This window comes from Qaidamihabitans albus, from assembly GCF_016464705.1.
In the GTDB taxonomy this organism is placed as follows: domain Bacteria; phylum Actinomycetota; class Actinomycetes; order Mycobacteriales; family Pseudonocardiaceae; genus Qaidamihabitans; species Qaidamihabitans albus.
Window position 1 is genome coordinate 57,672 of the sequence record NZ_JAEHOB010000012.1, and the last position, 57,671, is coordinate 115,342.

The window sequence follows — 57,671 nt, forward strand, 5'->3', positions numbered from 1 at the left end:
GCGGTGTTCACCAGCGGGAAGAGTGCCAGCGCCCACGCGAGCTGCCCGACGGAGCCGAAGAGCAGCACCGGCCGCTTGCCGTACCGGTCGCACAGCACGCACGCGATCGGGGTCAGCACGAGCCACACCGTCGAGGCGATCACCGTGAACGTCAGCACCATCGCACGGTCGAGCCCCAGCACTGTCGTCGAGTAGGACAGCAGGTAGGCCATGAAGATGTAGCCGAGCGCGTTGTTGCCCGCGAAGGCCCCAGCGGCAAGCAGCACCTGTTTGAAGTTCTTGCGCAGCACCGTGACGATGGGCAGCCGTTCCTGCGCACCCGAGTCTTTGACCGCCTGGAAGTCGGGGCTTTCGGAGATGGACAGCCGGATCACCAGACCGACCACCAGCAGCACCGCGCTGGCCAGGAACGGCACCCGCCAGCCCCAGCTGGTCATGGCGTCCGGGCTCAGCGTCGTCGTCATGACCAGGTACACCACGCCGGCGAGGACGAACCCTCCCGGCACGCCCATCTGCGGGAAGCTCCCGTAGAAGGTGCGCTTGCGCTTCGGAGCGTGCTCGACGGCCATGAGCACGGCGCCGCCCCATTCCCCGCCGACGCCGACACCCTGGAGCAGGCGGAGCACCACCAGCAGGATCGGGGCCCATACGCCGATGGCGGCGTAGGTCGGCAGCAGGCCGATACCGACCGTGGCGAGTCCCATCAGCATCAGCGAGATCACCAGCATCGACTTGCGGCCGACGCGGTCACCGAAGTGACCCATCACGATCCCACCGAGCGGGCGGGCGAGGAAGCCGACGGAGAAGGTCGCGAACGAGGCCAGCGTCCCGGCCAGCGGCGAGAACCCGGGAAAGAACTGGGGACCGAACACGAGCGCGGCGGCCATCCCGTAGATGAAGTAGTCGTACCACTCGACGGCAGTGCCGATCAGGCTGGCCAGCGCGACGCGGAGCGGTCGCACGGTGCTTGTTGCCGCTGAGCTGCCCTGCCGGGCATCGACCTGGCTCATCGCATTTCTCCTCAACGCCGGGGAGTTCGACGCGGTCTACAGTGAGCGGGTACAGAACCTCAGGTAAAGAACAGAATTCTGGGGAGCTACCGTGGAAAAACTGAGCAAGCTCCCGGGGTTCTCACTCCGGCAGCTCTGGTACTTCGTCGCCGCCGCGGAGGAGGGCACGATCAGCGGGGCGGCGAGCCGGCTGCACGTGTCACAGTCAGCGGTGTCACTGGCGCTGAACGAGCTCGAGCGCGCCTTGAAAGCCCAGCTGTGTGTGCGGCGCAAGGCGCACGGCATCACGCTCACCCCTACCGGAGCCCAAGCGTTGCAGCAGGCCAGGGCGCTGCTGAGGCAGGCGGCGGAGCTCGAGGTGGAGAGCGGGAGCGACGCGGGGGAGCTGGCCGGCAGCCTCGCGCTCGGCTGCTATCTCACGCTCGCCCCGACGGTGCTGCCCCGGCTCCTGCACGGCTTCGACGCCCGGCACCCTCGGGTCGAGATCGACTTCACCGAGGGCACGCAGGACGCCCTGCAGCGGCTCCTGCTGGCAGGCGAGCTCGATCTCGCCGTGCTCTACGACATGGAGATCCAACCCGAGATCGCCCAGGTGGAGCTGTATCGGCGGCGGCCGCACGTGCTGCTGCCCGCCGACCACCGCCTGGCCGCCGACCCCGAGGTCGCCCTGCACGACCTCGCCGGCGAGCCGATGGTCTTGCTGGACGCGCCGCCGAGCTCGCACCACACGCTGCGATTGTGCGCCGACGCCGGGGTCAAGCCGCTGGTGCGGCACCGCACGAGCAACTTCGAGACCGCGAGGGCTCTGGTCGGCCGCGGCCTCGGCTACGCGATGCTGATCCAGCGCCCGGCCAACGACCGGACCTACGAGGGACTGCCCGTGGTGTACAAGGCAATCGCCGAGCTGTCCGGCTACGAGGTGTCCGTCCTGCTCGCGTGGCCCCGGCACACGCGCCTCGCCCGTCGCTCGGCCGAGTTCCTCGCCTTCTGCCAGGAGGAGTTCGCCGACGACGCGGCGTAGGGCCACTTAGAGCCTGTCCCTGCCCCAGGGCAGGCCCGGCATTGTGCCTGGTCACCTCTCGTGAGTGCGCACGCGAGTTAGAACACTGTTACGCACTCACGACCCGAGACCCCATCCGCGGCCTCTTATGAGTTTTCCTGAGGTGCCTGGCCGGATACCTGTGCTTTTCCCCGGTGGGCGCTCCGGGTCAGGCTGGAGCCACCACAGCCCCTCCTGATCCGGGAAGGCACCACCATGGCCCAGGTCATCGACGACTTCGCCCGCACGATCCAGCTCGACGAGCTGTGGTCGGACCCCTACCCGATCTACCGCACACTCCGCGAGAACCAGCCGGTCGCCTGGGTCCCCGCCGCGAACCGGTACCTCCTCACGCGACATTCCGACATCGCCTACCTGGAGAAGCACCCGGAGATCTTCAGCGCCGCCGAGACGCACTCGCTGATGATCCGGGTGATGGGTCTGACAATGCTGCGTCAGGACGGCGCGGACCACCTCCGCGAACGCAAGGCCGCGGAGCCGGCGCTGCGGCCGCGGATGGTCAAACAGCGGTGGACGCCAGCGTTCCAGCGCATCGCCGACGAGCTGATCGACGGCTTCCGCGATCGCGGCGAGGCCGACCTCTTCACCGAGTTCGCCGCACCGATGGCCGCGAAATGCCTGGCGGCGGTACTCGGCCTGGCCGACGTGCCCGCGCAGGATCTGCAGACCTGGTCGCAGGCCATGATGGACGGAACGGGCAACTACGCCGACGACCCGGTCGTCTGGCAGCGCGCCGAATCCGCGGCGCGAGGTGTGGAACGAGCCGTCGACGCCGCCATCGAGCGGCTGTCCGCGCACCCGGACGACTCGGTGATCTCGGCGATGCTGCATGCCGAGGATCCCCTCACTCCGCGGCAGATCCGCGACAACATCAAGCTGTTCATCGGCGGTGGCCTGAACGAGCCGCGCGATGCCACGACGGTCGGCACCTATGCCCTGCTGACCCACCCCGAGCAGCGAGCCCGGGTCGAGGCCGACCCCTCCCGGTTCAAGGACGTGTTCGAGGAGACGGTGCGCTGGGTGGCGCCGATCGGCATGTACCCGCGACAGACCACAATGGAGACCGAGCTCGGCGGCACCGTCCTTCCGGCCGGGGCGAAGCTCGGCATCGTGCTCGCCTCGGCCAACCGCGACGAGTCCGTGTTCGACAACCCCGACACGTTCGACATCGACCGCACCGGCCGGGTCCATCTGGCCTTCGGCGGCGGGCCGCACTTCTGCCTCGGCACGTGGACGGCCCGTGCGCAGGTCGGCGCGGTGGCACTGCCGACCCTGTTCCGCAGGCTCCCCGGTCTCCGCTTGTCCGGCGCCGAGCCCGTTCGCTGGGGCGGCTGGGTGTTCCGCGGCCTGCTGAACCTGCCCGCCCGCTGGGACGTGTGAGGAGCCGGAGACCATGCCCAAGATCGTGTACGTGCAACCGGACGGCACGGAGACCGCGCTCGACGTGGACGCCGGCACCACCGTGATGCGGGCCGCGCTCGCGGCCGGAGTACAGGGCATCGTCGCGGAATGCGGCGGCAACGCGATGTGCGCGACCTGCCACGTCTACACCGATCCGTCCGATTCGGACCGGCTGCCCGCGGTCGGCGACGACGAGGACGAGATGCTCGACTGCACCGCCGGCGCCCGCGAGGACGGCAGCAGGCTCAGCTGCCAGCTGCCGATCACCGAGGCCATGGAGGGGCTGGCCGTGCGGGTGCCGCGGGAGCAGGTGTGAGCACCGTGATCGTCGGCGCGGGCCAGGCCGGCGTGCACCTCGCCGTATCGCTGCGCCAGGCGGGTTACGCCGAGCGGATCGTGCTGATCGGCGACGAGCCTGCGCTCCCCTACCAGCGACCGCCACTGTCGAAGGCGTTTCTCCTGGGCGCAGCCACCGAAGAGGCCATCCAGCTTCGGCCGGAGTCGTTCTACCCGTCCGAGTCCATCGACCTCCTCACGGGTGAGCGGGCCACCGGCATCGACCTGGCGACCGCGTGCGTGCAGCTCGCGAGCGGCACGCGGATCGCGTGGGAACACCTGGTGCTGGCCACCGGGGCGCGGCCCCGCACGCTGGGCGTGCCCGGGAAGTCCCTGGACGGGGTGCTGCCGCTGCGATCGCTGGCCCACGCCCGCGAGCTCGCGCGGCGCATCGGCACCGCACGCCATGTCGTGGTCGTCGGCGGCGGGTTCATCGGGCTCGAGTTCGCCGCCGCCGTCGCCCGCGACGGGATCACCACGACCCTGCTGGAAGGCGCCGACCGGCTCATGGGCCGGGCCGTCACCAGCCCGGTATCGCGGTTCTTCGCCGAGTCGCACCGAGCACGTGGCGTCGAGGTCCGGCTCGGCGTCGCGGCTGCGGAGTTCCTCGGTGTCCGCGGCCGCGTCACGGCCGTTCGCGCCACCGACGGGCGGAATCATCCCGCCGATCTCGTGGTCGTCGGCGCCGGCGTCACACCCGACACCGAACTCGCCGCGCGCGCCGGCCTCCCGACGGGCGACGGCATCCTCGTGGACGAGACGCTGCGCACGGCCGACGAACGAGTCTTCGCCATCGGCGACTGCGCGCGCTTCCCCAGCACTCACGCGGGGACGCTCCTGCGCCTGGAGTCGGTGCAGAACGCGACCGGGCAGGCCGCGCACGTCGCGCGCGAGATCGTCGCACCAGGACGGTGCCCGTACCAGGCTCTGCCCTGGTTCTGGAGCGACCAGAAAGGACTGCGGCTGCAGATCGCCGGACTCACGCACCGGCATGACGAGACGGCACTGCTCGGCGACCCGGACAGCGGCCGGTTCTCCGTCGCCGCGTTCCGGAACGGCCGCCTGGTCGCCCTCGAGGCCGTCAACCGGCCCGCCGACTACCAGGCCGCCCGCAGGCTGCTCAGCCGTGGCGCCGCCCTGACAGCCTCCGACGTCACGGCGCCCGGCTTCAGCCTCAAGACAGCCGCGGCTTGACGTGATACTTCCGGCCGGGCAATCATATACGATATCGTCACTGATATGGGGGCACCCTGGTGAGCAGCGACCCGATCACCGGACTACTCGGTCACCGGCCGGGCAAGGTGATCGCCGTCCACCTCAGCTACAGCTCGCGAGCCGCACAGCGCGGTCGAACGCCTGCGCATCCGTCGTACTTCCTCAAAACCGGCTCGTCGGTCACCGGACCGGGCGCGGTAACCCGGCCGGACGGCACGGAACTTCTGGGTTTCGAAGGCGAGATCGCGCTGGTGGTCGGCGAGGCCGCACGCGACGTGACCCCGGACGAGGCGTGGGCGCACGTCGGCTGGGTCACCGCGGCCAACGATCTCGGCCTGCACGACCTGCGCTACGCCGATCGAGGCTCCAATGTGCGGTCGAAGGGCGGTGACGGCTTCACGCCGCTGGGCCCGGGCCTGATCCCGGCCGGGCGGCTCGATCCGGGGCGGATCGGCATCCGCACGTGGCTGGACGGGGTGCTCGTCCAGGACGACAGCAGCGCGGGCCTGATCTTCCCGTTCGGGCTGATGCTGGCCGACCTCTCCCGCGTGATGACGCTCGAACCGGGCGATGTCGTGCTCACCGGAACGCCTGCGGGCGCGTCGGTCACCGAGCCGGGGCAGCGGTTGGAGGTGGAGGTGTTTTCCCTCGACGACCCGGCGCTCACTTCGGGACGCCTGGCCACCGACGTGGTCGCGGGCCCGGCGCTGGCCTCGTGGGGCAGTCCGCCGAAGGTGGACGAGGCGCAACGCGCCGACGCGTGGGACCGCGCGCCGGAACCGGTACTCACCGCGGAGATCCGGGAGCGACTGGCGGCGGTGGCGGTGGCGACGCTGTCGGTGCAGCTGCGCAGGCGGGGGTTCGACGAGGTCTCCATCGACGGGGTCCGGCCGCTGGTGCCGGGCCGGCGCCTGGTCGGCCTCGCGCGGACGCTGCGGTTCGTGCCGTATCGCAAGGATCTCTTCGCCGAGCGGGGCGGCGGCTTCAACGCGCAGAAGCAGGCGTTCGACACCGTCGGTCCGGGCGAGGTGCTGGTCATGGACGCGAGGGGCGACGCGAACGCGGGCACGCTCGGCGACATCCTCGCGCTGCGGGCCGAGGTCCGCGGCGCCGCGGGAGTGGTCACCGACGGCGCGGTACGCGACGCCGCCGCCGTCGCCTCGACCGGCCTGCCGGTGTTCTGCGCGGGGCACCATCCGGCGGTGCTCGGGCGCAGGCATGTGCCGTGGGAGACGGACACGACGATCGCGTGCGGCGGGGCCACCGTTGCGCCGGGAGACGTGATCGTGGCCGACGACGACGGCGCGCTCGTCATCCCGCCCGGTCTCGTGCGTGAGGTGCTGGAGGCGGCCGAGATCCAGGAGAAGGAAGAGGCGTTCATCGCCGAGATGGTCCGGCAAGGCGAGCCCGTGCACGGCCTGTACCCGCTGACCACGCGGTGGCGGCAGCGGTACGAGGCGCAGGACTGACAGGATTGAGAGGAAGACCGATGCGATTCCGATCCGACCCGTCCCGCATCAGGGGCGCGATCGCACCCCTGTTCACCCCCTTCACCGACGATGGAGCCGTGGACCACGAGTCGCTGCGAACGATGGTGCGCTGGCAGCTCGCCAACGGCTCGCGGGGGATCTCGATCGGCGGGTCGACCGGGGAGCCGTCGGCGCAGACGCTCGCCGAGCGCGCCGAGACGATCCGGCTCGTCGCCGCGGAGGTCGCCGACGAGGTGCCGTTCCTGCCCGGCACGGGCTCGGCGAAGCTCGACGAAACGCTGGAGCTCACCGGCGTCGCCGCCGACGCGGGTGCGGACGCCGTCCTGATCGTCACGCCGTACTACGCGCGCCCCACGCAGGAGGCGCTCTACACGTGGTACTCCACGGTCGCCCGCGAGTTCCCGGACCTCCCGATCGTCGCCTACAACGTGCCGGTGCGCACCGCGGTCGAGCTGGCGCCGCAGACGTTCGCCCGGCTGTACCGCGACCACGACAACATCGTGGGCATCAAGGAGACCACCAAGGACTTCGAGCACTTCTCCCGCGTCATGCACGCCTGCGGGCGAGACGTCCTGATGTGGTCGGGGATCGAGCTGCTGTGCCTGCCGCTGATCGCGCTCGGCGGGATCGGCTTCATCTCCGCACTGTCGAACATCGCACCGGCCACCGTCGCCCAGACCTACGAGGCGGCCGTCGCCGGTGACTGGGACCGGGCCCGCGAGCTGCACTACGGCGTGCACCCGCTGGTCGACCTGCTGTTCACCGAGACCAACCCGGCACCGGCGAAATGGTTGATGGCCCGTCGCGGCCTGATCCGCTCGGGCCACGTCCGGCCGCCGCTGATCCCGCTGACCGAGCAGGGCCAGCACACCGTGCGCGCGCTGGCCGCCGAGGCCGAGCAGTACCTCACTCCCGTCCCGGCGAGGAGCCTCACGTGAACATCCCCGACCCGATTCCGCACTACATCGACGGCGAGCGCACCGGCTCCGCCGACGGCGCGACGTTCGACGTGCTCGCGCCCGCCACCAACGAGGTCTACACCCGGGCTGCCGCCGGCGGGAGGGCGGACATCGATGCCGCCGTCGCGGCCGCGCGGAGCGCCTTCACCACCGGCCCGTGGCCGAGGATGAAGAACCGCGAGCGCGCCCGGATCCTCAACCGGATCGCCGACGCTGTCGAGTCGATCGACGAGGAACTGTCCACCATGGAGTCTTTCGACACCGGGCTGCCAGTCACCCAGGCGAAAGGGCAGGCCCGCCGCGCCGCGGAGAACTTCCGGTTCTTCGCCGACCTGGTCGTGGCCCAGTCGGACGACGCATACAAGGTGCCGGGCATGCAGCTCAACTACGTCAACCGCAAGCCGGTCGGCGTGGCCGGGCTGATCACGCCGTGGAACACGCCGTTCATGCTGGAGTCGTGGAAGCTCGCCCCCGCACTGGCCGGCGGCTGCACCGTCGTGCTCAAGCCCGCGGAGTTCACGCCGCTGTCGGCCTCCCTGTGGGCCCGGATCTTCTCCGAAGCCGGGCTGCCCGACGGGGTGTTCAACCTGGTCAACGGCATCGGCGAGGTCGCGGGTGACGCGCTGGTCAAGCATCCCGACGTCGACCTGATCTCGTTCACCGGCGAGACCAGCACCGGGAAACTGATCTTCGCGAACGCCTCCGACGGCCTCAAGGGCCTCTCGATGGAGCTGGGTGGCAAGTCCCCCGCGCTCGTCTTCGCCGACGCGGACCTCGATGCGGCGCTGGACTCGACCCTGTTCGGTGTGTTCTCCCTCAACGGCGAGCGCTGCACCGCCTCCTCCCGCATCCTCGTCGAGCGGTCCGTCTACGACGAGTTCGTGGCCCGCTACGCCGAGCGCGCGGCCAACATCAAGGTCGGTGACCCGGCCGATCCGGCGACCGAGGTGGGCGCCCTCGTACATCCGGAGCACCACCAGCGCGTCCTGGGCTACGTCGAGACCGGCAAGAGCGAGGCCAGGCTCGTCGCCGGCGGCGGGCGACCGGAGCATCTGCCCGACGGCAACTACCTCTCCCCCACCGTGTTCGCCGACGTGCCCCGCACGGCACGGATCTTCCAGGAGGAGATCTTCGGGCCCGTCGTCGCCATCACGCCGTTCGACACCGACGACGAGGCGGTCGACCTCGCCAACGACGTCCAGTACGGACTCGCCGGATACGTGTGGACGAACGACCTACGGCGGGCGCACAAGGTGGCCGACCGGATCGAGGCGGGCATGGTGTGGATCAACTCCCACAACGTCCGCGACCTGCGTTCGCCGTTCGGCGGAGTGAAGGCCTCCGGCCTCGGCCACGAGGGCGGCTACCGCTCCCTGGACTTCTACACCGAGCAGCAGGCCGTCCACATCACACTCGGCGACGTGCACACCGCACGCTTCGGCGCCGGTGGCTACAACGATCAGGACCCGTTCTTCTCGGGAGCAAGGAGCCTCCGATGACCGCCACGCCGCCCGACATCGTGCGCTGCGCCTACCTCGAGCTCGTGGTCAGCGACCTCGCGGCGTCCCGCGAGTTCTATGTGGACGTTCTCGGGCTGGTCGTGACCGAGGAGAACGGTCACGAGATCCACCTGCGCGCGCTGGAGGAGTTCATCCACCACAACCTGGTACTGCGCAAGGGTCCTGAGCCCGCGATCGCCGCGTTCGGCTTCCGCGTGCGAAACCCCTGCGAACTGGACGCGGCCGAGGCCTACTATCGCGCGCTGGGTTGCGAAATCCGGCGCGAGCCCGCCGGGTTCCGCACCGGGATCGGTGAGGTCGTGCGTGTGCTCGACCCGCTCGGCTTCCCGTACGAGTTCTTCTACGACGTCGCGCACGTGCCGCGCCTGACCTGGCAGTACGAGCTGTACGGCGCGGGCGCGATCGTCCGGCTCGACCATTTCAACCAGGTCTACCCCGACGTCGTGGCCGGCGCCACCTACCTGGAGGATCTCGGCTTCAAACGCACAGAGGACATCCGCGACGACGACGGCGTCACCTACGCCGCCTGGTTCGCCCGCAAGGACACCGTCCACGACACCGCCCTCACCGGCGGCGCGGGACCTCGGATGCACCACGTCGCCTTCGCCACCCACGAGAAGCACAACATCCTCTACATCTGCGACAAGCTCGGTGCCCTGCGCCGTTCCGACGCCATCGAACGTGGCCCCGGCAGGCACGGCGTGTCCAACGCCTTCTACCTCTACCTGCGCGACCCCGACGGCCACCGCATCGAGATCTACACCCAGGACTACTACACCGGCGACCCCGACAACCCCGTCGTCACCTGGGACGTGCACGACAACCAGCGCCGTGACTGGTGGGGCCACGCCGTCGTACCCAGCTGGTACACCGACGCATCCACCGTGCTCGACCTCGACGGCGAACCCGTGCCGCTCCGCGAACGCGAACAACCCAGGGAGATGGACGTGACCATCGGCGCCGACGGCTTCTCCTACACTCGCAAGGACGACACGGCCGAGGGTTTCAAGGTCGGCAACCAGCTGTAGAGAGAGGACCGTCATGACGGACACCGCCGCGGCTGGTGCCCGCGCGCTGTCGAAGTCGGAGACCGTGTACCGGCAGCTGCGCGAACGCATCCTCACCGGACGCTACAGCGCGGGTTACCGGCTCGTCCTCGACCAGCTCGCCCGCGAGTTCACCGTCAGCCCCGTGCCGGTGCGCGAAGCCATCCGGCGACTCGAAGCCGAAGGTCTAGTGACGTTCACCCAGAACGTCGGCGCCGAGGTGACCGGCATCGACACCGCCGACTACACCGACACCATGCAGGTGCTCGCCTACCTCGAAGGCGCCGCGACCGCGCTGGCGGCGCCGCACCTGGACAGCACCCGCCTCGACGAGGCCGCCGCGCTCAACGAGCGCATGCGTGCCCTGCACGGCTCCGACTTCAACCCCGTGCGGTTCACCGAGCTCAACAAGCAGTTCCACCGGCTGCTCTGCGCACCGTGCCCCAACCGTCACCTGCTCGACCTGCTCGACCGCGAATGGCACCGCATGTCGCTCATCCGCCGCTCCAGCTTCACCTTCCTGCCCACGCGGCCCGCCGCCTCGGTCGACGAGCACGAGCACGTTCTCGACCTCCTGCGCGGTGGCGCGTCGGCGGACGAGATCGAGCAGGCAACCCGCGCGCACACCCTCCGCACCATGAACGCCTACCTCGACGTGACCCAGCGGTGGTGAGTGCCGCGCCTTCACGGGCACGGGTTCGGGACCGGCGCAACACTCACGACCCGCTGCCGACAACGGAAGCTTCCGTCGGAGCGCTCAGCCGTGGCAGCAGCCGGTGCTCATGTACTTCGCGAGGCCACTCGCCGCGGATGCGGTGGAGGCAGTCGAAGAAGGCGTGCCGTTCGACGCGTCGTAGACGACCTCGCCGCCGAGGACGGTCATGGCGACCGGCAGATCCACGATCTCCTCGGGCGGAGTCCGAAGCAGATCTCCGTCGAACACGGCGAGGTCGGCAACCATGCCCTCCGCGAGCGTGCCCTTCCAGCGCTCGGCGTGGTCCTGCCAGGCGCCCGCGGTCGTGTAGCTGGCGAGGGCTTCCTCGAGGCCGATGATCTCCTCGGCACCGAACACCTCGCCGGTCGCCAGGCTCTTCCGCGTCAGCATGGCCGTCAGCCCAGCGCGGAAGTCCGGCATGCCCACCACGGGCGCGTCGGAGGCACTGGCGACCGAGACGCCGAGATCGAGTGCGGTGCGGTACGGCCACTGGTAGTCCGTGCGCTCCCGGCCGAGTACGTCGACCAGCTGGTGCGAGAGGGAACGCTTGATCTGCGGGTTGAAGCTCGTCGTGAAACCGAGCGCGGCCATGCGCCGCAGGTCTTCGGGCGTCGTCAGGTCGCCGTGGATGACATAGTGGCGCAGCCCCGCGCCGCCGAACCGTTCGACGGCCGCCTGATAGGCGTCGACGGCCGCGTGGATCGTCCGGTCGCCGGTCGCGTGTGTCCCCACCTGGAAGCCCAGCTCGTGCGCCGTCATGACCCAGTCGTTCAAGACCGAGAGCTGCTCCTCCACCGAGCTTCCCGGCAGCGTGAGTCCACCGTGGCCGCCGCCGACGTACGGCTCGGAGACCCAGGCCGTCCTGGCCTGGGTCGGTACGCCGTCGGCGAAGATCTTCACCTGGCTCACGTTCAACCACGCGGGATCGGTCTCGAGCTCCCTGGCAGCCAGCAACGTCTCCCGCAGGTCGCCGGCACCGGAGGCGGCGATCATGATCGTGCAGCGCTGACGAATATCGCCCGACCGCAGCATGTCGTGGTACCGCTGAACCGATCCCAGGTCGATGCCGGCATCCGTCACCGAGGTGATGCCGTGCCGGTGCATGATGTCCACCGCCACGCGCAGGCCCTGGCGCTTCTCCTCCTCGGTGAAGTCCGGCATGACCGCGTTGACGAGACCGGCTGCTCCCTCCAGCAGCATCCCGGTCGGTTCACCGTCGCCGTCCTTGACGATCTCGCCGCCCTGGGGTGGTTCGGTGTCCCGGGTGATGCCGGCGAGCCCGAGTGCCGCCGTGTTCACCCACGCCGCGTGGCCCGACCACTCACGCAGGTACGCGGGGTTGTCCCGCGAGACGTCGTCGATGTCCTCACGCGTGGGATAGCGCCCTTCCGCGAGGTATCCCTGGTCCCAGCCGTAGCCACGGATCCACTCCCCGGGTTGCCTGGACCGGGCGGCCGCCGCGACGAGGTCGCGGATCTCGGCGATCGAACCGACCGCATGCCGGCTGAGATCGAGGGTCAGGGGCGGTTGGCTCGTCCCGAGCCGGAGCGGATGGAAATGGGCGTCGTTGATGCCAGGGAGGACCGTGCGGCCACGTAGGTCGATCACCTCGGTGCGGAAACCTCTCAGGCGACGCATGTCCCTCGTGCGGCCGACCGACTGCACGACACCGCCGCGCACCGCGATCGCCTCGGCAGGAGCGGACAGCCCGGCCATCGTCAGGATGTTGCCGTTGATCAGCAGCACATCCGCCTTGCGATGTCCCCATCCCCGACCGTCCGTGGTTTCCGCCGACGCGCCGGCGACGCCACCCATCGCGCCCAGGGCGACTCCGGCGCCTGCGGCTTGCAGGAACCTCCGCCGTCCCAGCGGCCTCCGTTGATACGTCATGGCCTGCCCTCCTCCGGCTCGCCGTCGCACCGACGTCGTAGCCAGGCATCGTCCGCGCCGCAGGTGCCACCGTCTTGCGCAGGAGTGCAGCGCGCTTGTCGTCGGACGCCGTCGTGCGCCGCACCGCTACCCGCGGTGGTGTGCCGCCGTAGACAAGAGCCGTGCGCTGGTGTCCTAGGCGCTTCCGGCAGGGATCCCTACGGTCCCCGGATCTGGCCGCACCACCCGACGACGAGGAGACAGATGAGCGAGTCGTTCATCCCGGTCGGTGCCCTTGGCGAAGGATTCGCACCAGAGGCGAACATCCTCGACGAGACGGCCGACCTCGCCGGGCAGACGTTCACGCTGCACTTCGAGGCGCCGACGACGCTACGGATCGCCGAAGGCACCGCATCCTGGGGCGTCCACACCGACGTCCCCGTCCGTGTCACCTCGATCCGGCCCGGCATCTACGTGGTCGACGGCATCGCGGACGAGGTTTCCACGACGTTCGTCCTCGACGTCGACACCGGAGCCGTCACCCTTGTCGAAGGCCGGCTCCCGGACGCCGAGACGAGGGCGGAGTCCGCGTACACCCGGGTGCGGCGGGGCGACGAGCCGACCGGCGTCGCCGCGCGCATCGTCCACGGCGGCATCGGCGGCCCGCCGGCCGATCCGCACGCACCGACGACCGCGCTCGTCGGGCTGCGCAACAAGTACACGTACTCGCCGAGCGAGGTGTACGAGCATGTCTATCTCACCCCGAACCTGTACACGTGGCACTGCTTGCGTGGAGTCGAGGAAGGCCTCGCGGACACGGACCGGTGCCACCACGTCGCCATCCGGGACCAGCTGACCCTCTTCGTCTGGCGAGAGAAGATCGTCCCGACACTCGGCCTCATCCTCATCGATCTCGACAGCATGCGCACCGACGGAAAGATCTTCGGCAATGACGGGTTCGACGCCGGTTCCATCGTGAGCTTCCCCGTCGGAGCGCGGGCCGAGATTCTCAACGTCACCACGACCTGACGCCACCCGCGTCCTATCGGCAAGGGAGCAGACCTTTGTCCTCCACACCAGAAACGAGACTCAAGGGGCACCTCGGCGTCCCGGGGGTCGTGTTCCTCGTCCTCGCCGCGGTCGCACCCCTGACCGGCATCATCGTCATCGGCGGTATCGGCATCGCCGTCGGTGCCGGTGGCGGGACGCCGATGATGTTCCTCCTCGCCACCGCCGTCTTCCTGCTCTTCGCCGTCGGGTACGCCCAGATGGCCAAACGCGTGGTGAACGCCGGCGGGTTCTACGCCTACGTCGTGCGTGGCCTCGGACGGACAGCGGGCCTGGTCGCCGCCTTCGTGGCCATGGTCGGCTACAACTGCTTCGTCGCCGGGGCGGTCGGCACGAGCGGGTTCTTCACCTCGATCGTCTTCGCCGACGTCTTCGGCCTGGATCTGCCGTGGTGGCTCTGGAGCCTGGCCTCGGTCGTGGGCGTGTGGCTGCTGACGCGCAGCGGCATCGACGTCTCGGCGAAGGTGCTCGGGGTCGCCCTCGTTCTCGAGGTCTCGATCCTGATCGTTCTCGACATCGCCATTCTCTTCACCACGGGTTACTCGTTCGAACCGTTCCTGCCCGAGGTGTTCATGGCGGGTTCGGTGGGGCTCGGGCTGCTCTTCGCCGCCAACGCGTTCGTCGGCTTCGAGGCGACCGGACTGTTCAGCGAGGAAGCACGCGACCCGAAGCGCACCATTCCGCGCGCCACCTATGTGGCGATCACCTTCATCGGCATCTTCGCCGCCGTCACCACCTGGGCGATCGTCTCCGCACTCGGCGTGCGGGACGCCGGTGACGTCGCGCTCGAGCACCTCGCCGCCGGCGACCTCGTCTTCACCGTCTCGACGGAGTATCTCGGTGGCGGCCTGACCGACGTGATGCAGTTGCTGCTCGTGGTCAGCCTCTTCGCGGCACTGCTCGCGCTGCACAACTCCGCGACCCGCTACCTGTACGCACTCGGCCGGGTCGGCGTGCTGCCACGGCCGCTGGCGCACACCCGCCGCACGAGCGGAGCGCCCGTCGTCGCCTCCACCACGCAGCTCGTCTTCGCGACGCTCGTCGCGATGGCGTACGCGATCGCCGGTGTCGACCCGATCGCGAATCTCGTCGCGGCCTTCACCGGTATCGGCACACTCGGGATCGTCGTGCTTCAGGCGATCGCCGCGACCGCCATCGTGGTGCACTTCCGGCGGGTCCGGGACCCGCGCTGGCTCTCGACGTTCGTGCTGCCACTCCTCGGTGGACTGGGACTGTGGACCGTCACGACCCTCGCGTTCCGCAACTTCCCCGAGCTCGCAGGCAGCGACAGCCCGATCATCGCCCTGCTCCCCTGGCTGCTGCCGGTCGCCGCCGCCGTCGCCGTCGCCGTCGCGTACTGGCTGCGCTCGTCGAAGCCGGACGTGTGGGACTTCCTCGACCAGGATCTCGATCGCGTCTCCGACCGGCACGCGACCACCGAGGTGAACCCGTGAGCACCTACCTGGTCACCGGCGGCGGTACCGGGATCGGCGCCGCGATCGCCACCCGACTGGCCGAGGACGGCGGCGACGTCGTGGTCTCCGGCCGACGGCGGGAACCGCTCGAGGAGGTCGCGTCGACGCACTCGCGCATCGTCGCGATGCCCGCGGACGCCACGGACGGTGCCGCCATGAGCCGCGTCGTCGAGGACATCGGTGAGCGCTACGGGAGCCTCGACGGCGTCGTCGCGAACGCAGGCGGGCACGGCTACGACACCGTCGGCGGCACCAGTGACGAGGCGTGGCGTTCGAGCCTGGACGCGAATCTGACGACGGCGTTCGTCACCGCCCGCGAGGCGCTCGGGCCGCTGGAGAAGTCGGGCGGGAGCATCGTGGTCGTCTCCTCGCTCTCGGCTCTGCGGGCGGCACCGGAGACGGCCGGATACACGATCGGCAAGCACGCGCTGCTCGGGCTGGTGCGGTCGATCGCGCGCGACTACGGGCACCGCTTGCGGGCCAACGCTGTCTGTCCCGGCTGGGTCCGCACGCCGATGGCCGACGAGGAGATGCAGGTGCTCGTCCATGGCGGCGGCGCGGCCGATGTCGAGTCCGCCTATGCCACGGTGACGCGCGACGTGCCGCTCGGGCGGCCCGCTGCTCCGGAGGAGATCGCCGGCGTGGTGGCGTTCCTGCTCGGGCCCGACGCCACGTACGTCCATGGCGCGACCCTCGTGGTGGACGGCGGCGCACACATCGTCGACGTGCCGACCCTGGCGTTCGGCTGACGGCCGCCCGCTGGCCGGCGCCGGCACACCACCACAGGCATGGAGTCCACCGTGACCACCACTCCCCCAGACCTCGGCGGCGTCGTCGTCCTCGTCACCGGCGCCGCGAGCGGCATCGGCGCCGCGGTCGCCGGCCTGGCGGCGGACCGGGGCGCGACGCCCGTGCTGCTGGATCACGACGGCGAAGGCGCCCAGGAGCAGGCGAGCGCCCTCCGCTCGCGCGACCTCCCGGGCGGCCGAGCACTGGCCATCGCCGCGGACGTCACGGACGAGACGTCGATGCGCTCGGCCGTCGAGTCGACACTCCAACGCCTCGGTCGCATCGACATCGTCATCACCTGCGCCGGGGTCTCCGGGCCCGTCGGCAGCCGGCTGGAGGACGTCTCCCTCGCCGACTGGCAACGGGTCTTCGCCGTGAACGTCACGGGCGCGTACCTGACGCTGAAACACACCCTCCCGGCCCTGCGGCGCTCCCACCACGGCGCCGCGGTGCTGGTCGCGAGCGATTCTGCGCTCGTCGCCGCCCCGGGGATGGTCCCGTACTGCGCGTCGAAGGCCGCCGTGGTCCAGTTGGCGCGAGCGCTCTCGGTGGAGACGGCAGGCGAGGTGCGCGTCAACGCCGTCTGTCCCTCCGTCGTCGACACGCCGATGAGCCGGGGTGACCTCCAGCGCCGTGACTTCACCGGCGTCGACTACCCCGTACACCGGCCCGGGGACATCGCCGAGCACGTGCTGTTCCTCGCGTCCCCGCGTGCCGCGGGAATCCACGGAGCGGCGCTGACCACGGACTTCGGTTATTCCGCGCGATCGGCCTTCCCCGCGTGAGTCGTGCACGTTTGCGCGGGGTCCCGTGCACGCACACACAAACGCGCCCGCTCGGACTCACCAGAGAATCGATCGCGCGTTGTGAACAACACAGAGGTGAGGACATGGAGAGCTACGAGAACCTGCTGGCTGCCGTGACGACGCCGGACGGCGGCCGGCCGGTGACCGACCCCGCCACGGACGAGGTGATCGGCCGGGCGCCGGAACGCGGCACCGACGACCTCGAGCGGGCCGTCGCGGCTACCCGCGCGGCACAGCCCGCCTGGGAGGCGCTCGGCCACGAGGAGCGCTCCCGGCTGCTGAACGCCGCGGCCGACGCCGTCGACCGGTCCGCCGAGGCGCTCGCACACCTCATCTCCCGCGAGCAGGGCAAGCCACTCAACGGCCCGGGCAGCCGCTTCGAGGCGGGCGGGGTTTCCGCCTGGCTCCGCACCGCTGCCGCCACCCCGCTCGAACCCGAGCGGGTGCTCGACGACGAATCCGGCCAGGCGACACTCAGCTACCGCGCCGCGGGCGTTGTCGGCGCCATCGGGCCCTGGAACTGGCCGGCGCTAATCGCCACCTGGCAGTTCGCGCCCGCGCTGCGCATGGGCAACACCGTGGTCATGAAGCCGTCCGAGCACACTCCGCTTTCGGTGCTCGCGCTCGCCGCGATCGTGAACCAGGTGCTTCCCGACGGCGCGCTGACGGTGCTGCCCGGGGACGGCGACCTCGGTGCCGCGATGGCGGCGCATCCGGCGTTCGATAAGATCACGTTCACCGGCTCGACCCGCACGGGAAGGGCGATCGCCACCTCGAGCGCAGGAAACCTGCCGCGGCTCACGCTCGAACTCGGCGGCAACGACCCGGGCATCGTGCTTCCCGACGCGGATCCGGCCGCCATCGCCGAGGATCTCTTCTGGGGGGCCTTCATCAACACGGGGCAGACGTGCGCGGCGCTGAAACGTCTGTACGTGCACCAGGCCATTCACGACGACGTCGTCGACGCGCTCGCCGAAGTGGCCGCCCGGATGCCCATGGGGCGGGGAGTCAGCGAGGACAGCATGCTCGGCCCGCTCACCACCGCCGACCAGTTCCGCATCGTCGACAACCTCGTCGAGCAGGCCAGGGCCGCGGGCGGACGCCTGGTCATGGGTGGCGCTCCCGACCGGGACGCGCCCGGCCACTTCTACCCGGCGACGCTCGTCACCGGCCTGCCACTCGACGCTCCGCTCGTCGTGGACGAGCAGTTCGGACCGGCGCTGCCGATCATCGCCTACACCGACCTCGACGAGGCGATCACCCAGGCCAACGCCCTCGACGTCGGGCTCGGCGCGTCGGTCTGGTCGAGCGACGTCGAGCGGGCCAAACAGGTCGCGACGCGCATCGAGGCCGGCACGGTCTGGATCAACAAGCACGGGACGGTGCACCCGATGGTGCCGTTCGGAGGTGTCAAGGGTTCCGGCTACGGTCTGGAATTCGGCGTGGAAGGGCTCAAGGCCGTCGGAGTGCCGCGAGTCATCGCGGCCTGACGTCACTCGCGCGACGCGCGCAGGTGAGCAGGCCGTCGGCCGGGACTCGACGGTCCTCCTGATTCGGCTTGATACGGCTTGATACGGCGTCCGGTCAGTGGCAGCAGTCGCCAGTGGACTCACCGGTTCCGGCCTGCCCGCCATGGCCGCGGGCGGACCAGTCCGGCAGGTCGAGCGCCGGGTTCGCATCGAGGAAGCCGTGCGGCTTGAGCCAGAACCCGGAGTAGTCGACGGGCATCACGGGCCAGTCCTCGGGCCGGGGGATGTGGGTGGGTCCGAACGTGTGCCACAGGACGACGTCGGTGTCGGTGAGCGGGCGGTCGGCGTGGACCCACCGGCCGATGCCGCCTCCCGCGTGCTGGTTCGGGTAGTCGCCTGCCGGGAAGCGTTCGGCCGGGTCGTACGCGGTCACCCACAGGTGGTGGCGGGCGAACTCGGCGCGGTTGCCCGCCGAGGAGCCCGGCTGAGCCATGAGCCGGGGGCCCGCCATCGGAGTGAGCTGATATGCCGTCGGCTTGCCGACGGCATTGCGCCGGTTCGCGCTGGTCACGTACCAGCGGCGCCCGGTTTCGCTGTTGGCGTCCCGCGCGGCCTCCGACTCGCGGGACAGCCGGACGCGTTCGTAGGTGAAGGCATTCCCGTGCGGGTTCCGCGGGCCGGTGGGGATCCCGACGAGGTTCTCCTCCTCGACCGAGTTCGCCGGTCCGTCGACGGACATGTCCAGCCGCGCGCAGAAGATGTGCTGGTGGACCGGGCCGATGATGCCCGGGGCGATCTCGGGCGCATGCGGGTTCTCGGTTCCGGGCTCCGCGGCACCGGCGAACACGATGCCGGTCGCCTTGGTCTCCATCTGGATCGAGCCGTCGAGGTAGAAGTACCAGAAGAAGCCGTAGTCGTAGTTGCCGACGGTGGCGAAGTAGGAGAGCACGAGGCGGCGGGAACGCCGGACATGGGACGGTTCGCCCAGTTCCGTGTGCTTCCAGAGGATCCCGTAGTCCTCCTCGTGCATGCACACGGCGTGCGGGATGGGCATCGGGTTGCCATGGTCGTCGGCCACCACGGCGTCGAAGTAGGTGATCTCACCGAGACAGTCGCAACCGAGCTTGAGCGAGTTGGCGTTCTTGCCGAGGGCGTACTCACCGGCGTCGAAGTAGCTGATCCAGTAGCGGGTGGTCGCCGTGTCGCCGTACGGGACGACCATCTCGGGTACGGAGGCCCGGTAGATGACGGGGCGGTCCTCGTCGCCGTCGCGGAAGGTGATCTGGTTCAGGACCAGACCTTCCTGGGCGTTGAAGCCGACCCGCAGCGACCAGTTCTCCCAGCGGACGAGGGTGCCGTCCACGGTGTAGGAGGGGCCCTCGGGTTGGGTGATCTCCAGCGGCTTCAGCGTGGTGCGGGCCGGTCCGGTGTGTTCAGGCGTGTAGTGCCAGTCGTCCAGCGGCACGGGGACGTCACCGTCGTCTTCCAGGCGGGTCACCTTTCCGCCGGTCAGGTCCACATGCGCGATGAGCCCCTCGACGGGATGCGCCCACGGGTTGTCGCCGGCGTGGCGGCGGTGGAAGGTGAGCGACCGGATCATGCGCCGGCCCGTCTCACCCTCCCGGGGGAAGAATCCGGGCGCGAGCGGGGCGACGAACGTGTCGGTCGTGTCGGTGATGCCGCGGCGCGCCATGGCCGCCTGCCAGCGGGGATCCGCCTTGACGATCTCGGCGGCGCGACCGTACTCCTCCAGCAGATACTGGGGCTGCCCGTACGGGTGCTCCGCCGTCGCCAGATCCCGCCAGGAGGTCACCGCGTCGGCGGTGACGGACACGACGGCCTCGCTGATCTGTCCGGTGGAGGTGTCCAGGAGGGTGACCAGCACGCTGCGGTCGAAGTCGTCCGTGCCCGGGAGGTGGCCCAGAACGGCCTGCTTGTCCGGCTCGACCGGCAACAGGCGCGGGAATCGGGTTGCCGGACCGACCTTGCCGTGGCGGACGAGAATGTCCCGGGCCGCAGCGACCTCCTCGGCCGTCAGCATGTCGAGCGGGTGTGTCACACCGAAGGACGACGGCCGAGTGCCGCGTGAGGTGGTGTCCGTCGTCAACGATCCTCCTAGTACAGCTGTTCCTGCGGCCGCGGGTTGTGGAATAAGGTAACCGCCCGCGCGGGGTATCCTCCGCCTGCTTGTCCGATCGGCCACGGACAGTCAAGCGGTCTGCGCGCTCGGACAACCGGCACCGATGGTGCCTCGAGGCATCACGAAACGGCATACCCGGCACCGCCGCTCGTATACGATTGCCCGAATCCGCCATCCCTCGAGGAAGGAGGAGCGATGTCCGGTTCCGCCAGCGCGAGCTACGTGATCGACACGCCGGACGCACCGTTCGCTCTCGACGTCTGGAGATCCGCGGTCGCACACGCCGTCGTGCCGCTGGAGATCGAGGAGCTCGATGGCGTCGCCTTCCAGGGCCACCTCGCGCAGACCGTGGTCGGGAACGTCTCCCTGTTCGAGATCGTGGCGACGCCGCACGTCGTGCGGCGTACCCCGGAACTGATATCGGACGACGACAACCGGTTCTACAAGCTGAGCCTTCAGCTGGCCGGTCCCGCGGTTCTGGAGCAGGACGGTCGTTCCGTGGAACTGAGACCCGGCGACCTGGCCATCTATGACACGCACCGGCCGTACACGCTGACGTTCCCGGAGCGCAACCAGGCCATGGTCATCATGTTCCCGCACGAGCTCGTGGATCTGCCGCGGGACGAGGTCGCCAGGGTCACCGCCACGCGCTTCCCCAGCGAGACCGGCCTGGGCCGGGTGATCAACCCGTTCTTCGTCGAGCTCGGGAGGAACATGGACCAGCTGGCCGGCAGTCATGCTTCACGACTGGTCCATTCGGCCCTGGACCTGCTCGTCACCATGTTGTCGCAGGAACTGCACCGCCGCCAGGGGCCCGCGACGAATCCGGCGCGGAGTCTGGCACGGGAGGTGCGCGAGTACATCCTCGAGCACCTCGGCGAGCACGACCTCACGCCGTCGTCCATCGCCCGGGCCCACTACATCTCGACCCGGCACCTCTACACGATCTTCTCGGCTGAGGGACAGACGGTCTCGGTGTGGATCCGCTCCCGGCGGCTCGAGCACATCCGCCGCGACCTGGCCGACCCGCTGTTCGCCGATCGCCCCGTCTCGTGGGTGGCAGGCCGCTGGGGCCTGCACGACGCCGCGCATTTCAGCCGGCTGTTCAAGGCGGAGTTCGGCGAGTCCCCCACCGCCTACCGGGAGCGGCTTCTCGGTGACCGTGCTCGCCAGGCCGGCTGACCCCTCGGCACGAGCGCAGGTCACCGGTCGTGAGTGCGTAACAGTGTTCTAACTCGCTTGCGCACTCACGAGAGGTGACCAGGCATCTAGGGGAAACCGCCGAGCGTGCCTTCATTCGCGGTGCTCGGGAGGCAGCGGGGCCGGGAACTGTACCGGGCCCGAGGCGTCCGCCGGGAGCGGGCTCGGAGTTCAACCTTGGCCCGCCGCACGCGCCCGATCTTGCCAGTACTTGGCTTCTTCCGGGTCGCCGCGGTTGGCGAGGAGATGTCCCAGCGCAGCCATTCCTGTGACCTGGCCTGCTTCGGCGGACGCGCGGCACACCCGCTCGGCCTCGTCCCACTGGCCCCGCCCGACGAGCAGTACCGACAGACTGACCACGCCGATGTCACTACCAGCCTCGATGCCTCTCCGGTACCAGTTCTCCGCGGCTACCGCGTCACCGGCGTTCTCGTACAACCTGCCCACGGCGACCATGCCCTGCCCATCGCCCTGTTCAGCCGCACGAAGGAACCACGGCCCGGCACCGGCGATGTCACCGGCCCGCTGGAGTTCGTTTCCGAGGCGAACCATCCCGTCGGTACTGCCCGCCTCCGCGGCCTCGCGAAACCACCGGAGCGACTCCGCTCGCTCCTTCCTCTCCAGTGCCCGCACACCCAGGTTGATCATCGCGCTGGGCTCACCGGCAGCCGCCGCCTTGTGGAACCATGCGTCAGCCTCGCTCTGCCGGCCTCGATCGGCACACATCAGGCCCAGGCACGTCCAGCCGACCGCGTGACCCGCATCCGCCGCCCGGTGATACCACGAACGTGCCCCCATCTCGTCGCCTCGCCGGTCGAGGGACCCGCCCAACGGGATCATCGCGTCCACGCGACCGGCCTCGACGGACTTGCGGTACCACCGCTCGGCTTCGTCGGTACTCCCGCGCCTCTCGGCGAGCCGACCCACCCCCTCCATCGCGGCCGGCTGGTCAAGCTCGGCCGCCTTGCGGTACCACGACTCGGCTTCGCCCAACTTTCCCTGTTTCTCCAGGCACGCGCCGAGGACGGTCATCCCCATGACGAGCCCCTTGCCCGCCGACTCGCGGTACCACCGCTCGGCCCGCGCCCAGTCAGCGCGATCCTCGTAGAAAACGCCCAGCATGAGCATCACGTCGCTGTTGCCGGCCGAGACCGCTCGCCGGTAGAGGCGTTCGGCTGCCGCCGGCTCACCGTTGTCCTCGAGCTGGCGGCCCCGCCGGAAGACTTCGTTCGGATCGGCGAGATCGACCGGATCCTCGGCGGCGTCTGCCGGTCGCCAGGAAGCGTTGCGTACCAATGACAGTCGGCCGATGGTGTCGCTGCCACTGATCGTGGGTTCCGGCAGGCCGGCACTGCGTAGCCGGTACAGCAACTGTTCGTGCAGTGTCGTGATGTCGATCAGCTCGGGGCCCCCGTCCACGCCGCTCCTGAGCACGTCGATGAGGTGCCCGGTGTAGGCGGTGTAGGCGGCGCCGACCGGAGCCTTCGCCATCTGGTTGTTCTTCGTGGCGGTCAGCACGCAGCTGCCCCGGATGTCGAGCTGGCCGGCGACCTGCGCGACGCCCCCGCTCATGGTCCCGTGGGCCAGCCCGCTGAAGCAGCAGTCGAGCACGGCGACTTTGCTGCGCGCATGGGAAGAGAGCATGGCTCGGCGCAGGTCGTCGTAGGCGAATGAGGTGAAGTGGGGCTTGTCCTGGAGCGCGTGAGCGGTCGCCAGGTAGAGGCAGCCGTCGAAATACGGGTCAATAAGCCCGTGCCCGGCGAAGTAGAACAGGAACATGTCGGTCGCCCTGTTGGCGACGTCCTCAACCTGGAGCGCCAGCTCCTGGACGTTCGTGGGCTCCCGGATGACGACGCAGTGATCGTCGGGCAGGCCGGCGATCAGCGGATCGGTAAGGAGCTCGTGGAGCGCGTCAAGGTTGTTCGGCACCGAGGGAAGATCCGCGAGGCCGTCGTCCCTGAGGTAGGTGCTGACACCGATCAGACACGCCCAGCTCCTGTCCGGGTCCGGCAGAACCATCGCTACTCCCCCACAGCTTCCCTCAGCGCCTCGACGACCGCGACCGGGTCCTTGATCCGCTTCCCGTCCAGCTGCACGGTTCCCTCCTTGCCGCGGAACGTGAGCTTGAGGTCCGAGGTGCGGTGCTGGACCCACACGCTCAACGACCTGGCCAGCACAGCCCCGGCGCCGCCGGACCCCAGGGCTACCACCAGCACGTCGCTCACGGCGCCCATCTCCTCCGGCCCCGGTGCGGCCGGCGCCAACCGGATGCTGGTGCCCAGCAGATCATCATCCCGTTGCAGCCAGCGCAGCAGCGACCGGATCTCGGCGCCGGCGTCGTGGGCACCTGACACGTTGACGGTGACGTCCATCAAACCTCCAGCAACGGACACGGAACGATCGCCGACATTAGCGAACGCGCCGCCGCCCCGTACCGGATTCCGTGAATCCGGCAGGTTCTCCACGGCTGGCAAGTCCGTGAGCGTCCCACGTGGACCTGAGTCGACTGCGCAGCGAGGCAGGCGCCGAGCGACCGTACCGCGGGCCCGCGCTGCGGGATCGATGACGTCGCGGACCAGTGACACGAAAGGGCGGGGCATCGTCCGTGATGTCGCCGCTCGATCAGGCACTTGGCACCGAGAACGCTTTCGTTGGTCCGGACTCTGTCCACAGGAGTGGGCCTCGGGACGTGATCCCGAACGACGCGGCGCGGGACACCCACAGGCCGCAACCCACCGGCTGAGGGCTCGACTTCGGACAGGTCGTATCCTTCGTCGCTCCGGATGCCGGGGCGACGGAGATGACGGCGTCGCTGTCCTGCTGCTCGGCCATGAGTCGGCCACCACCGTCCGACCACGTCTCCACCGTCCACCTCGATGTAGCGAGCCGGCTTCACCGTAGAGCCTGGTTGCGGATGTCGCGCACGTGCGCGCAGAGCCGGAGTCTGCTTGGACGAGTCGCAGGCGCGCCCCGGGTCAACGCCACCCGATGAACACCGCCGCGTCGCCCAGCACCGCGAGTCGGCCGGCGTCCGCGAGGTAGCGCCATGGCGTCGTTGACCTTGTCATGCTCAGGCAGGAGAGGCGGGCTGGCCGACGTCGTCCGGGCGCCCGGCTTGCCGCCTACTGCCCCGCGTACATGCGGAGCCGGACGTCGCGCGCGCCCTCCATGTGATGCTCGGCGAGCTGCCGTGCCCCCGGCGCGTCACGCTTCTCGATGAGCTCTATCAGGCGGGCATGCTCGTCAAGTACCACGGCCCAGCGGTCCTCGTAGGTGAGCGTGCTCGTCGGATACCGGATCAGATGGGTGTGCAGCCGGATCAGCAGATCGACGACCGTCGTATTGTGACTCGCACGCCACAGCGCCTCGTGGAACTGCCGGTTGACCTCGGCACGGGCGTCACCGTCCGCGCTGTCCAGGCTGGCCATGGCCTCGTGTGCCGCCCGCAGGCGCGAGAGGTCCAGGTCGGTGCGCCGTGCCGCGGCACCGCTTGCCGCAGTGCCCTCCAGGGAGGTACGGACCTCATAGATGTCCAGGATCTCCTCCGGGCTGGTCTCGCGGACGACGTAGCCGCGGCCGTGCCGCTCGACGAGCTGTTCGGCGTGCAACCGGTAGAGCGCCTCCCGGACCGGCGTCCGGCTGGTTCCGTAACGGCTGGCCAAGGCGGCCTCGACCAGGGGCTCGCCGGAGTCGATCCTGCGCGCGACTATGTCCTGCCGGATGCGTTCGTACACCGACGTCGCCACCTGGAGCCACCTTCCCCCGTATACCAGTGTATGCACGAGGATACGCGACGTTCAGGCCAGCGCGCCCGCCCTGCGCCCGAACACCATGCCCGCGGCCAGGCCGGACCCGCCGGGATAGTTCCCGCTGAACAGGCCGCCGAGCATCTCGCCGCAGACATACAGGCCGGCGATGGGCCCGCCCCGCGTGCTCAGCACCCGGCCGTGCGTGTCGGCCTTGAGCCCGCCGAAGGTGAAGGTGATGCCGCACGTCACCGGGTAGCCGAAGAACGGCGGCGTCTCGATCGGCGATGCCCAGTTCGACTTCGGTGGTGTCGTGTCCGCCCTGCGCGCGTCCTTCACGGCAGGCTCGAACGCACGGCCGGTGTCGATCGAGTCGTTGAACGACTTCACGGTGGCGACGAACCCTGCGACGTTCACCCCGAGCCGCAGGGCGAGTTCCTCCAGGGTGTCCGCGGACTCCACCGAGATCCCGGGCATGTCGTACTCCTCGGCACGCAGCAGCGGACGCAGCGACGCATCGAAGATCTGAAACGCGATGCTGCCCGGCTGCTCGAGGATCGCCTTGCCGTACTTGGCGTAGGTGTAGTTGCGGTAGTCGGCACCCTCGTCAACGAACCGCCGCCCCTCGGTGTTGACGATGATGCCCACGGGATACGACTGTCTGGTGAGCCGGTTGGTGAGGGTCCGGTTGCTCTCGTTGTCGGGGAAGCGGCCGTCCCATTGCACGCTGTGCGCGGAGGACCAGTCACCACCCCTGGCCGCGCCGATCCGCAGCGCCGCATCGATCATCTCCCCCGTGTTGTGCGGTGTCCCTCGCACCACCGCGTGCTGCCAGCCCGCACCGAGGTGTTCGCGGCGCAGCAGGGCGTTCGCCTCGAAACCCCCCGCCGCCAGCACGATCGACTCCGCGCACTGCTCGAACGGCTCGCCGCCCCGCCTGCCACGCACACCGACGACACGATCCGCCTCGGTCACCAGGTCGGTCACCACGCAGCCGTAGCGCACATCGGTGCCAAGTTCCCGTGCGATCCGGGTGTGGTCGGCGATCAGGCCCACGCCACCATCGACGTTGCCGACGTGCAGGCCACCCCAGAACCGCCATGTGCCGTCGGCAAGCCGGTAGGCCTGCCGCTCGTACATCAGCCGGTAGCGCATCCCGAGCCGGTGCAGCCAGCGCACCGTGTCCGCGGACTCGGCCGCCAGCACCCGCGTCAGCTCCGGGTCGTTGCGGCCGCCGGTGACTCGCTCCAGATCCGCCGCGTAGTCGGCCTCGCTGTACGGCGGCACATCGGCGTTCTCGTGCCGGGAATCCGGCTCGACGATGTCGGCGAGATCGGCAAGTCCGCCGTGTGCGATGCGGGTGGCACCTGCGGTGTAGTAGCTGTTACCGCCCGCGTGGTCCGCGCCGCCCTTCTCGAGCAGGACGACCCGCCGTCCGCGCAGGGCTGCCGCGTGCGCGGCGGCGAACCCGGCGTTGCCGCCTCCGACAACGATGACGTCGGTGTCGTCGGCGTGGCTGTTCTCCGTGGACACTGCTGATCCTCACAGGTAGCTGATGGGGTGGACAAGTCCGTCGTGATGTGGCGTGGCCGGATGCCTGGCTCGCACGGCCGGGTCGTGGCCCGGCACGACCACACCGTCCGGACCCGCGAGCGCGGCGATGCGATCGAACGCGGCGTACATTCCCGCGAGCTCGTGGACGACCCCGTAGGGCCGGTCGGCATCGATGTTCTCGTAGAAGTGCGACGCGTCGGAGGCGAGCACGACCGGCCGCTCGGCGGCGACGCGGAGCACCTGAGTACCGGGCGTGTGCCCGCCGACATGGTGTCCGCTCACCGCGCCGTCCAGGTCCCAGTCGCCATCGACGAGGCGCAGCAGGCCCCGCCGCTGCCGGTCGGCCAGCTCGGTGAGGTCGGCGGGGTTGCACAGGTGCGCGTAGGCGCCGCGAGAACCCATCGGCGAGCGCCAGAAGTCGTACTCACACCGCTGCAGGATCACGGTCGCGTCCGGGAAGTCCGCGAGGTTGCCGGCGTGGTCGTAGTGCAGGTGCGACAGCACGATGGCCGACACCTGCGCAGGGCTGCGGCCGAGTCTGCGCACCAGCCCGGCCGGCGTCTCCAGGTACGGCCTGCTTCCCCTCCGCCGCGCCTCGTCAGGGGTGAACCCGGCGTCGAGCAGCACGACCTCGTCGCCGCGGCAGATCGCCCAGATGTAGTAGTCGATCGGCCACGGGGCGAGGCAGTCGGGATCATGGCCGTAGAAGTGCTCGCCGCGCACGGACTCCGTCCGGTATGCATAGCGCAGCGCGTAGACGCCGTCGGGCTCAGCCACCGATCCGCTCCCCGGTCCACTGCTGCCACAGCGTGGCGACGGCTGCGTAGTCCCGCCGTCCGAGACCGGCGGCGACGGCGAGGTCGTAGACGGTGTGGGCGGCCTGGGTCGCGAACAACGGCACGCCCAGTTGTTGCGCCATCGACAGTGCGAGCACCGAGTCCTTGCGCGCTGCGTCGGTCGGCATCCCGCCGTCGTAGTCGCTGTGGGCAACCCGTTCGGCGATCCGGTGGGTGAGCGGCCGGACGAGGCCACCGTCCGGTTTGGATAGCAAGGCCACGAGGTGGTCGAGCCCGACGCCCGCGGACGTGGCGAGCGCGGTCGCCTCGGCCAGGACCACCATCACGGCGTGGGCGACCTGGTTGTTGATCACCTTCGCGGCCATGCCCGCGCCCGTGGTGCCGAAGCGCAGCACCGTGGACCCGAGCGTGTCCAGCACCGTGTCGATGCCTCCGCCGGTCGCGGCCGGGCCCACCAGCAGGGTTGCCGCACCGTCGCGCATCTGACCGACCCCGGACAGGATGGCCGCGTCGACGTAACCGATACCGTGCGGCCGCAGAACCGCCTCACAGGCGCGGGCGTCGGCGGGCAACACCGTGGAGGTCTCGATCACGACGGCACCACGGGGCAGCAGGCCGGCGAGCTCGGCGCACAGCGCGTGCGAGACCTCGGGCCTGGGCAGGGACAGCACGACGACCGGCGCGTCCCGCAGCGACTCCGCGTCTGCCACGGCGGTCACGCCGTCCACTTGCTCTGCGAGGGCGCGGCGCTGCGCGTCCGGGTCGGCGGCCACGACGCGGTAGGCGCTCGCGAGCCTCTCGGCCACGGCCAGACCCATCTGACCGAGGCCGCACAGCCCTACGGTGTGGACGGTCATGACGCTCGTCTCCTCCTCATGCCTTGATGACGAACGGATCGCGCACGTCCTCGGACAGGTCGATCATCACGTTCTTGGTGCGCACGTACTCGTCGATCGCCTCGAGGCCGCGTTCCCGCCCGTAGCCGGAACGGCGCACTCCGCCGAACGGCGCCTGCGCGGCGCCGGCGCGGTAGGTGTTCACCCATACCGTCCCCGCGACGAGCCGACGCGCGACACGGTGGGCCCGCGCCAGATCTCGGGTCCACACCCCGGAGGCGAGCCCGTAGGCTGTGCCGTTGGCGATCTCGACGGCCTCGTCCTCGCTCGCGAACGGCATGACCGCCAGCACAGGACCGAACACCTCTTCCTGGGCCAGCGCCGATCCAGGCCCGACGTCGGCGAACACCGTCGGCCGCAGGAAACAGCCCGCCCTCAGCGCCGGGTCGGCGGGGCGGTCGCCGCCGGCGCGCAGCGACGCGCCCGCCGACCGCGCATCGTGCACCATGGCCAGCACCCGCTCCAGGTGTTCCTTGTTGGCGAGCGGCCCCATCTGCGTCGCCGGATCGAGCGGGTCGCCGAGCACGATGCTCTCGGCACGGGCGGCCAGCTCCGTCACCATCCGTTCGTAGTGGCTGCGGTGCACCAGCAGCCTGCTGCCCGCGATGCAGGTCTGCCCACCCGCGGCGAAGATGCCCGCGAGTGCGCCGGCCAGCGCGCGGTCGAGCGGTGCGTCCTCGAAGACGATGTTCGGCGACTTGCCCCCCAGCTCCAGGGTGAGCGGGACGAGTGTCCGTGCGGCGGTGGCGGCGATCGCCTGGCCCGTCCGGACGCTGCCGGTGAAACTGATCCGCCCGAGACGGGCGTCGCCGGTCAGTGCGGCTCCCGCCTCGGGCCCGCCCGTGACGACGTTGACAACCCCGGGCGGAAACCCTGCCTCCTCGACGAGCGCGGCCGTCGCCAGGGTGGTCAGTGGGGCCTGCTCGGACGGCTTGATCACGACCGTGCAGCCCGCGGCCAGCGCCGGGGCCAGCTTGTTGGCCAGCAGCTGCATGGGCGAGTTCCACGCGGTGATCAGCGCGGCGACTCCCACCGGCTCGCGGGTGGTGTAGTCGAATGTGGACTCCGAGTCGAGCGGGATGGTGCTTCCGTATATCTTGTCGGCCTGGCCGGCGAAGAAACGGTAGTTGCGGGCGGCGAACCGGGCCTGCACCCTGGTCTCGCCGAGCAGCTTGCCGTTGTCCGAGGTCTCCATCCTGGCCAGCCGTTCGGCGTTGGCCTCGATCAGGTCGGCCAGGCGCGTCAGCAGGCGTGCACGCTCCACGCCCGGCACCCGGCTCCAGCGCTCGAAGGCCTCGCCTGCCGCGGTGACCGCGTCGGTCACCTGCTGGGCCGTCGCGTCGGGGATGTCGGCCAGCAGGTGCCCGTCGAAGGGGTTGAGCACGGGGATGGTCCTGCCGGGCTCCGGCAGGACCGGCCTGCCGCCGATGACCATGGCGGTATCGTCTGACACGGTCACACTCCGATGTGATCGAGGGCGCGGGACAGGTACGTGGCGAACAGCGCGGGGTTCTCCGCCATGGGAAAGTGGCCGAGCCCCGGCATGGGCCAGAACGCCGCGCCCGGGATCCGCTCGGCGGTCCGCCGCGACATCTCCGGCGTGCACGAGTAGTCGTACTCCCCGGTCATCAGCACGACCGGGCACCGGCCCGTGTCGATCTCACCGAGCCTGTCACGGGCGTCCCAGTCGCCGCTGTAGAAGTCGATGTCTCCGGCGAAGGTGGCGTAGCCGCCCTGCGAGTACTGCCACCAGATCAGGTCCCGTGCGTGCCGCGGGCTGGTCGGCGAGCTCAGGCCGTAGATCCACTCCGGGACGAACAACGCCTGGTTCACCAGCGGGTGCCGGGCCCAGGAGACACGGCGTCCGGGGACGTGCTCGGCCGCCTCGCATGCGATCACGCCACTGAACCGGCCCGGCTCCCGCCACGCCAGCTCGAGACAGATCTCCCCGGCCATCGAGCATCCGCACACGACGGGCTGATCCAAGGCGAGCGCCTCGGCCACCGCCAGCACCACCGACGCGTAGCAGTCGGTGGTCAGCGAGTACCGGCCGTCGAGCTGCGCGGGCAACGGGTCCGAGCGGCCGTGTCCCGGCAGGTCGAACACGGTCATCCGATAGCGCGCGGTGAAGTCCGGATCGCCCAGCAGTCCGTGGTACTGGCGTCCGTCGGCGCCTGCTGTGTGCAGGCACAGCAGGTCGGTTCCGGAACCGGCCTGCTCGTAGTGGATGTCGCAGTCGAGATCGTCCACGGTGATCCGGACATAGCCGCCTCGGATGCCACCACGGTCGGGCTGGGCCGCCCGCGTCTCCGGTTCGGTAGCGCCGAGCAGATGCCTGCCGTGGTCGAGGAAGCGGCGCACGAGATGGACGTGCTGCGCGAATACCAGCTCGTCACCCTGCACCCGCGCGTCGCGGCGCATCCGCATGCCGAACCAGCTCTGGTACGGCGGTTCCGGATGCGGGGAGAAGAACGCACGCCAGTCCTGCGGGCGGGCTCGCAGGACGAACGCTGGTGCGTCGCCGCCGGGCGTGAACACGCCGTCGTGCACGGTGACGGTGACCGAGTGCTCGTCGTCCGACAGCGCGAAGCACACCTCGGCGGGCGCGGCCAAGGCGGCGAGCGCAGGATCGCCGTTGCAGGCGGCACACCACCGTCCTGGGTCAGGAAGCCAGTGCCCGCTCATCGCGTGGCCTCGCCACGCTGCCGCGGCCTTGTGGCGACGTAGACGGCGACGAACGTCAGGGCGCACAACACGATGATGTAAGGCGGGATTGCCACTGCGGCACCGGCCCATGAGGCCAGTGAGACGAGGATCATCGGCGCGAAGCCGCCGCCGAGGATGGCGCCGATCTGGTATCCGATCGAGGCGCCGGAGTAGCGAACCTCGGCGTCGAACATCTCCGCGAACAACGCCGCGAGCGGGCCGTACATGAGCGGGTGAATCAGTGAAAGCCCGACGACCGAGGTGATGGCCAGTACGACTGTCGAGGCCGCCGCCTCGTTCAGCAGGAAGAACGGGTAGGAGTAGGCCGCGAGGAGCACGGTGCCGGCGAGGAATACCTTGCGCCTGCCGATGCGGTCGGACAGCGCGGCCGCGGCGGGGATCGTGGCGATCTCGATGAGCGCGGCCACCGCGACGATCGGCAGGACGGCGGACCGCTCCAGACCGAGCCCGGTCGTGGCGTAGGTGAGGATGAAGGTCGCGAACAGGTAGAAGTTCACGAACGGGGCGAGGCAGGCGCCGATGGCCAGCAGCGTGTTGAGCGGGTGCCTGCGCAGAGCCTCGACCAGCGGAGCCTTCGTCCGCTTACCGGAGTCCTTGACCTGCTCGAACTCGGGCGATTCGAGAACCCGCAGGCGGATCACCAGTCCGACGATGAGCAGCAGCGCGGAGAACAGGAAGGGCACGCGCCAGCCCCAGGACATGAACTGCTGCTCCGGCAGTGCGGAGAACGCCGCGAACACGACGGTCGCCAGTACCAGACCGGCGGGTGAACCCGCCTGCACCCAGCTTCCCGCGAAGCCACGTCTGCGCTCGTCGGCGTGTTCGACGGACATCAGGACGGCGCCACCCCACTCGCCGCCGACGGCGAAACCCTGCACGAGCCTGCAGACGACCAGGAGGACCGGCGCCCAGACGCCGATCTGTGCGTAGGTGGGCAGCAGTCCGATGGCGACGGTCGCCATCCCCATCCCCACCAGGCTGTAGACCAGCATCGACTTTCTTCCGACGCGATCGCCGAAGTGCCCGAAGACGGCGCCTCCCACGGGCCGGGCGAGGAAACCGGCGGCGAACGCCCCGAACGCCGCGATCGTGCCCGCGGCGTCGGAGAACGCCGGGAAGAAAAGCTTGTTGAACACCAGTGCGGAGGCTGTGCCGTAGAGGAAGAAGTCGTACCACTCGATGGTGGTGCCGATGAAGCTCGCGGTGATCGCCCGGCGCGTCACCGTCCGGGTGGACGAGGACGCGGAGGCGTGGGTTCTGACCATGTGTGCCCCTCATTGGACATCGAAACGGGCAGTTCGGTACACGACGGTATATGAATGTATACCGTTGCGTCCAGGGTCGCTGGATGTCTCCCGCCTCCTTCCATCGGCCGAACACAGACGCTTCGCGTCGCTGTCCCGCCCATGGAGCGAATGCCGCATTGGGGAGCTTGAGGCGACGGGTCCGGATGTTGACTGACTGGTCAACTACTCGCTACGGTTCCGGTCATGGGCCGGATCAGCGACTCCCGCGAGCGGATCGTGCGCGCGTCGGCCCGGCTGTTCCTGTCCCGCAGCTACGGCGCGGTGAGCGTCGACGAGCTGTGCGCGGCGGCGGACGTGCGCAAGGGCAGCTTCTACCACTTCTTCCCCTCCAAGGCCGAGCTGGCCAAGGCCGTCATCGACCTGCATACGCAGGGACTCCTCGCCCAGCTGTCCGCGGCCTCGGGGGCGTCGGCGGCCGAACGGCTGCGCGGCGTGGCCGACGCCGTGGGCGCCATCCAGACGCGGTTCGAATCGAAGTACGGCCGGATCGTCGGCTGCCCGTTCGGCAACCTCGCCGCCGAGCTGTCCACTCTGGATGATTCCCTGCGCGAGCACCTGGCGGCGGCCTTCGCCCGGTGGGAACGCGAGTTCGCCGTGCTCTGCCGCCAGGCGCAGGCAGACGGCGCGCTGCGCGACGGCGTGGACCCCGACCGGCTGGCGCGCTCCCTCCTCGCGCTCGCCCAGGGACAGATCCTGCTGGCCAAGGTCGAGGGCCTGTCCGCGGCCGGTATCCCGGCGGCGCTGCGCGACCTCATCGACGTGCACCTGCGGGAAGGGGAGGCATGACCACGACGCCAAGCGAGGTCGACTTCCACTTCGATCCCATGTGCCCGTTCGCTTACCACACCTCGCGCTGGATCCGGGAGGTCCGTGCGCACACGGGGCTGACGGTCAACTGGCGGTTCTTCAGCCTCGAGGAGGTCAACCGCTTCGAGGGCAAGAAGCACCCGTGGGAGCGGCCGTGGTCCTACGGCTGGTCGCAGATGCGCGTCGCCGCGCTGCTGCGCCGCCGTGACCCGGCGCTGCTCGACGCCTGGTACGCCAGGGCAGGCCGGGAGCTGCACCTCGACGGCGGCAAGCCGCACGATCCCGAGACGGCGCGGCGGCTGCTCGCCGAGATCGGTGCCGACCCGGCGTCGCTGGACGAGGCACTGGCCGATCCGGCCACCCACGACGACGTCAGAGCCGACCATCAGCGAGTGCTCGACGCGGGCGGTTTCGGGGTGCCCACGCTGTTCTTCCCCGACGGGCAGTGCCTGTTCGGCCCGGTGCTGGTCGACCCGCCCACGGGCGAGGCGGCCGTGCGGCTGTGGGAGCTGGTCACCGGCATGCTCGCTTTCCCGCACGTCTACGAGCTGCAGCGGCCCAAGACCGAGCGCGACGAGCACGCCATCGCAGGCGCGCTCGCCCCGTACCTGCGCGGTAGGGACTGGGTGAGCGTCGACAAGGGCCAGATCATCGACTTCCGGACGGGAGAGGAAACCACCTCGTGACCACGACAACCGGGTTCGACAAGGACGTCATCACCGGCGCGCTCACCGCGCAGTGGGAGTCGCTGGACGCGCTGCTCACATCGCTGGCCGAGGCGACATGGGACGAGCCGAGCAGGCTGCCCGGCTGGAGCGTGCGCGACATCGTGGCCCACGTGATCGGCACCGAGGCCTCGCTGCTGGGCGAGCAGGCACCGGAACCCGGCGTTGACGTCACCGGGTTGTCCCATGTGCGCAACGAGATCGCGGCCTTCAACGAGCGCTGGGTGCTGTCCATGCGGGACTGGAGCCCGCAGCCGGTGCTCGACCGCTTCCGCGACGTCGTCGCCCGGCGCCGGGCCGCGCTGGAGGCGATGACGCAGGAGGACTTCGACGCGCCGTCGTGGACCCCGGTGGGCCAGCGCACCTACGGCCGGTTCATGCGCATCCGCCTGTTCGACACCTGGCTGCACGAGCAGGACGTCCGCGATGTGGCCGGTCTGCCCGGCCACGAGGCGGGGCCGTGTGTGGAGCAGACGTTCGACGAGTTCGTCGAGTCGCTCGGCTTCGTCATCGGCAAGCGGGCGGGCGCGCCGGACGGCTCCAGCGTCACCCTGGAGTTCACCGGAGCGCTGCGGCGCACCGTGCATGTCGCCGTCGACGGCCGCGCCTCGGTGGTGCCGGAGCTGCCCGGACCGGCCACGGCCACGCTGCGACTGGGCTCCGGGCTCTTCGCGCGCCTGGCCGGTGGCCGCGTCGCCGCCGAGGAGGGTTTGCCCGACGTGGAGATCGACGGCGACACCGCGCTCGGTGAGCGCATCGTGCGCCGTCTGGCCTTCACGATCTAGCGCAGCCGGCGGGGGTGCCGCAGTCGCCGCACTGCTGGAGGCCATGAGGTACGGGGGTGGCCTCCCCGGCAGTTTCCGGACTGAGAGCAGGTCTCGTCAGGGCCTGTCGTCTCAGTGAGCTCGTGCTCGGTGGCCGAGATCCTGAGATGCTGGTGTCTGCGGAAGCCGTTCACTCCACACTTCAACTGGCCTCTCCTCGGACCGGCGGCGGGAGCTGACCGGCCGGCTCCCGACAGGCGCCGAGCCGCCCTCAGGCGGCGCGGCGCAGCGGCGCCACCTCGGGCTCGTCCGTGCGCTGCCGTGGCAGCTCGATGTGCCTGGCGAGCAGGCGGCGCAGCCTGCGCGCCCTCGCCTTCCTGCCACTGCGGCCAGCCTTGCGCAGCTCCTCGTGGCGGTAGTACACCTCGATCGGAACGCCGGCCCAAACCCACTCCGTGACCATGATCGTTACCTCTTCACTCTCGGTCCGTTCTCGACGGATACGACAGTCGTCCTGAGGCAACGGATGCGGCATCGGACGTTCACGCCGACGTGGGCTCGAAGCGTCCCCTTACCCGGGCCCGATCAGGGCGGAACCGGGTAAGGGGCCGGCCCGAACACTCAGCGCGGGTCGAGCTCGCGCCGCGGCAGAGCTACCTGCCATTGTTCGACGCCGCCGGGATCCCGTACGAGGAATGGGACGCTCCCCCATCGAGAGCATGATTCGAGGGGACTCCGGGGCAAGACACTGGGTGCTGGGGCTGCCGCACGGACGGACCCGCCCCGGCTGGCGGTCAGGTGCGGCGTGCGGCCCAGACGGTGCGCTCGGTGCGTATCACGAGGTCGTCACGGCGCAGGATGCTGTGCTGGCTGCCGGTGTCGAGCAGCAGGTCGAGCGCGGTGAGGTCTTCCGCCGCAAGCTCCGCGGCGGCGGCACCGCGGATGCGCTGCAGCACGCTCAGGGCGTAGCGGCCGATCGCCGCGTTGCGGGACCCGTCGATGTCGACGGCGACGGTGAGTTCGCCTGCCACAGCGAATCCGGCGGCGTTCAGCATGGGGCCCCAGTCGGCGCCGCGGTGGGGCAGGTGCTCGGCGTGGACGCGGTCGGTCGCGGCGTGGACGCGGTCTTCCAGGCCGGGCCGGTCGGCGGGGGCGTTCTCGGGCAGGAAGCGGGGGAGGCCGGCCAGCTCGACGACGGCGAACAGGCCGTCGGGCGCGAGCAGGTCGCGGACGGTGCGCAGCGCGTGGTCGGGGTCGGCCATGTGGTGCATGGAGGCCGACGCCCACACGAGGTCGGGCGTTCCGAGGTCGGGCCAGGTGGCGTCGTCGAGGTCGGCCAGCACGGTGTGCACGCGCTCGCCCACACCGCGGGCGCATGCCTTCTCCCGCAGCCGTTGCAGGTGTCCGGGCGCGGCGTCGACGGCTGTGACGTGCGCCTCGGGCAAGCGGTCGAGGAGTGCGAAGGTGCCCGCTCCCGTACCGGAGGCCAGGTCCACGATCTGGCGCGGGCCATTCTTCAGGGGCAGCCATTTGGTGATGGCGGCGATGTGCTCGGCGAGGACTTCCGCGTCCAGGTCGAGGATCTCCGCCTGCCCGCTGTCGGCGTCGTGCTCGAGGTGGCCGTGCTCGTGGTGGTTCTCGTGGGGTGCGTGTGTCCGCGTCATACCGCCACAGTAAGCACGCCATGCGCCTTCGGCACATCTTCTTGCGAATCACGCAAGGCGATGGCCCTGTGTGCTGCCGGGCGCGCAAGATGCACGCGCGCCGGGGGCGGGCCGGGGCGCCGGTGTGGCTACGGGCTGGCGCCTTGCGCGTCGCTGTCACCGTTCTCGCGCTGATCGTCGTTCTCGCGATGTCCGCGGCGGGCGTCGCGGTCGAAGATGAACATGACCTCGCAAGGGCGGCCCTCGGCACCGATGGCGTGCGGCATCATCGTCGGGAACTCGGCGGCGTGGTTGGTCTCGATGCGGAAGCGGCGGTGGCCCAGCATCAGGATCGCGGTGCCGGACAGCACGACGAGCCATTCCCGGCCCGGGTGGGCGCGCATCTTGGCGGGGTTGTCGGGCGGCGGCTCGGTCAGCCGCCGACGTATGACACTCATGGCCGGGTCGCCCTTCATCGGCCAGCTCAGACCGTGCGCACCGTGGATCATGGGGCTGATGACGACATCGTCGTCGGCGTTCTCGACGAGCTGATCGAGGGTGGTGTCCAGGGCACGGGCGAGGGTGACGAGCTGGTCCAGCGCCAGGCGGCGCTGGCCGTTCTCGATGCGGCTCAGCGAGGACTGGCTGAGATGGGCGCGGGTGGCCAGCTCCTCCAGGGACAAGCCCTGTGCGACCCGCAGAGCCCGGATGCGTTTGCGTACGAGGCCGTCCAGCGCACCCTCTTCTTGCGTCATAGGCAACATGGTATGCCTTCGATGCAACCCGGCCTTAACGTCGAAGGCAGATGGCCCGGATCGGCTGGGGCCGCGCACGACAGAAAGGGCGCGAGGAGATGTCCGTGCAGACTTCCGCGTACGTGAGCGACGCACTGCCTGGTGAGACCGTGGATGCCGTGGTGATCGGCGGCGGCGCCGCAGGCCTGAACGGTGCGTTGATGCTCGCCCGCTCCCGCCGCTCCGTTGTCGTGATCGACAGCGGTACGCCCCGCAACGCGCCGGCCGAGGCCATGCACGGCTTCATCGTGCTGGACGGTACGTCGCCCACCGAGATCCTGAAGCGCGGCCGGGAGCAGGTGCGCCAGTACGGCGGGCGGGTGGTCTTCGGCGAGGTGGCCTCGGCCGAGCCTGCCGCCCCGCAATCCATCGCAGATCCGCGTTTCGCCATCACCCTGACCGACGGCCAGACCATCACGGCACGCCGTGTGCTGGTGGCCACCGGCCTGCGGGACGTGCTGCCCGACGTTCCCGGGCTCGCGGAACACTGGGGACACGGCGTCGTGCACTGCCCGTACTGCCACGGCTGGGAGGTACGTGACGAGCCCATCGGTGTCCTCGCCACCGGCCCCGCATCCCTCCACCACGCCCTGCTGTTCCGCCAGTTGACCGACGACCTCGTCTACTTCACCCGCGACACCGCACTCGACGATGAGGCCCGCGCGCGCTTCGCCGCCCGGGGCATCCGTATCGTCGACACCCCCGTGGACGAGGTGGTGAAGGCCGACGGCGGCGGTGTCGCGGGCGTGCGCCTGGCCGACGGCGCGTTCGTGGCCCGCCGCGTTCTCGCGGTCGCCACCCGGATGCAGGCCCGCAGCGAGGGCCTGGACGGGCTGAAGCTGCCGATGGAGGATCTGCCCGATGACATGGGCCGCCGCTTCGCCTCCGGCCTGGCCGGAACCACCGAGGTGCCCGGGGTGTGGGTGGCCGGCAACGCCACCGACCTGACCGCCCAGGTCGGCGCCTCCGCCGCGGCCGGCGCCCTGGCCGCAGCCCACATCAACGCCCTGCTGGCCACGGCCGAGACCGACGCGGCCCTCGCCGCAGCCCAGAGCGGTACCGCCACCGCCTGACATCGGCGGCGCGCACTGCCGCTCCTTCCATCCGCATTCCGGCGTCCGGGCAGGGCCGACGCCGAGCTCCGCCATGCCCTTTGAGAGGAACCATGAGTACGAACCGGCCCGCACAGGGGGCCGCCGCCGTAGCCGGCGGTGAGGTCGGCGCACCGGACGCGCGCCAGCTGCGCACCATCCTGATCGCCGTCTCCTTCACGCTGATGGCCGTCATCGCGTCGGTGTCCGGGCTGAACGTCGCCCAGACCCACATGGCCGTCGAGTTCGGGGCCTCACACGACACGGTTCTGTGGATCATCAACAGCTACACCCTGGCCCTGGCCGCGCTGCTGCTGCCGCTCGGCGCGATCGGTGATCGCCTGGGCCGCAAGCCGATGCTGATCGCCGGACTCGGCATCTTCGGTGTCGCCAACGTCGTGGCGGGCCACCCTTGCCGTCATCACCTCCACCTTCCCCGAGGAGCAGCGCGGCAGGGCGATCGGCGTGTGGACCGGCGTCGCCGGAGGCGGCGGCATCCTTGGCATGTTCCTCTCCGCCCTCCTGGTCGATGTCGCGGACTGGCGCTGGCTGTCCGTGCTGCCGGTGGCCCTGGTCATCGTGGCCCTGGGCATGTCGCTGACGTCGGTGCCCAACTCCCGTGAGCGCTCGGCCCATTCCTTCGACACCATCGGCGCGCTGGTCTCCACCGTCGCCGTCATCGGCCTCATCTTCGTCCTGCAGGAAGGGCCCGAACGCGGCTGGACCGCCCCCGCGACGCTGATCAGCCTCGCCGTCGGCCTCATCGCCGGCATCGGCTTCGTGGCCTCGCAGCTGCGCCGCCGAGACGCATCACTGCTGGACGTACACCTGTTCCGGGAGCGCGGCCTGGCCGGCGGCTCGATCACACTGCTGGTGGTCTTCGGGGTCCAGGCGGGCATCGTCGTGGTCCTGTTCCCGTTCTTCCAGGCGGTGCTCGGCTGGTCGGGACTGCTGTCGACGGCAGCCATGATGCCGATGGCCGTCATGATGATGACGACCTCCGGCCTGGCCCCCAAGATGGCCGCCCGCGTCGGCTCCCGCTCGACCATGGCCGTAGGCATCGCCCTGGCCGGTGTGGGCCTGGTGCTGATGGCGCTGTTCGTTTCCGTGGATGGCGGCTACCTGACCATCCTGCCGGGCATGCTCGCCATGGGCATCGGCATGGGCCTGTCCATGACGCCTTCCACCGAGGCCATCACCAGCTCGCTGCCGCGTGAGAAGCAGGGCGTCGCCTCCGCGCTCAACGACATCACCCGCGAGTTCGGACCGCGCTGGGCGTCGCCATGTTGGGTGCGCTCGTGTCCGCCGGCTACCGCAGCGCGATCGACCACCGGTTGCACGGCGTCCCCGAGGGGGCCGCGGACATTGCCCGCAAAGGCGTCGCCAACGCCGTCGAGGCCTCGGGCGGCACCGGTTCGCACACCCAGGAGATCGTCCACGCCGCCAAGCAGTCCTTCGTCGACGGCTGGCAGCAGGCCATGTGGGCAGGCGTCGCCGTCATGGGCGCGCTGTTCGTCTACATCGCCCTGCGCGGCCCGAAGAACCCCGCCCCCGTGGCGGTGGGCGAGGCCGAAGCCGAGGCGATCGCCGCGGGATGGTGGCGTAGGAAGGCGAACCGGCTTGCACAGAGGGGCCTCCTGGGTCCATGGCAGGGCGGCGGGCAATGTCCGCCGCCCTGCCCCGACTCAGCGGCGCTCACGCTGACAAACGAACATCAACTCCTACACGGGAAGGGCTCATCGGTACCGTTCCGGCGAGTCGTCCCCAATCTTCGCGTAGGTCTCGGCGAGTGGCACGACTAGTGGCGGATGTGCGGCCTGGCACCGCCGCCCGCGCACCTCACCGTGCGCTGACCTTTGACCAGTAACTCGACGTCATAAGCACGCCTCCGTCGAGATAGCGCTGCCTTCGCTCGGCTTCAGACGGCACAGCACAGTACCTTGGTTGGTGTAGCGCCACCACACAATGCCCGGTGTCAGCGAAACTTGCGAACAGATTGTTCATTGTCACCACGGCAGGTCGTTCGCCGCCGTCGGCATCACCGGGAACCGTGGCTGGTCGGCGTCCGCACTCAGTCCGGTCCGTGTCAGCTACGTGCACGGCGGCTACCGTTACCGCAGCCCGTTCCGTGAACTACCGGACAACGAGTACATCGACGCCTGCGTCCAAGACCTGGTCGATGTCGTGGGAACCAGCACCTCCGGGGACGTTGCCTGCATGATCGCCGAACCAATCCAGGGTATCGGTGGGTTCACCTCCGGCCCGGACGGCCTCCTCGGCGCCATGAAGGAGGTGTTGGACGAGTACGGGATCCTGTTCATCTCCGACGAGGTACAGAGCGGGTGGGGCCGTACGGGGTTTCTGGGGTATCGAGGCACATGGCGTGGTTCCGGACGCGATAACCTCGCCAAGGGGCTGGGCAATGGGCTGGCGGTCGGTGGCGTGGTCGCCCGCGGCGACATCATGGACTGCTTCACCGCCAACTCTTTCTCCACTTTCGGCGGCAACCCCGTGGCCATGGCTGGAGCCAATGCCGTGCTGGACTACCTGCTAGATCATGACCTGCAGGCCAACGCGGCAGCCAGGGGTTCGGAACTGATGGCCGGTCTGCGCGCCGCGACGCCGGAGCTGCCGGTGATCGGGGACGTACGCGGCAAGGGCCTGATGATCGGGATCGAACTCGTGGAACCGGGCGGACGGACGCCGAGCCAGAAGGCTGCCGCCCTGGCGCTGGAAGAGACCAGAGTCGTGGCCTGCTGATCGGCAAGGGCGGGCTCCATGACAATGTCCTGCGCATCACCCCACCGATGACGCTGACCGTGGACGACACCGAGGAGGGTCTGGACATCCTGCGCGAGGCGCTCGCCGCGACCAACCGATCGATGGTCGGCTGAACCAGCCGCGGGTAGCCCACAGCGGAAGGAGCCACCCGTGCTGACGCAGGCCGCGGACGGTGTGCTGGTCCACCAGAGCGAGTTGCTCCAGAACAACACCGTCGTCGTGCAATGCCTGGCCGGCGTGTTGCGATCACGTGCCCTGGCACGCCGACCTCGGCGAAGCGCCCCCTTACGGCACAGCCCGCTGCGAGGCGTCGCTGCGAGATCTGCGGTCGAACGCGGACTGGAAGGCCCGCGTCTCGCGTAACGGCACGCGGTCGAAGGCGGCGCACACCGAGATCGGGCCAGTGGAGATCGGGGCCCGCGTGATCGGGACGGGAGTTTCAAGCCGCAGCTGGTGAAGAAGCGGCAGCGTCGGCTGTCGGGGGATCGATGAGATCGTGGTGTCGTTGACCGAACCCGACTGTGAAGGCAACTGCCGTGCCGGATTCTCCGATTGCTGTTCTTTCCTCGGGTCGAGATCCGCAATAGAAGAAGGTTCGCTGAAGTCTACCTGGCCTGGCGACTCGCATTGTGGCTCTCTTGTCGACGGCGCCTGAAGACGGGCTCCGGTGTGGCACCTCAGACGAATCTGACCCGCACAGGCGGAGTGATGCCCGGCGGTAACAACAGCATCAGGCGTAGGCGGTTCCAGCGGTGCCCGAGCATGATCATGCCAGCACGATCGACTGCTCCCGCCCGTGGTGGCAGAGGACAAGAGCCAGGCCACAGTGACTTTGTTCCCCATCACGCGGTACCTCCAGCCCTGCCTGGATGTGCCGGAATCCGCGCAAGGTAGCGCCTATGGATTGGGAACCGATCGGCAAGCCAGCCTCCGCCCGCGAGAGGGCGAACCTGCGCGACTATGCGCGCACCTGCCGGGAGTTCGACTGGACCAGGGCGCGGTCGGTCCTGTCCGGTTTACCGGGCGGGCGCGGACTCAACATCGCCTACGAGGCGGTGGACCGGCACGCGGCGGGGCCCCGCGCCACACGCACCGCACTACGCTGGATGGATCGCCACGACGCTGTCACCGAGCTCAGCTATGCCGAGCTTGCCGAGCGCACGAATCGCTTCGCGGTGCTGCTGCGCGAACTCGGGGTGCGCAGAGGCGAGCGGGTGTTCACCCTGCTGGGCCGCGTTCCGGACCTCTACATCGCCGTGCTCGGGGCGCTCAAGGCCGGGTGTGTGGTCTCGCCGCTGTTCTCGGCGTTCGGCCCTGAGCCGGTCCGGCAACGGCTCACGCTCGGGGGCGCGAGCGTCCTCGTGACCACCGGCGCGCTGTACCGGCGCAAGGTGCGCGGCAGTCGCGCGGATGTGCCGAGCCTGCGGCACGTGCTGGTGACCGGCGACGACGCCGAGGACGGCACGCTCGCACTCGGACCGGCGCTCGCCGCCGCGAGCCCGGACTTCCAGATCGCCGCCACCGCGCCGGACGATCCGGCGCTGCTGCACTTCACCAGCGGCACGACAGGCATGCCTAAGGGCGCGCTGCACGTCCACGACGCGGTGCTCGCGCATCACGTGACCGCCGCTTACGCGCTGGATCTGCACGCCGACGACGTGTTCTGGTGCACCGCCGACCCGGGCTGGGTCACCGGCATGTCCTACGGCGTGCTCGCCCCGCTGTCGCATGGCGCGACACTCGTCAGCGACGAGGGCGACTTCGACGCCGACCGCTGGTATCGCGTGCTGGCGCAGCAGCGCGTCAACGTCTGGTACACGGCGCCGACGGCGCTGCGGATGCTCATGCGTCACGGCGCGGACCTCGCCGCCGCCTACGACCTTTCCGCGTTGCGGTTCATCGCGAGCGTGGGCGAGCCGCTCAACCCCGAGGCTGTCGTCTGGGGCCAGCGGGCTCTTGGGCTGCCGGTGCACGACAACTGGTGGCAGACCGAGACCGGCGCGATCATGATCAGCAACTTCGCCGCCGAGGAGATCCGGCCCGGCTCGATGGGCCGCCCGATGCCCGGCGTCGAGGCGGGGCTGCTGCGCCGCGGCCAGGATGGCCGCGCGCTCGTCACCGACGGCACGGTGCATCCCGTCATGGCCGAGGGCGAGGAGGGCGAGCTGGCGCTGCGGCCCTGCTGGCCGTCGATGTTCCGCATCTACTGGAACGACCCGGAGCGCTACGCGCGGGCGTTCGCCGACGGTTGGTATCTCACCGGCGACGTCGCGCGCCGCGACGCCGATGGCTACTACTGGTTCGTGGGCCGGGCCGATGATGTCATCAAGTCGGCGGGGCACCTCGTCGGCCCGTTCGAGGTGGAGAGCGCGCTCATGGCACACTCCGCCGTCGCCGAGGCCGGGGTGATCGGCAAACCGGACCCGGTCGCCGGTGAGCTCGTGAAAGCGTTCGTGTCGCTGCATCCCGGCCATGAGCCGACGGAGGCACTGCGGCTCGACCTGCTGGCGTTCGGCAGACGCGCGCTCGGCGCGGTCGCCCCCAAGGAGATCGAGTTCGACCAGCATCTTCCGCACACCCGCAGCGGCAAGGTCATGCGCAGGCTGCTCAAGGCCCGCGAGCTCGGCCTTCCCGAGGGAGATCTGTCGACGTTGGAGGTCACCCGATGACGACGAAGCACCGTGAGGATCTGCTGCGGCAGATGATCCGTATCCGCCGGTTCGAAGAACGCTGCGTCGAGCTGTACAGCTCCACCAAGATCCGCGGCTTCATGCACCTTTACATCGGCGAGGAAGCCGTGGCGGCCGGCGTGCTCGGGGCCCTCGGTCCTTCGGACGCGGTGGTGTCCACCTATCGCGAGCACGGGCACGCGCTGGCCCGGGGCATCTCGATGGAGGCTGTGCTCGCCGAAATGTATGGGCGCACCAACGGCTGCAGCCGGGGCCGGGGCGGGTCGATGCACCTTTTCGACGCGGGCAGGCGGTTCTACGGCGGCAACGCGATCGTCGGCGGTGGTCTTCCTCTCGCGGTGGGCCTCGCGCTCGCCAGCGCCATGCGCGGCGAGCCGGTGGTCACCGCGTGCCTGTTCGGCGACGGCGCCGTCGCCGAAGGCGAGTTCCACGAGTGCCTCAACCTGGCCGCCCTGTGGCGGCTGCCGGTGCTGTTCTGCTGTGAGAACAACCTCTACGCGATGGGCACCGCGCTCGCTCGCGCCCAGGCCGAGACGGACCTGGCGCTGCGCGCGAGCTCCTACGGCATGCCGTCCTGGCCCGTCGACGGCATGGACCCGCTCGCCGTCGCGGCCGCGACCGAACGCGCGGTGGAGTCGATCAGGGGCGGCTCCGGCCCGTGCTTCCTCGAACTGCGAACCTACCGCTTCCGCGCGCACTCCATGTACGACGCGGAGCGCTACCGGGACAGGGCCGAGGTCGAGCGCTGGAAGGATCGGGACCCGATTCCCAGGCTCGCCGCGCTCATGCGCGAAGACGGCGAGCTCACCGACGCGGAACTCGAAACCATCGAGTCCGAGGTGGGCGACGAGCTTACCGCGGCGATCGCGGCGGCCGAGGCCGGACCGTTCGAGCCCGTCAGCGACCTGACCCGATTCGTCTATGCGGAGCACGCATCATGACCATCACCTATCGCGAGGCCTTGCGGGAGGCGCTGCGCGAGGCGCTGACCGAGGACGAGCGCGTGTTCCTCATGGGCGAGGACGTCGGCGCCTACGGCGGCTGCTTCGGCGTGAGCCTCGGCCTGCTGGAGGAGTTCGGGCCCGAGCGCATCCGGGACACGCCGCTGTCGGAGTCGGCGTTCGTGGGTGCCGGGATCGGCGCCGCGCTCGGCGGTATGCGCCCGATCGTCGAGATCATGACGGTCAATTTCAGCCTGCTCGCGCTGGACCAGATCATCAACAACGCCGCGACCCTCCGGCACATGTCCGGCGGTCAACTCGGCGTCCCGCTCGTGATCAGGATGACCACCGGCGCGGGCCGGCAACTCGCGGCGCAGCACTCGCACAGCCTGGAGGGCTGGTACGCCCACATCCCGGGGCTGCGGATCATCGCGCCCGCCACCATCGAAGACGCGAGGGGCATGCTGTGGACGGCGCTGGAGGATCCCGACCCGGTGCTGCTGTTCGAACACGGCTCGCTCTACAACGTCCCCGGTGAGCTCGCCGCCGACGCCGCAGCCGTGGACATCGACAGGGCCGCCATCCGGCGCGCGGGCGGCGACGTCACGCTCGTCGGATACGGCGGCACGCTGCGCACGGCTTTGACCGCCGCCGACGAGCTCGCCGCCGACGGCGTCGAGGCCGAGGTCGTGGACCTGCGCACACTGCGCCCGCTCGACGAGGACACCGTGCTCGACTCGGTGCGGCGCACCCACCGGCTCGTCATCGTGGATGAAGGCTGGCGCACCGGGAGCCTTTCCGCCGAGATCGCCGCTCGTGCCGCCGAGGCCGCACTGTACGAATTGGACGCCCCGATCGAGCGAGTGTGCACGGCCGAGGTGCCCATTCCTTATGCCAAGCAGCTCGAGGACGCGGCACTCCCCCAGGCCGCCGATGTGGTGGCCGCGGCCCGGCGGGCGGTGGGGTGACGTGGCCGACTTCCTCATGCCCTCACTGGGCGCCGACATGGATGAGGGCACCATCCTGGAATGGCTCGTCAAGCCCGGCGACGTCGTGCACAGAGGCGACGTGGTGGCTGTCGTCGACACCAGCAAGGCCGCGGTAGACGTCGAATGCTTCACCGACGGGACAGTCGAGAAGATCCTGCTGCCGGTGGGCGAGAAGGTGCCCGTGGGCACGCCATTGGCGATCATCGGTGACGGTGCGCCGGAGCCGCCGCAAGCAGTGACGAAGCCGGAACCGGCGACGAAGCCGCAACCACTCGCGTCGCCGCCGGTGCGGACGTTCGCGAAGCAGGCCGGAGTGGACCTCGCCGCCGTGCACGGCACCGGGCGGGGTGGCGCGATCACTCGCGCCGACGTCGAGCAGGTCCTCGCCCCTCGCGCACGACGACCGGAACCCGCCGGCGTGCGTGTCTCGCCCTACGCCAAGCGGCTCGCCGGCGAGCTCGGCGTCGACCTGGCTACGCTGCCGGGTCCGGTCCTCCACGCCAGAGACGTCCACGCCGCCGCCCGGCAACCCGTCCAGGCCCAACGGCCCCAGGCCGAGAGGCCCCAGGCCGAGCAGAGCATGCGACAGACAATCGCCGCGCTCATGTCCCGCTCCAAGAGGGAGATCCCGCACTACTACCTGTCCATCACGATCGACCTGCAGACCGCGCTGGAGTGGCTGCACGAGTACAACCGGGGCGTCGGTGTGCAAGACCGCGTGGTGCCGACCGCGCTGCTCATCAAGGCCACCGCGCTCGCCGCCGCCAAGGTGCCCGCGCTCAACGGGCACTGGGTCGGCGGCGCGTTCCGGCCGGGCGACGGCGTGCGGCTGGGCCTGGCCGTCTCCCTGCGTGGAGGAGGCCTGCTTGTGCCCACGCTTGCCGACCCGGGCGCGCTCGCGCTCAACGAGGTGATGCGAACCCTGAGCGACGTCGTGGCCAGGGCACGCACGGGCCGGTTGCGCTCGTCCGAGCTGGCCCCGGCGACACTGACCGTGACCAACCTCGGTGACCTCGGTGCCGAGTCCGTGCAGGGCGTCATCTACCCGCCGCAGGTCGCCCTGGTCGGGTTCGGGGCGATCAGCAAGCGTCCCTGGGCGGTCGGCGATCTGCTCGGTGTGCGTCCGCTGGTCACCGCCACGCTCGCCGCCGACCACAGGGCCAGCGACGGCGCGATCGGCGCCCGCTTCCTCGACGCACTCGACAAGCTGCTGCAACGACCGGAAGGCCTGCGATGACGACCACCCCGCTCACCACCGAACGCGCCCGCGCCGCGGTTCACGAAGCCCTGCTCGGCATCGTGCCCGACGCCGAGTTGGACATCGTCGACCCCGGCGAGAACCTGCGGGAGGCGCTGGAACTGGACTCGATCGACTTCCTGGCCTTCGTGCGACGGCTCGCCGAGCTCACCGGCCGGACCATCGACGAGGACGACTACTCACGGCTCAGCACCCTCGACTCGTGCATCGAGTTCCTGACAACCGCGCGGTGAGCCGTCGTGGCCGAGCCCGAGGTCTCGCATGGCACGTTGCACGCCGGAATGCCGTACCTGCGCATGGGCTCCGGCCCGGCGCTGGTGTTCCTGCCCGGCCTCACCCCGCACCATCGCGAACCGAGGGGCATGGACCGCCGCTTCAGCTCCAGCAGGTGCGCCCGCTGGCGCGACAGCGACAAGTGTGGTGGGTCAACCGGCGGCCGGGCCTGACCCGGGTCACGGTAGCCGACCTGGCGCGCGACTACGCCGACGCCCTGAATGTGCTGCGGTCGGGGAGAAGGTCGGCGTGCTCGGGGTGTCCACCGGTGGCAGCATCGCCCTGCAGTTGGCGGCGGACCATCCGGCCGCGGTGCGGCGACTGGCCATCGTCTCGGACGCCTACCAGCTGGGCTCGCGGGGCCGCGATGCGCAACGGGAGACCGCCGAGTGGCTACGCGACGGCAGGCCGCGGCGCGCCGCCGCGACGATCATGGCAATGCTGGGCACGAACGGGCCCGGCCGGCTGCTGCTGGGCGGGGTGGGCTCGCTGTTCGGCAAGGCCCTCGTCGGCGACGGCGATACGGACCTGCTCGCGACCCTGGCGGCCGAGGGCACCTTCGATCTCGAGGCCCACCTCGGCGACATCACGGCGCCCGCAATTGTGGTCGGCGGCGACCGCGATCCCTTCTACAGCGCGGATCTCTTTGCCCGGACCGCCGACCTCATCCCCGACGGCAAGTCAAGTTTTATGCGGGCAAGGGACACCTGAGCACGCACACCGCAACCGTAGCCGCAGAGGTGCTCAAATTCCTCGCCACCGGTCGTGCGTGAAGAACAGGTCACTGTAGAGCCGTTTGGCGTCCCGGTACCAGTTGAGAGTCGAAAGGCCCGCACTCTGGCGACCGTCGGCCCCTGCCCTACCGCACGTCGCGGCCATAGCCTCTCTTGCATGGCAGGTAAACAAGTGCGGCGGAGCATGCCACAACACACGAATATCATGGCCGAGCAGCGGTCTCGCGCGGTTCGCGCCGTAGCACCGCAAGCGCAGGACGCGAACGACTTCACCATGCTTCTCGACATGCTCGGCCTGCGCGCCAGTGACGCACGGCCACCGATCGACAGTGCGCACGACCCGGCGACTGAGCCGGACATGGACCGTCAGGACAGGCAGCTGCTGATCAGCAGACTGACCGCGCTTCTGACGTCGACCGACATCGACATCCGTGGCCTACCCCGCTGACCACCTCATGGGCCACATCGGACCTCGGAACGGCCGAACGGCCAACACGATAAGGCCGTTGGCCGCCGCACGGCAGTCACAGATGAACGCGGGTGCCGTCGGTGCCCGCGAGCAACTCGGCGGCACGGTGCACGGCGCCGATGGCCGCGATCTCGCCACCGGCGGCCAGGAAACGCCGGCACGCCTCGACCTTGGGGCCCATCGAGCCGTCGGGCAGGCCGAGCGCGGTCAGCTCCGCCACGGTGGCCCGCGTGATCGGCTCCGCGCGCGGCGTGCCGAAATCGCGCTGCACAGCGGGTACATCCGTGAGCAATAGCAGCGCGTCGGCCTTGAGCTCGCAGGCCAGCAGGGCCGCCGTGAGGTCCTTGTCGACGACGGCCTCGACCCCACGCAACCGTCCATCGGCCCCAGCCGCAACCGGCACCCCACCACCGCCGCCCGCGATCACCACCGCGCCGTCGGCGGCCAGCCGGGCGATCACCGGCAACTCCACGATCGACACCGGCTCCGGCGAGGCGACGACCCGGCGCCAGCGGCGGCCGTCCCGGCGCAGCACCCAGCCATGCTGGGCCGCGAGCGTGCGTGCCTTCGTCGGCGAGTAGCCGGGGCCGATGAACTTCACCGGCCGCGCGAACGCGGGGTCATCCGCATTGACCACCGTGCGCGTGAGCATTCCGACCACGTCCCTGCCCGGCAGCGCGGTGCTCAGCCCCGCGGCAAGCCAGTACCCGATCATGCCCTGGGTTTCGGCGACCAGCACATCCAGCGGGTACGGCCGCGCCAGGAGCCGATCGGCCTCGCTCTCCAGTGCCAGCATGCCGACCTGCGGGCCGTTACCGTGCACGACCACCAGTTCGTGCTCACCGGCGAGCACGGCCAGCGCGGCCACCGCTGCCCTCAGGTTCTCCTGCTGCACGGCGTAGTCGGCGCGCTGGCCCCTGCGCAGTAGCGCGTTACCGCCAAGTGCGGCGACGATTCTCACCAGCCACCCTCCGCACCCTTTACGACAGCGCCTCGCGTTCTACTGGGCAACTCCTGCAGCGCGGCCCTCCTCTGCCCCTGCCGAGCTCGCTGCCCGGGATCGTGATCACCTCGATGCCATGCTTGCGCAGCATCGTGTTGGTTGTGACGTTGCGCTCGTGGGCGATGACAACGCCGGGCGCGACAGCGAGCACGTGTTCCCGTCGTCCCATTGCTCCCGCTCAGCCGCCTGCACGTCCTGCTGGGCCTGGAGCACCCGCACCCGCGGCAGGCCGAGCAGGTCGCCGACGTCCGCGAAGAAATGCTCGTCCTCCCGCACGGCCGGCGCAGCCCGGGGTAGAGGGTGAACGCGTCGGTGTCGACCATGGTCAGCACGGTGTCGAGGTGCATGAACGTCACCGCCCTCCAAGGTGACACCCGGGTCGTCGAGGCCCAGCCAGCGCGGGATGTCGCGGCCCGCGAACAGCGGGTGGAACCGGTATACGGCTTCGACGTGCAGGCTCTCCCTGCGGCGGGCGGGCTTGGCCATCGGGTTGACAGTCACGCCGTCGAAGACCCAGCACGAGGTGTCTCTGGTGAACAGGTGGTTGGGCCGCGGACGCAGGAAGAAGTCGTCGGGGACCGCGCTCGCCTGCCGCAGGCTCTCGGCCGACGGCGACGCCAGCTCGCGCTTGGTGATGCCACCGACGAGGGTCCTCGCCAGCGCCTCGGGGTCCATCTCCTCGCACGCCGCTCGCAGGGAGCCGGTGATGGCGGCGCGCTCGAGCAGCCACGCCCGCGCCTCGTCGTCCTTGAGAGTCTCGGCGAGCAGCTCATCGAACAGGTGCACGTGCACCCGTGCTCACGCAGGGTGTCGGCGAACACATCGTGGTCCTGCCTTGCCCTGCGCACCCAGAGCACGTCGTCGAAGAGCAGTTCATCCTTGTTCGACGAGGTCAGCCGCAGCAGCTCCAGGTCCGGCCGGTGCAGCACGACCCGGCGCAGCCTGCCGATCTCACTGTCCACTGTAAAGCACACTCATCAGGCGGCCTCCACCCCGTGCTCGGCCTGCTCGGCCGTGCCTCCGCGCCGCTTCTGGTAGGCCAGCCATACATAGACCGGTATCCCGGCCAGTAGCAGTAACAGGCCCTTGGCGATCACCTCGTAGCCAGAGCCCGCGATGGCCCATACCGAGTAGGCGGAAGCCAGCACGGCGATGACGCCGTGGGTCAGCAACCGCTTGCCCTCGAACCGCTCGCGGTCGGCGACAAGCAACAGCAGTTGCGCCATCGCCGAGTAGGCGTACGGGATGAGCGTAGTGAGCGTGGCCAGCAGGATGACGAAGGTGAACTGCTCCACCAGACTCGCCGTGTAGTTCATGAGCATCAGGCCGGTGACCAGCACGCTGGACACGATCAGGCCGAACACGGGGTCCCGTTGCCAGTAGTCCTGCCGAACGCCTTCGGGAACAGCCCGTCCTTCGAGGCGGCCAGCGGGATCTGGCCCTGCAGCAGAACCCAGCCGTTGAGGGCGCCGAACGCGGCCACGACCGCGCCCGCGGCCACCACGTTGCCGGCCCAGCCGCCGAACACCGCGGTCGCGGCGTCGGCGAAGGTGCCGTCGACTCGGTCAACTGTCCGCGCGGGACCACGCCCAGCACGGCGACCGTGCCCAGGACGTAGACCACCGCGGTCACGATAGTGCCGATCAGCGTGGCGCGCGGGATCGTGTGCCGGGGGTCGCGCACGTCCCGCGCGGGGACCGTGGCCGACTCGATGCCGATGAACGCCCACAGCCTCAGCGCCGCCGCGGCCGTCACCGCGCCGAAGGAACCCTGCCCACTCGCGTTGAACGGCGTGAAGTTGGCCGAGTCGGCGAAGAACGGCACCACGAGCGCCACCGCGAGCAGCGGCACGAGCTTGAGCACCGTGGTCACGACCTGCACGATGCCACCCTGGCGCACCCCGAACGCGTTGACGGCGGTGCCTCCCCAGATCGCGGCCAGCGCGACCGCGGCCGCCGCCAACCGGTTGGTGGCCAGCACCGGCCAGAAGTGGGCAAGGTAGCCGACGAATGCCACGGCGATCGCGGCGTTGCCCGCCCAGATCGCGATCCAGTAGCCCCACGCCGTCTGGAAGCCGAGGAAGTCACCGAACGCGCGGCGGGTGTAGGCGTACGGCCGGTGTCGGGGTAGCTGCGCCCGAGCCGGGCGAATACCAGCGCCAGCAAAACGGCGCCTGCGGCGGTGAACCCCCACGCCACGAGGCTGATGGCACCGAAGGAGCCGAGTGCGCTGGGCAGCAGAAACACACCCGAGCCGATCATGTTTCCCATCACGAGCGCCGTAGCCGCCCATAAACCGAGGCCACGCCTTCGCCGACGCAATGCGTGCCCGTCATGTGCCCAGCACACCGGTTTCCCACGGCCACGTCCGGAGGAAGGAGGACCAATGTGTCGGTGACGAAGGTCCCGGCTGGGCCAAGGGACTCCTCCCCTGCCCTACCGCCAACCGTGTGACCACGCATGTCACACGTCTGCGCGCCAGCGGACGCAGCAGATCCGTCGGCTGATCGCTCCGGTCAGCACGCCGTCAGTGACCGCGGGACGACACCCCAACCAATCGGTGAGCAGGCCATCGTGCGGGGCTCCGCCGGGCGAGGCCGATGCCGGTGCGCCGGGCTCCCTCACCGGTGTGCAGCCTGACCACAGCCCTGGTCTTGTTGCATGATCCCTCTCCGGCTCCTGATTGTCTTGTAAGCCGTGTCGGCTAGCCAGACGGCAGGGATCGCGAGCACCGCGAGGCCCCAGCCGAGTGGCGTGGGGAGAGTACCGCCGAGTAGGTCCGGCAGCGGTGGGACGAGTAGGAAGGCGCTGAGCACGGCGACCTCGAACACGAGCGCGTAGAGCAGTAGCGCGTTGCCCCGGACGCCGGTTCGGCCGATCCAGCGGGATTCGCTGCGGCAGGCGAACGCGTTGGCCAGTTGTCCGAGCACGATGGCGGTGAACGCGGTGCCCGAGGCCGTGGCGAGTAGCCCCGCGCTCGGCGTGGTGCCCCAGGTCCAGCCACCCGCGATCAGGACGAGCACGAACGCCAGCATCGTCGCCGCTCCCTCGGCGGGTCCCAGCACGCCGAAGGCCCTGCTCAGCACATGCCGGTCGATCAGGCCGTCGGTGCGTGCGGGGCCACGCATGGTTCTTGGGTTTGGCGGTTCGGCGCCGAGTGCGAGCGCCGGCAGGAGGTCGGTGCCGATGTCGATCGCGAGGATCTGTAGCACGCCGATGGCCAGCGGGATCGACTCCCCGGACAGCGCCCATACGACGAACGGTGTCAACTCGGCGACGTTGTCGGTGAGGTGGTAGGTGAGGAAGCGGCGGATGTTGGCGAAGGTGGCCCGGCCGAGTTCGATCGCGGACACGATCGTGCCGAAATGGTCGTCCAGCAGCACCAGGTCGGCGGCCTCGCGTGCGACGTCGGTGCCGGACGCGCCCATGGCCACGCCGATGTCGGCGGTACGCAGGGCGGGACCGTCGTTCACGCCGTCTCCAGTCATCGCCACGATGTGCCCGCGTGCTTGCAGGACACGGGCGATGCGCAGCTTCTCCTCCGGTGCGACTCTGGCCACCACCACGCCATCGCGGTCCAGCAGTGCGCCCAGCGCAGCGTCGTCGAGTGGCAGGTCTTTGCCCTCGACGACGAGCCCGTGCTCGCCGAGCAGGCCGACCTCGGCAGCGATCGCGGCCGCCGTCCCGGGATGGTCGCCGGTCACCATGGCCAGCTTGATCCCCGCCGTGCGGCACGAGGCGATCGCGCCGGCGACGTCGGGTCGCGGTGGATCCTCGAGCCCGACCAAGCCCAGCAGTTCCAGGTCCCGCTCGGCGGCGAGCTGATCGTCTACCGTGGACTCGGGCGAGCGTCGTGCGACCGCGAGGACACGCAGACCCCGGAGGCTCATGACCATGGCGGCTTCCGCGGCGTCCGTGCGTGCGTGGGCGCACAGCCGAAGCACTGAGTCCGGGGCGCCAGTGACGTGCACGCCATCCGCATCGACCACGGACGAACGGCGACGGTGCGGGTCGAAGGGGTATCGTGCCGACGGCACCGGTGCCGCCCTGGCCCCTGCTCGCGCCGCGAGCACGTGCAGCGCCACCTCCATCGGATCGCCCACCGGATGCCACCGGTCGTGCCGTTGCACGGCGCGGGCGTCCGGGGAGCAGCGTGCGGCGCTATCGGCGAGTCGGGTCGCCGCCCGCACGGCGGCGGGCTCGCCGGTGAGCACTCCCCCGGGCGCATAGCCCTCACCCTCGACGGTGACCGTGCCCGCCGGTGTCCACACCTCGATCACCGACATCTCGTTGCGGGTTAGCGTGCCCGTCTTGTCGGTGCAGATGAACGTCGTCGCCCCGAGCGTCTCCACCGATTCAAGCCTGCGCACGAGCGCATTACACGCCGCCATGCGCTGCGCAGCCCTGGCCAGCGAGAGTGTAACGGTCGGCAGCAACCCTTCCGGGACGAGCGCCACGGTCACGCCGATGGCGAGCAGCACGCTTTCCCCGCCCGCCTTACCGAGCCCCAGGGCGACCAGGAAGAACGTGACTCCGACCGCGACCGCGGCCAGCGCGATGACCTTGACGACGCTATGCAGTTGGGTGGCCAGCGGGCTGCGCGGTCTGCTGGCACGTTCGGTGACCGCGGCGATACCGGCGAGGCGGGTGTGGGCTCCGGTCGCCGTCACCACCGCGGTACCGTGCCCCTCGACCACATGGGTACCGGCACGCACGGCCGCGCCGGGGTCGGGGCGGATCGGCGTGCTCTCGCCGGTGAGCATAGACTCGTCGACCGACAACGCGCCGGCCGCCGTCAGGGTCGCGTCCGCGCACACCCGGTCACCCGCCTCGAGCAACACGACGTCGCCGATCACCAACTCGTCCGCATTGACGACCGTGGCGTGGCCGTCCCGGCGCACCGTGGCGCGCACGGGCAGCAGGTCCCGCAGCCGCTCGGCAGCACGATCCGCCCGAAACTCCTGGACGAACGAGAACGCCCCGTTGAGCACGATCACCACGGCGATGGCCACGGCCAGTGCCGGCATCCCGGCCAGTAGCGCGAGTCCCGCGGCGAGCCACAGCATGACGGCGAAGAAATGCACCAACTGGCCACCGAATACGAGCAGCGGATGCGGACGGCGCGGGCGGGGCAGCGTGTTCGGCCCCTGCTCGCGCAGCCGGGCTGCGGCCTCGCCGGCGGTGAGGCCGCGCGCCATCGCCTCAGAGCTGAGGGGCATCCCTGCTATCCCCCCGTCCATCAATAACCACTCCACTGGCGATCGACGCGCTCCCTTCCCGCTGCCAGCCCGCGAACCTCCGGCGATCGAGCGCCAGCCGCGCGATCCGGAAGGCGCCCGCGCGCGCGGTGACAACCCCGAGCCATGTCATAGTCGCCGCAGACACGCGCCATCGGTGCCGCGGGTGGTGCGTCGGCGAGCAGCACGCCCGTCACCTGATATCAAGTGCTCGCCTCGACTTCGGCGACCCGTAACTGGCGCGTGTACGCCTGTGACCCGAGCACGACCGCGAACGGCAACGCCACCAACGGGATAGGGAATCGCCAGTATCAGCAGGTAGCCCTGGAGCCGGTCATGCCCCCGTGCCAGCGGGGTACGGCCCGGATGGACCCGCCACCGCAAGCGTGTCAGGCACGCCGTGGACTGTCGCATCTCACCGCCTCGATCACGGCGACCAGCTGTCCCGGCTCCGGCCCCGTCACACAATCGGTCCTTCCGGAAGCCCTGCGGTGCCCATGGTTCTCTCCCCGTTTCGCAAGCATTTCCAGACGCTAGGAGCACGCTGACCGGCTGCGCTGTTGCCGTTGGTCACCGGCTGCGGGGACTTTCGTCCATCGGGCCGACTGAACCCGACCACCTCGCGGTGATCGAGATGTCCCGGCACGAGGCGGATGCCGAGAAGATCGCGCTCGCCTCCCCGATCCCCCGCCGCAGAACCGACCGGCGCCGCCACAGCCCGCGGCACTTGCCTGCCTCGCGGATCGCGATGCTGGCCGAGCGCGTGGCGGCACGACGTGCTGCTCACCGCGACGCTGTGTGAACCCGGGTGCTCGACGACGGCAGCTACCCACAGCTGATCCTGCATGGAGATCACGGCGGAGTCGACCCGCTCTCCCAGCACCAAAGTCACGGCACCGGCCGCAAGGAGCACGTAGATGAGCGGGTGATGTAGCTGCCGCAGCAGCCGCACGATCGGGCGCGCCGCGCGCGTCCGCGGCAGCACATTCGGCCCGTAGCGGGCACGGCGCTCACGCGCCTCGGCCGTGGTCAGACCGGTGTCCGGGTCCGTCTGCACGAGCAGCACAACCTCGTGGATCGCAAGGTCGTGGTGCGAGTTCCCTCGCTGCGTTCGCACAGTCGTAGCCACCGGCCCAGTCCCTCCAAGCAGCAGCCGGGCGACATCGATCGTTAGTCATCGCCCGCCGGGTCCTTCGACCCTGGAGATGCCGGGGCATAGCTACACAGCATCAAGGTGACGTCACCGACGAAGTGGGAGGGGCTTTTCATGACCGTACTACTGGGCATCAACGGATTTGGCCGGATCGGCCGCGCCGTCGTACGCGCCGCGCTCGCCCGCTCTGACCACGAGGTCGAGGTCGTCGCGGTCAATGACGTGGCGGACGCGCATACGCTTGCCTACCTGCTCGAGTACGACTCGACCCACGGCAGGCTGCCGTCTCCGGTGACCGTGCACGACCAGGCGATCGTCATGGGCGAGCACCGGATCCACGTCACCGGCACACCCGACCCGGCCCGGATTTCCTGGCGGAACCACGATGTCGACGTCGTGATCGAGGCGACCGGCCGGCACCGGACACGGGAGGCCGCGGCAGGGCATCTCACTGGAGGCGCCGGCAAGGTCATCATCTCCGCGCCCGGCGAGGGCGTCGACACCACCATCGTGCTGGGTGTCAACGAGGACACCTACAAGCCAAGCGAGCACCACGTGATCTCAGCGGCGTCGTGCACGACCAACTGTGCGGCGCCGATGGGCCTGGTGCTGCACCGCGCGTTCGGGGTGCGGCGCGGCCTGATGACTACGATCCACGCCTACACCAATGACCAGTCGCTGCTCGACCAGCCGCACAAGGACCTCCGCCGCGCCCGCGCCGCGGCGGTGAACATGGTGCCCACCACGACCGGCGCCGCGCGCTCGGTCGGGGAAGTCCTGCCCGAGCTGGCCGGCAAGCTCGACGGCGTTGCGGTGCGCGTGCCGGTGGACGACGGCTCCCTCACCGACCTGGCCGTGGAGCTCGAAGTCCCCGTCACCGCTGGGCAGGTCAACCGGGCCTTCGCCGACGCGGCCACCGGCTACCTCAAGGGCGTCCTGCGCTACACCGACGCCCCCATCGTCTCGCGCGACATCGTCGGCGATCCTTCCTCGTGCGTCTTCGACGCGAACCTGACCAAAGCCATCGACAACCTCGTCAAGGTGTTCGGCTGGTACGACAACGAATGGGGCTACGCCAACCGCATGCTCGATCTGGCGGGCCTCGTCGTCCAGGGCAAGTAGGTATCGATGTTTCGCGGCACCGTTCCACTCGGTCACCTCGGCGGGGTCCGGCTTGGGGCGCACTGGTCGGTCGCGGTCGTGGTCGGGCTCATCGCGTACCTGCTGGCGTCTTCGATACTCCCGGCCGCCGCGCCCGGCCTCGCGTCCGGTTGGTATTGGGTGGCGGGGGTACTCACCGCGGCGTGCTTCATGGCGTCGCTGCTCGCCCACGAGCTCTCCCACGCGGTTACGGCCCGCCACCACGGAGTGCCCGTCGCGGGGATCACGTTGTGGATGCTCGGCGGCGCCGCGGAGCTCGAAGGCGAGCCACCCGACCCCCGCACGGACTTCCTCATCGCGGCGGCCGGCCCGGCGAGTAGCCTGCTCATCGGCGGTGTGTGCTGGGCGGCGGCCGCCGCCTCGAGCGGGGTGTTCCCACCGATCGTGGTGGGCTCGCTGCTCTGGCTAGGGCTGAGCAACATCGCGCTCGCGGTGTTCAACCTGTTGCCCGGTGCGCCGCTGGACGGCGGCCGGCTTGTGCGCGCGGCGGTATGGAAGCGCACCGGTGACCGGCGCCGCGCGGTCGGCGCCGCGGCGAAAGCCGGGCAGGTGCTGGGGACGCTG

Annotated in this window: 52 protein-coding genes and 4 pseudogenes (2 of these 56 cut by a window edge); 33 read left to right on the plus strand and 23 right to left on the minus strand. The window is 70.0% G+C overall.

Annotated elements, in window-relative coordinates; genetic code table 11:
* Positions 1–1,010, minus strand: the 5' portion of a protein-coding gene (locus tag JAP66_RS21780; protein WP_199433678.1) for an MFS transporter. The gene continues 304 nt to the left of window position 1, outside the view; the window shows 1,010 of its 1,314 coding nt (coding positions 1–1,010); the start codon lies at positions 1,008–1,010; its stop codon lies beyond the left edge, outside the window.
* A gap of 91 nt (positions 1,011–1,101) precedes the next feature.
* Between JAP66_RS21780 and JAP66_RS21785 the strand changes: the two genes are divergently transcribed.
* From JAP66_RS21785 to JAP66_RS21825, 9 genes are all read left to right on the plus strand, one after another.
* Positions 1,102–2,031: a LysR substrate-binding domain-containing protein gene (locus tag JAP66_RS21785; protein ID WP_199433679.1), complete on the plus strand. Its 930-nt coding sequence runs from the start codon at positions 1,102–1,104 to the stop codon at positions 2,029–2,031.
* Between the two features lie 234 nt (positions 2,032–2,265).
* Entirely contained in the window at positions 2,266–3,450 is a 1,185-nt protein-coding gene (locus JAP66_RS21790) for a cytochrome P450 (protein ID WP_199433680.1), read from the plus strand.
* A 13-nt stretch (positions 3,451–3,463) separates the two neighbouring features.
* Positions 3,464–3,787: a 2Fe-2S iron-sulfur cluster-binding protein gene (locus tag JAP66_RS21795; protein WP_199433681.1), complete on the plus strand. Its 324-nt coding sequence runs from the start codon at positions 3,464–3,466 to the stop codon at positions 3,785–3,787.
* Positions 3,784–5,001: an NAD(P)/FAD-dependent oxidoreductase gene (locus tag JAP66_RS21800; protein WP_199433682.1), complete on the plus strand. Its 1,218-nt coding sequence runs from the start codon at positions 3,784–3,786 to the stop codon at positions 4,999–5,001. Before JAP66_RS21795 ends, JAP66_RS21800 begins: the two co-directional genes overlap by 4 nt.
* A 59-nt stretch (positions 5,002–5,060) precedes the next feature.
* Complete coding sequence (locus tag JAP66_RS21805) at positions 5,061–6,491, plus strand: fumarylacetoacetate hydrolase family protein (protein ID WP_199433683.1); 1,431 nt, start codon at positions 5,061–5,063, stop codon at positions 6,489–6,491.
* 20 nt (positions 6,492–6,511) lie between these two features.
* The gene (gene dapA, locus JAP66_RS21810; protein ID WP_199433684.1) at positions 6,512–7,450 is read left to right on the plus strand and encodes a 4-hydroxy-tetrahydrodipicolinate synthase; all 939 of its coding nucleotides are present in this window, start codon (positions 6,512–6,514) and stop codon (positions 7,448–7,450) included.
* Positions 7,447–8,970 carry a 5-carboxymethyl-2-hydroxymuconate semialdehyde dehydrogenase gene (gene hpaE / locus JAP66_RS21815; protein WP_199433685.1) on the plus strand — a complete coding sequence of 508 codons (1,524 nt, stop codon included), beginning with the start codon at positions 7,447–7,449 and terminating at the stop codon, positions 8,968–8,970. Before dapA ends, hpaE begins: the two co-directional genes overlap by 4 nt.
* The gene (gene hpaD, locus JAP66_RS21820) at positions 8,967–10,019 is read left to right on the plus strand and encodes a 3,4-dihydroxyphenylacetate 2,3-dioxygenase (RefSeq protein ID WP_199433686.1); all 1,053 of its coding nucleotides are present in this window, start codon (positions 8,967–8,969) and stop codon (positions 10,017–10,019) included. The genes hpaE and hpaD overlap by 4 nt, the downstream gene beginning before the upstream one ends.
* Positions 10,020–10,032: 13 nt before the next feature.
* The gene (locus JAP66_RS21825) at positions 10,033–10,710 is read left to right on the plus strand and encodes a GntR family transcriptional regulator (protein WP_199433687.1); all 678 of its coding nucleotides are present in this window, start codon (positions 10,033–10,035) and stop codon (positions 10,708–10,710) included.
* 84 nt (positions 10,711–10,794) lie between these two features.
* Here the strand turns inward: JAP66_RS21825 and JAP66_RS21830 are convergent, their stop codons facing one another.
* Positions 10,795–12,642: an amidohydrolase gene (locus JAP66_RS21830; protein WP_199433688.1), complete on the minus strand. Its 1,848-nt coding sequence runs from the start codon at positions 12,640–12,642 to the stop codon at positions 10,795–10,797.
* Positions 12,643–12,885: 243 nt separating this feature from the next.
* Between JAP66_RS21830 and JAP66_RS21835 the strand changes: the two genes are divergently transcribed.
* The 5 genes from JAP66_RS21835 (at position 12,886) to JAP66_RS21855 (ending at position 18,249) form a co-directional block, all read left to right on the plus strand.
* Positions 12,886–13,650: a MoaF C-terminal domain-containing protein gene (locus JAP66_RS21835; protein WP_199433689.1), complete on the plus strand. Its 765-nt coding sequence runs from the start codon at positions 12,886–12,888 to the stop codon at positions 13,648–13,650.
* A gap of 35 nt (positions 13,651–13,685) precedes the next feature.
* Positions 13,686–15,143 (plus strand): APC family permease, encoded by a 1,458-nt coding sequence (locus tag JAP66_RS21840; RefSeq protein ID WP_199433690.1) that lies wholly within the window; start codon positions 13,686–13,688, stop codon positions 15,141–15,143.
* Complete coding sequence (locus tag JAP66_RS21845) at positions 15,140–15,913, plus strand: SDR family NAD(P)-dependent oxidoreductase (protein ID WP_199433691.1); 774 nt, start codon at positions 15,140–15,142, stop codon at positions 15,911–15,913. The genes JAP66_RS21840 and JAP66_RS21845 overlap by 4 nt, the downstream gene beginning before the upstream one ends.
* Before the next feature lie 51 nt (positions 15,914–15,964).
* Positions 15,965–16,738 (plus strand): SDR family NAD(P)-dependent oxidoreductase, encoded by a 774-nt coding sequence (locus JAP66_RS21850; RefSeq protein ID WP_307849670.1) that lies wholly within the window; start codon positions 15,965–15,967, stop codon positions 16,736–16,738.
* A 104-nt stretch (positions 16,739–16,842) separates the two neighbouring features.
* Entirely contained in the window at positions 16,843–18,249 is a 1,407-nt protein-coding gene (locus JAP66_RS21855; protein WP_199433693.1) for an aldehyde dehydrogenase family protein, read from the plus strand.
* 94 nt (positions 18,250–18,343) lie between these two features.
* Here the strand turns inward: JAP66_RS21855 and JAP66_RS21860 are convergent, their stop codons facing one another.
* The gene (locus tag JAP66_RS21860) at positions 18,344–20,335 is read right to left on the minus strand and encodes a primary-amine oxidase (RefSeq protein ID WP_268963282.1); all 1,992 of its coding nucleotides are present in this window, start codon (positions 20,333–20,335) and stop codon (positions 18,344–18,346) included.
* A 228-nt stretch (positions 20,336–20,563) separates the two neighbouring features.
* Here JAP66_RS21860 and JAP66_RS21865 point away from each other — a divergent pair, with 228 nt between their 5' ends.
* Positions 20,564–21,550, plus strand: a complete 987-nt coding sequence (locus JAP66_RS21865) for an AraC-like ligand-binding domain-containing protein (RefSeq protein WP_199433694.1) — start codon at positions 20,564–20,566, stop codon at positions 21,548–21,550.
* Positions 21,551–21,739: 189 nt separating this feature from the next.
* Here the strand turns inward: JAP66_RS21865 and JAP66_RS21870 are convergent, their stop codons facing one another.
* The 9 genes from JAP66_RS21870 to JAP66_RS21910 form a co-directional block, all read right to left on the minus strand.
* Positions 21,740–23,587: a caspase, EACC1-associated type gene (locus tag JAP66_RS21870; protein WP_199433695.1), complete on the minus strand. Its 1,848-nt coding sequence runs from the start codon at positions 23,585–23,587 to the stop codon at positions 21,740–21,742.
* Positions 23,588–23,589: 2 nt separating this feature from the next.
* Positions 23,590–23,940, minus strand: a complete 351-nt coding sequence (locus JAP66_RS21875; RefSeq protein ID WP_199433696.1) for an effector-associated constant component EACC1 — start codon at positions 23,938–23,940, stop codon at positions 23,590–23,592.
* A gap of 750 nt (positions 23,941–24,690) precedes the next feature.
* A complete protein-coding gene (locus JAP66_RS21880) occupies positions 24,691–25,314 on the minus strand; it encodes a GntR family transcriptional regulator (RefSeq protein WP_199433697.1) in 624 nt (207 codons plus the stop codon).
* A gap of 51 nt (positions 25,315–25,365) precedes the next feature.
* Positions 25,366–26,847, minus strand: a complete 1,482-nt coding sequence (gene tcuA / locus JAP66_RS21885; protein WP_199433698.1) for an FAD-dependent tricarballylate dehydrogenase TcuA — start codon at positions 26,845–26,847, stop codon at positions 25,366–25,368.
* Positions 26,848–26,856: 9 nt separating this feature from the next.
* Positions 26,857–27,645 carry an N-acyl homoserine lactonase family protein gene (locus tag JAP66_RS21890; RefSeq protein WP_199433699.1) on the minus strand — a complete coding sequence of 263 codons (789 nt, stop codon included), beginning with the start codon at positions 27,643–27,645 and terminating at the stop codon, positions 26,857–26,859.
* The gene (locus JAP66_RS21895; protein ID WP_199433700.1) at positions 27,638–28,522 is read right to left on the minus strand and encodes an NAD(P)-dependent oxidoreductase; all 885 of its coding nucleotides are present in this window, start codon (positions 28,520–28,522) and stop codon (positions 27,638–27,640) included. The genes JAP66_RS21890 and JAP66_RS21895 overlap by 8 nt, the downstream gene beginning before the upstream one ends.
* Before the next feature lie 16 nt (positions 28,523–28,538).
* On the minus strand, positions 28,539–30,014 hold the full coding sequence (locus tag JAP66_RS21900; RefSeq protein WP_307849671.1) for an aldehyde dehydrogenase: 1,476 nt from the start codon (positions 30,012–30,014) through the stop codon (positions 28,539–28,541).
* A 2-nt stretch (positions 30,015–30,016) separates the two neighbouring features.
* The gene (locus tag JAP66_RS21905) at positions 30,017–31,174 is read right to left on the minus strand and encodes an alpha/beta fold hydrolase (RefSeq protein WP_199433701.1); all 1,158 of its coding nucleotides are present in this window, start codon (positions 31,172–31,174) and stop codon (positions 30,017–30,019) included.
* 68 nt (positions 31,175–31,242) lie between these two features.
* Entirely contained in the window at positions 31,243–32,553 is a 1,311-nt protein-coding gene (locus tag JAP66_RS21910; protein WP_199433702.1) for an MFS transporter, read from the minus strand.
* Positions 32,554–32,778: 225 nt separating this feature from the next.
* Here JAP66_RS21910 and JAP66_RS21915 point away from each other — a divergent pair, with 225 nt between their 5' ends.
* The 3 genes from JAP66_RS21915 to JAP66_RS21925 are packed head-to-tail and all read left to right on the plus strand — an operon-like array spanning position 32,779 to position 34,912.
* Positions 32,779–33,381: a TetR/AcrR family transcriptional regulator gene (locus tag JAP66_RS21915; protein WP_199433703.1), complete on the plus strand. Its 603-nt coding sequence runs from the start codon at positions 32,779–32,781 to the stop codon at positions 33,379–33,381.
* The gene (locus JAP66_RS21920; protein ID WP_199433704.1) at positions 33,378–34,088 is read left to right on the plus strand and encodes a mycothiol-dependent nitroreductase Rv2466c family protein; all 711 of its coding nucleotides are present in this window, start codon (positions 33,378–33,380) and stop codon (positions 34,086–34,088) included. Before JAP66_RS21915 ends, JAP66_RS21920 begins: the two co-directional genes overlap by 4 nt.
* Complete coding sequence (locus tag JAP66_RS21925; RefSeq protein WP_199433705.1) at positions 34,085–34,912, plus strand: maleylpyruvate isomerase family mycothiol-dependent enzyme; 828 nt, start codon at positions 34,085–34,087, stop codon at positions 34,910–34,912. The genes JAP66_RS21920 and JAP66_RS21925 overlap by 4 nt, the downstream gene beginning before the upstream one ends.
* Positions 34,913–35,162: 250 nt before the next feature.
* Here the strand turns inward: JAP66_RS21925 and JAP66_RS21930 are convergent, their stop codons facing one another.
* The 3 genes from JAP66_RS21930 to JAP66_RS21940 all read right to left on the minus strand — a co-directional run bounded on the left by JAP66_RS21930 (position 35,163) and on the right by JAP66_RS21940 (position 37,289).
* Positions 35,163–35,354, minus strand: a complete 192-nt coding sequence (locus tag JAP66_RS21930; protein WP_199433706.1) for a hypothetical protein — start codon at positions 35,352–35,354, stop codon at positions 35,163–35,165.
* A 331-nt stretch (positions 35,355–35,685) separates the two neighbouring features.
* Positions 35,686–36,555: a class I SAM-dependent methyltransferase gene (locus tag JAP66_RS21935; RefSeq protein ID WP_199433707.1), complete on the minus strand. Its 870-nt coding sequence runs from the start codon at positions 36,553–36,555 to the stop codon at positions 35,686–35,688.
* Between the two features lie 128 nt (positions 36,556–36,683).
* On the minus strand, positions 36,684–37,289 hold the full coding sequence (locus JAP66_RS21940) for a helix-turn-helix domain-containing protein (RefSeq protein WP_199433708.1): 606 nt from the start codon (positions 37,287–37,289) through the stop codon (positions 36,684–36,686).
* 104 nt (positions 37,290–37,393) lie between these two features.
* Here JAP66_RS21940 and JAP66_RS21945 point away from each other — a divergent pair, with 104 nt between their 5' ends.
* The 13 genes and pseudogenes from JAP66_RS21945 to JAP66_RS21995 all read left to right on the plus strand — a co-directional run bounded on the left by JAP66_RS21945 (position 37,394) and on the right by JAP66_RS21995 (position 48,533).
* Positions 37,394–38,401, plus strand: coding sequence for an NAD(P)/FAD-dependent oxidoreductase (locus tag JAP66_RS21945; protein WP_307849672.1), 1,008 nt, complete (start codon positions 37,394–37,396; stop codon positions 38,399–38,401).
* A 251-nt stretch (positions 38,402–38,652) separates the two neighbouring features.
* Positions 38,653–38,757: pseudogene (locus tag JAP66_RS33245) on the plus strand (hypothetical protein); the annotation flags it as partial.
* A 46-nt stretch (positions 38,758–38,803) separates the two neighbouring features.
* Positions 38,804–40,123: an MFS transporter gene (locus JAP66_RS21950; RefSeq protein ID WP_372448999.1), complete on the plus strand. Its 1,320-nt coding sequence runs from the start codon at positions 38,804–38,806 to the stop codon at positions 40,121–40,123.
* 261 nt (positions 40,124–40,384) lie between these two features.
* A complete protein-coding gene (locus tag JAP66_RS21955) occupies positions 40,385–41,179 on the plus strand; it encodes an aminotransferase class III-fold pyridoxal phosphate-dependent enzyme (protein WP_235999240.1) in 795 nt (264 codons plus the stop codon).
* Positions 41,180–41,555: 376 nt separating this feature from the next.
* A pseudogene (locus JAP66_RS32270) lies at positions 41,556–41,708 on the plus strand (transposase); the annotation flags it as partial.
* 391 nt (positions 41,709–42,099) lie between these two features.
* Positions 42,100–43,869: an acetate--CoA ligase gene (gene acsA / locus JAP66_RS21960; protein WP_199433710.1), complete on the plus strand. Its 1,770-nt coding sequence runs from the start codon at positions 42,100–42,102 to the stop codon at positions 43,867–43,869.
* The gene (pdhA, locus tag JAP66_RS21965) at positions 43,866–44,831 is read left to right on the plus strand and encodes a pyruvate dehydrogenase (acetyl-transferring) E1 component subunit alpha (RefSeq protein WP_199433711.1); all 966 of its coding nucleotides are present in this window, start codon (positions 43,866–43,868) and stop codon (positions 44,829–44,831) included. The genes acsA and pdhA overlap by 4 nt, the downstream gene beginning before the upstream one ends.
* Positions 44,828–45,799 carry an alpha-ketoacid dehydrogenase subunit beta gene (locus JAP66_RS21970; protein WP_199433712.1) on the plus strand — a complete coding sequence of 324 codons (972 nt, stop codon included), beginning with the start codon at positions 44,828–44,830 and terminating at the stop codon, positions 45,797–45,799. The genes pdhA and JAP66_RS21970 overlap by 4 nt, the downstream gene beginning before the upstream one ends.
* Before the next feature lies 1 nt (position 45,800).
* Positions 45,801–47,057 (plus strand): dihydrolipoamide acetyltransferase family protein, encoded by a 1,257-nt coding sequence (locus tag JAP66_RS21975; RefSeq protein WP_307849673.1) that lies wholly within the window; start codon positions 45,801–45,803, stop codon positions 47,055–47,057.
* Entirely contained in the window at positions 47,054–47,311 is a 258-nt protein-coding gene (locus JAP66_RS21980) for a phosphopantetheine-binding protein (RefSeq protein ID WP_199433713.1), read from the plus strand. The genes JAP66_RS21975 and JAP66_RS21980 overlap by 4 nt, the downstream gene beginning before the upstream one ends.
* A gap of 6 nt (positions 47,312–47,317) precedes the next feature.
* The gene (locus JAP66_RS21985) at positions 47,318–47,524 is read left to right on the plus strand and encodes a hypothetical protein (RefSeq protein ID WP_199433714.1); all 207 of its coding nucleotides are present in this window, start codon (positions 47,318–47,320) and stop codon (positions 47,522–47,524) included.
* Positions 47,525–47,600: 76 nt separating this feature from the next.
* Complete coding sequence (locus tag JAP66_RS21990) at positions 47,601–48,062, plus strand: alpha/beta fold hydrolase (protein WP_199433715.1); 462 nt, start codon at positions 47,601–47,603, stop codon at positions 48,060–48,062.
* A gap of 180 nt (positions 48,063–48,242) precedes the next feature.
* Positions 48,243–48,533, plus strand: coding sequence for a hypothetical protein (locus tag JAP66_RS21995; RefSeq protein ID WP_199433716.1), 291 nt, complete (start codon positions 48,243–48,245; stop codon positions 48,531–48,533).
* A gap of 76 nt (positions 48,534–48,609) precedes the next feature.
* On the opposite strand, the gene JAP66_RS22000 is transcribed toward JAP66_RS21995, so the two are convergent.
* From JAP66_RS22000 to JAP66_RS32290, 8 genes and pseudogenes are all read right to left on the minus strand, one after another.
* Entirely contained in the window at positions 48,610–49,515 is a 906-nt protein-coding gene (locus JAP66_RS22000; protein WP_199433717.1) for a carbamate kinase, read from the minus strand.
* Positions 49,516–49,534: 19 nt separating this feature from the next.
* Positions 49,535–49,726, minus strand: a complete 192-nt coding sequence (locus tag JAP66_RS33250) for an arginine deiminase family protein (RefSeq protein ID WP_372449003.1) — start codon at positions 49,724–49,726, stop codon at positions 49,535–49,537.
* A 160-nt stretch (positions 49,727–49,886) separates the two neighbouring features.
* Positions 49,887–50,531: pseudogene (locus JAP66_RS33255) on the minus strand (arginine deiminase family protein); the annotation flags it as partial.
* A gap of 3 nt (positions 50,532–50,534) precedes the next feature.
* On the minus strand, positions 50,535–50,921 hold the full coding sequence (locus JAP66_RS32275; RefSeq protein WP_235999241.1) for a hypothetical protein: 387 nt from the start codon (positions 50,919–50,921) through the stop codon (positions 50,535–50,537).
* Positions 50,909–51,085, minus strand: a complete 177-nt coding sequence (locus tag JAP66_RS32280) for an amino acid permease (RefSeq protein ID WP_235999243.1) — start codon at positions 51,083–51,085, stop codon at positions 50,909–50,911. The genes JAP66_RS32275 and JAP66_RS32280 overlap by 13 nt, the downstream gene beginning before the upstream one ends.
* A gap of 89 nt (positions 51,086–51,174) precedes the next feature.
* A pseudogene (locus JAP66_RS33260) lies at positions 51,175–51,849 on the minus strand (amino acid permease); the annotation flags it as partial.
* 328 nt (positions 51,850–52,177) lie between these two features.
* Positions 52,178–54,775 carry a cation-translocating P-type ATPase gene (locus tag JAP66_RS22015; RefSeq protein ID WP_199433719.1) on the minus strand — a complete coding sequence of 866 codons (2,598 nt, stop codon included), beginning with the start codon at positions 54,773–54,775 and terminating at the stop codon, positions 52,178–52,180.
* A gap of 478 nt (positions 54,776–55,253) precedes the next feature.
* A complete protein-coding gene (locus JAP66_RS32290; protein WP_307849674.1) occupies positions 55,254–55,922 on the minus strand; it encodes a cation-transporting P-type ATPase in 669 nt (222 codons plus the stop codon).
* 138 nt (positions 55,923–56,060) lie between these two features.
* Here JAP66_RS32290 and gap point away from each other — a divergent pair, with 138 nt between their 5' ends.
* Together gap and JAP66_RS22030 are read left to right on the plus strand one after the other, a co-directional pair.
* Complete coding sequence (gene gap, locus JAP66_RS22025) at positions 56,061–57,068, plus strand: type I glyceraldehyde-3-phosphate dehydrogenase (protein ID WP_199433720.1); 1,008 nt, start codon at positions 56,061–56,063, stop codon at positions 57,066–57,068.
* Positions 57,069–57,074: 6 nt separating this feature from the next.
* Positions 57,075–57,671, plus strand: the 5' portion of a protein-coding gene (locus tag JAP66_RS22030) for a site-2 protease family protein (protein WP_199433721.1). The gene runs 543 nt beyond the window's last position; only the first 597 of its 1,140 coding nucleotides appear in the window; the start codon lies at positions 57,075–57,077; the stop codon falls past the right edge of the window.

What these genes read in the sequence shown, in the direction of transcription:
- pdhA (WP_199433711.1), top strand. Translation starts at nt 43,866, where the DNA reads ATGACGACGAAGCACCGTGAGGATCTGCTGCGGCAGATGATCCGTATC.
- JAP66_RS21895 (WP_199433700.1), bottom strand. Translation starts at nt 28,522, where the DNA reads ATGACCGTCCACACCGTAGGGCTGTGCGGCCTCGGTCAGATGGGTCTG.
- JAP66_RS21835 (WP_199433689.1), top strand. Translation starts at nt 12,886, where the DNA reads ATGAGCGAGTCGTTCATCCCGGTCGGTGCCCTTGGCGAAGGATTCGCA.
- JAP66_RS21825 (WP_199433687.1), top strand. Translation starts at nt 10,033, where the DNA reads ATGACGGACACCGCCGCGGCTGGTGCCCGCGCGCTGTCGAAGTCGGAG.
- JAP66_RS21855 (WP_199433693.1), top strand. Translation starts at nt 16,843, where the DNA reads ATGGAGAGCTACGAGAACCTGCTGGCTGCCGTGACGACGCCGGACGGC.
- JAP66_RS22015 (WP_199433719.1), bottom strand. Translation starts at nt 54,775, where the DNA reads ATGCCCCTCAGCTCTGAGGCGATGGCGCGCGGCCTCACCGCCGGCGAG.
- JAP66_RS33250 (WP_372449003.1), bottom strand. Translation starts at nt 49,726, where the DNA reads ATGGGACGACGGGAACACGTGCTCGCTGTCGCGCCCGGCGTTGTCATC.
- JAP66_RS21875 (WP_199433696.1), bottom strand. Translation starts at nt 23,940, where the DNA reads ATGGACGTCACCGTCAACGTGTCAGGTGCCCACGACGCCGGCGCCGAG.
- JAP66_RS21980 (WP_199433713.1), top strand. Translation starts at nt 47,054, where the DNA reads ATGACGACCACCCCGCTCACCACCGAACGCGCCCGCGCCGCGGTTCAC.
- JAP66_RS21910 (WP_199433702.1), bottom strand. Translation starts at nt 32,553, where the DNA reads ATGGTCAGAACCCACGCCTCCGCGTCCTCGTCCACCCGGACGGTGACG.
- dapA (WP_199433684.1), top strand. Translation starts at nt 6,512, where the DNA reads ATGCGATTCCGATCCGACCCGTCCCGCATCAGGGGCGCGATCGCACCC.
- JAP66_RS21935 (WP_199433707.1), bottom strand. Translation starts at nt 36,555, where the DNA reads ATGACGCGGACACACGCACCCCACGAGAACCACCACGAGCACGGCCAC.
- JAP66_RS21865 (WP_199433694.1), top strand. Translation starts at nt 20,564, where the DNA reads ATGTCCGGTTCCGCCAGCGCGAGCTACGTGATCGACACGCCGGACGCA.
- JAP66_RS21970 (WP_199433712.1), top strand. Translation starts at nt 44,828, where the DNA reads ATGACCATCACCTATCGCGAGGCCTTGCGGGAGGCGCTGCGCGAGGCG.
- JAP66_RS21920 (WP_199433704.1), top strand. Translation starts at nt 33,378, where the DNA reads ATGACCACGACGCCAAGCGAGGTCGACTTCCACTTCGATCCCATGTGC.
- JAP66_RS21870 (WP_199433695.1), bottom strand. Translation starts at nt 23,587, where the DNA reads ATGGTTCTGCCGGACCCGGACAGGAGCTGGGCGTGTCTGATCGGTGTC.
- hpaD (WP_199433686.1), top strand. Translation starts at nt 8,967, where the DNA reads ATGACCGCCACGCCGCCCGACATCGTGCGCTGCGCCTACCTCGAGCTC.
- JAP66_RS21995 (WP_199433716.1), top strand. Translation starts at nt 48,243, where the DNA reads ATGGCAGGTAAACAAGTGCGGCGGAGCATGCCACAACACACGAATATC.
- JAP66_RS21955 (WP_235999240.1), top strand. Translation starts at nt 40,385, where the DNA reads ATGCCCGGTGTCAGCGAAACTTGCGAACAGATTGTTCATTGTCACCAC.
- JAP66_RS21940 (WP_199433708.1), bottom strand. Translation starts at nt 37,289, where the DNA reads ATGACGCAAGAAGAGGGTGCGCTGGACGGCCTCGTACGCAAACGCATC.
- JAP66_RS21790 (WP_199433680.1), top strand. Translation starts at nt 2,266, where the DNA reads ATGGCCCAGGTCATCGACGACTTCGCCCGCACGATCCAGCTCGACGAG.
- JAP66_RS21930 (WP_199433706.1), bottom strand. Translation starts at nt 35,354, where the DNA reads ATGGTCACGGAGTGGGTTTGGGCCGGCGTTCCGATCGAGGTGTACTAC.
- gap (WP_199433720.1), top strand. Translation starts at nt 56,061, where the DNA reads ATGACCGTACTACTGGGCATCAACGGATTTGGCCGGATCGGCCGCGCC.
- acsA (WP_199433710.1), top strand. Translation starts at nt 42,100, where the DNA reads ATGGATTGGGAACCGATCGGCAAGCCAGCCTCCGCCCGCGAGAGGGCG.
- JAP66_RS21830 (WP_199433688.1), bottom strand. Translation starts at nt 12,642, where the DNA reads ATGACGTATCAACGGAGGCCGCTGGGACGGCGGAGGTTCCTGCAAGCC.
- JAP66_RS21915 (WP_199433703.1), top strand. Translation starts at nt 32,779, where the DNA reads ATGGGCCGGATCAGCGACTCCCGCGAGCGGATCGTGCGCGCGTCGGCC.
- JAP66_RS21795 (WP_199433681.1), top strand. Translation starts at nt 3,464, where the DNA reads ATGCCCAAGATCGTGTACGTGCAACCGGACGGCACGGAGACCGCGCTC.